Source organism: Microcoleus sp. Pol12B5 (assembly GCF_036701335.1).
In the GTDB taxonomy this organism is placed as follows: Bacteria; Cyanobacteriota; Cyanobacteriia; order Cyanobacteriales; family Microcoleaceae; genus Microcoleus.
In genome coordinates, this window is the sequence record NZ_JAUBQQ010000026.1 from 18,273 (window position 1) to 66,386 (window position 48,114).

At 47.0% G+C, this 48,114-nt stretch carries 34 protein-coding genes; 18 read left to right on the top strand and 16 right to left on the bottom strand.

Annotated features, from left to right (window positions below; all coding sequences use genetic code 11):
• Positions 1-221: AAA family ATPase (locus tag QUA24_RS13925; RefSeq protein ID WP_333230402.1), on the bottom strand; the 221-nt coding region annotated here is incomplete at its 3' end.
• 65 nt (positions 222-286) lie between these two features.
• Positions 287-484, bottom strand: coding sequence for a hypothetical protein (locus QUA24_RS13930; RefSeq protein WP_333230403.1), 198 nt, complete (start codon positions 482-484; stop codon positions 287-289).
• 220 nt (positions 485-704) lie between these two features.
• Between QUA24_RS13930 and QUA24_RS13935 the strand changes: the two genes are divergently transcribed.
• Entirely contained in the window at positions 705-4,727 is a 4,023-nt protein-coding gene (locus QUA24_RS13935; RefSeq protein ID WP_333230404.1) for a DUF4347 domain-containing protein, read from the top strand.
• A 52-nt stretch (positions 4,728-4,779) separates the two neighbouring features.
• On the opposite strand, the gene QUA24_RS13940 is transcribed toward QUA24_RS13935, so the two are convergent.
• Positions 4,780-6,438 (bottom strand): ABC transporter substrate-binding protein, encoded by a 1,659-nt coding sequence (locus QUA24_RS13940; RefSeq protein ID WP_333230405.1) that lies wholly within the window; start codon positions 6,436-6,438, stop codon positions 4,780-4,782.
• Between the two features lie 476 nt (positions 6,439-6,914).
• Complete coding sequence (locus QUA24_RS13945) at positions 6,915-7,529, bottom strand: hypothetical protein (protein WP_333215669.1); 615 nt, start codon at positions 7,527-7,529, stop codon at positions 6,915-6,917.
• An 846-nt stretch (positions 7,530-8,375) separates the two neighbouring features.
• Here QUA24_RS13945 and QUA24_RS13950 point away from each other — a divergent pair.
• The 6 genes from QUA24_RS13950 (at position 8,376) to QUA24_RS13975 (ending at position 15,652) form a co-directional block, all read left to right on the top strand.
• Positions 8,376-9,947 (top strand): protein kinase domain-containing protein, encoded by a 1,572-nt coding sequence (locus tag QUA24_RS13950; protein ID WP_333230406.1) that lies wholly within the window; start codon positions 8,376-8,378, stop codon positions 9,945-9,947.
• Between the two features lie 519 nt (positions 9,948-10,466).
• Positions 10,467-10,799, top strand: a complete 333-nt coding sequence (locus QUA24_RS13955; protein WP_190660406.1) for a DUF6825 family protein — start codon at positions 10,467-10,469, stop codon at positions 10,797-10,799.
• A gap of 111 nt (positions 10,800-10,910) precedes the next feature.
• Positions 10,911-12,677 (top strand): AarF/ABC1/UbiB kinase family protein, encoded by a 1,767-nt coding sequence (locus tag QUA24_RS13960; protein ID WP_333230407.1) that lies wholly within the window; start codon positions 10,911-10,913, stop codon positions 12,675-12,677.
• A 419-nt stretch (positions 12,678-13,096) separates the two neighbouring features.
• The gene (locus QUA24_RS13965; protein WP_333064224.1) at positions 13,097-13,828 is read left to right on the top strand and encodes a PP2C family serine/threonine-protein phosphatase; all 732 of its coding nucleotides are present in this window, start codon (positions 13,097-13,099) and stop codon (positions 13,826-13,828) included.
• Between the two features lie 91 nt (positions 13,829-13,919).
• The gene (locus tag QUA24_RS13970; RefSeq protein WP_333230408.1) at positions 13,920-15,122 is read left to right on the top strand and encodes an anhydro-N-acetylmuramic acid kinase; all 1,203 of its coding nucleotides are present in this window, start codon (positions 13,920-13,922) and stop codon (positions 15,120-15,122) included.
• An 80-nt stretch (positions 15,123-15,202) separates the two neighbouring features.
• Positions 15,203-15,652: a hypothetical protein gene (locus QUA24_RS13975; protein WP_333230409.1), complete on the top strand. Its 450-nt coding sequence runs from the start codon at positions 15,203-15,205 to the stop codon at positions 15,650-15,652.
• A 191-nt stretch (positions 15,653-15,843) separates the two neighbouring features.
• Here the strand turns inward: QUA24_RS13975 and QUA24_RS13980 are convergent, their stop codons facing one another.
• The 9 genes from QUA24_RS13980 to grpE all read right to left on the bottom strand — a co-directional run bounded on the left by QUA24_RS13980 (position 15,844) and on the right by grpE (position 24,882).
• Entirely contained in the window at positions 15,844-16,095 is a 252-nt protein-coding gene (locus QUA24_RS13980; protein ID WP_333230410.1) for a hypothetical protein, read from the bottom strand.
• Positions 16,085-16,282: an NblA/ycf18 family protein gene (locus tag QUA24_RS13985; protein WP_006635253.1), complete on the bottom strand. Its 198-nt coding sequence runs from the start codon at positions 16,280-16,282 to the stop codon at positions 16,085-16,087. The genes QUA24_RS13980 and QUA24_RS13985 overlap by 11 nt, the downstream gene beginning before the upstream one ends.
• A 531-nt stretch (positions 16,283-16,813) precedes the next feature.
• Positions 16,814-17,542, bottom strand: coding sequence for a biopolymer transporter ExbD (locus QUA24_RS13990; RefSeq protein WP_333230411.1), 729 nt, complete (start codon positions 17,540-17,542; stop codon positions 16,814-16,816).
• A gap of 15 nt (positions 17,543-17,557) precedes the next feature.
• Entirely contained in the window at positions 17,558-18,343 is a 786-nt protein-coding gene (locus QUA24_RS13995) for a MotA/TolQ/ExbB proton channel family protein (protein ID WP_333230412.1), read from the bottom strand.
• A gap of 241 nt (positions 18,344-18,584) precedes the next feature.
• Positions 18,585-19,835 (bottom strand): ribosome small subunit-dependent GTPase A, encoded by a 1,251-nt coding sequence (rsgA, locus tag QUA24_RS14000; protein ID WP_333230413.1) that lies wholly within the window; start codon positions 19,833-19,835, stop codon positions 18,585-18,587.
• Positions 19,832-20,122 carry a sulfurtransferase TusA family protein gene (locus tag QUA24_RS14005; protein ID WP_333230414.1) on the bottom strand — a complete coding sequence of 97 codons (291 nt, stop codon included), beginning with the start codon at positions 20,120-20,122 and terminating at the stop codon, positions 19,832-19,834. Before QUA24_RS14005 ends, rsgA begins: the two co-directional genes overlap by 4 nt.
• A 291-nt stretch (positions 20,123-20,413) precedes the next feature.
• On the bottom strand, positions 20,414-21,541 hold the full coding sequence (dnaJ, locus tag QUA24_RS14010) for a molecular chaperone DnaJ (protein WP_333085115.1): 1,128 nt from the start codon (positions 21,539-21,541) through the stop codon (positions 20,414-20,416).
• Between the two features lie 132 nt (positions 21,542-21,673).
• Complete coding sequence (gene dnaK, locus QUA24_RS14015) at positions 21,674-23,791, bottom strand: molecular chaperone DnaK (protein ID WP_333230415.1); 2,118 nt, start codon at positions 23,789-23,791, stop codon at positions 21,674-21,676.
• 296 nt (positions 23,792-24,087) lie between these two features.
• Entirely contained in the window at positions 24,088-24,882 is a 795-nt protein-coding gene (gene grpE / locus QUA24_RS14020; RefSeq protein ID WP_333213876.1) for a nucleotide exchange factor GrpE, read from the bottom strand.
• A gap of 1,295 nt (positions 24,883-26,177) precedes the next feature.
• Between grpE and QUA24_RS14025 the strand changes: the two genes are divergently transcribed.
• The 3 genes from QUA24_RS14025 (at position 26,178) to QUA24_RS14035 (ending at position 30,589) form a co-directional block, all read left to right on the top strand.
• Complete coding sequence (locus tag QUA24_RS14025; RefSeq protein ID WP_333230416.1) at positions 26,178-28,184, top strand: GspE/PulE family protein; 2,007 nt, start codon at positions 26,178-26,180, stop codon at positions 28,182-28,184.
• Between the two features lie 92 nt (positions 28,185-28,276).
• Positions 28,277-29,374: a type IV pilus twitching motility protein PilT gene (locus tag QUA24_RS14030; protein WP_333085111.1), complete on the top strand. Its 1,098-nt coding sequence runs from the start codon at positions 28,277-28,279 to the stop codon at positions 29,372-29,374.
• An 87-nt stretch (positions 29,375-29,461) separates the two neighbouring features.
• Positions 29,462-30,589: a type II secretion system F family protein gene (locus QUA24_RS14035; RefSeq protein WP_333230417.1), complete on the top strand. Its 1,128-nt coding sequence runs from the start codon at positions 29,462-29,464 to the stop codon at positions 30,587-30,589.
• Positions 30,590-31,295: 706 nt separating this feature from the next.
• Here the strand turns inward: QUA24_RS14035 and QUA24_RS14040 are convergent.
• On the bottom strand, positions 31,296-31,487 hold the full coding sequence (locus QUA24_RS14040; RefSeq protein WP_333230418.1) for a hypothetical protein: 192 nt from the start codon (positions 31,485-31,487) through the stop codon (positions 31,296-31,298).
• A 137-nt stretch (positions 31,488-31,624) separates the two neighbouring features.
• Here QUA24_RS14040 and QUA24_RS14045 point away from each other — a divergent pair, with 137 nt between their 5' ends.
• The gene (locus QUA24_RS14045; RefSeq protein WP_333230419.1) at positions 31,625-32,746 is read left to right on the top strand and encodes a glycosyltransferase family 4 protein; all 1,122 of its coding nucleotides are present in this window, start codon (positions 31,625-31,627) and stop codon (positions 32,744-32,746) included.
• Positions 32,747-32,769: 23 nt separating this feature from the next.
• Complete coding sequence (locus tag QUA24_RS14050) at positions 32,770-33,003, top strand: hypothetical protein (RefSeq protein ID WP_333230420.1); 234 nt, start codon at positions 32,770-32,772, stop codon at positions 33,001-33,003.
• A gap of 123 nt (positions 33,004-33,126) precedes the next feature.
• On the opposite strand, the gene QUA24_RS14055 is transcribed toward QUA24_RS14050, so the two are convergent.
• Positions 33,127-34,062, bottom strand: coding sequence for an exopolyphosphatase (locus QUA24_RS14055; RefSeq protein ID WP_333230421.1), 936 nt, complete (start codon positions 34,060-34,062; stop codon positions 33,127-33,129).
• A 66-nt stretch (positions 34,063-34,128) separates the two neighbouring features.
• On the opposite strand from QUA24_RS14055, the gene bioF reads away from it, so the two are divergent.
• Positions 34,129-35,301 (top strand): 8-amino-7-oxononanoate synthase, encoded by a 1,173-nt coding sequence (gene bioF / locus QUA24_RS14060; protein WP_333230422.1) that lies wholly within the window; start codon positions 34,129-34,131, stop codon positions 35,299-35,301.
• Positions 35,302-35,606: 305 nt separating this feature from the next.
• Positions 35,607-35,756 (top strand): arginine synthesis PII-interacting regulator PirA, encoded by a 150-nt coding sequence (gene pirA, locus QUA24_RS14065; RefSeq protein WP_172185012.1) that lies wholly within the window; start codon positions 35,607-35,609, stop codon positions 35,754-35,756.
• Positions 35,757-36,662: 906 nt separating this feature from the next.
• On the opposite strand, the gene QUA24_RS14070 is transcribed toward pirA, so the two are convergent.
• A complete protein-coding gene (locus tag QUA24_RS14070; RefSeq protein ID WP_333230423.1) occupies positions 36,663-38,030 on the bottom strand; it encodes a TldD/PmbA family protein in 1,368 nt (455 codons plus the stop codon).
• Between the two features lie 519 nt (positions 38,031-38,549).
• Between QUA24_RS14070 and QUA24_RS14075 the strand changes: the two genes are divergently transcribed.
• The 4 genes from QUA24_RS14075 to QUA24_RS14090 all read left to right on the top strand — a co-directional run.
• Positions 38,550-42,827 (top strand): PAS domain S-box protein, encoded by a 4,278-nt coding sequence (locus tag QUA24_RS14075; protein WP_333230424.1) that lies wholly within the window; start codon positions 38,550-38,552, stop codon positions 42,825-42,827.
• A 242-nt stretch (positions 42,828-43,069) separates the two neighbouring features.
• A complete protein-coding gene (locus QUA24_RS14080; RefSeq protein WP_333230425.1) occupies positions 43,070-43,927 on the top strand; it encodes a DUF1361 domain-containing protein in 858 nt (285 codons plus the stop codon).
• 207 nt (positions 43,928-44,134) lie between these two features.
• Positions 44,135-46,099, top strand: a complete 1,965-nt coding sequence (locus QUA24_RS14085; protein ID WP_333230426.1) for an ABC transporter ATP-binding protein/permease — start codon at positions 44,135-44,137, stop codon at positions 46,097-46,099.
• A gap of 421 nt (positions 46,100-46,520) precedes the next feature.
• Positions 46,521-48,114 (top strand): NB-ARC domain-containing protein (locus QUA24_RS14090; protein ID WP_333230427.1); only part of this gene is annotated, 1,594 nt, incomplete at its 3' end.

The following is a 48,114-nucleotide window of genomic DNA, read 5'->3' on the forward strand; positions in this document are numbered from 1 at the left end:
TACCGCAGTTGAAGCTGCTGATATGCCTCTGCTGACAAATTTAACGCCATTTGGGCCTGTCCATTCACAATCATGCGACGAAAGATATCGCCGCGAAGGTGGACACTTTTGGGCAACCGTTCGGCAAGTGATTGGGCCACACTTGATTTTCCGGCAGCCATGTTCCCGGTAATCAAAATAATTTGTGGCTGATGATTTGCAGGTTGCTGATTGCTCTCCATACCGTTTGTTAAGGTAAATTCATGTAAAGTATGATAACCGAGGAGAGGTGTCTCGATCTAAGCTCTCAATTTTTGCTTATTTCCTCAAAAGACTCAGACCCCAAAGGACTCGGAATCCAACCTTGAATATTCTTGCGTTTTCCTAAAAGCGGCTGCGAATGTACGATCAGCAAACGCACAGCTTCCCCATGCAAAATCTCGCTAACTTCCGCATTAGATTTGAGATTTGAGATTTGAGATTTGAGAACAAAAATATGAATCACAAAGTAAATTTATGTAAAGGATGAAGAACCAAAGAGAAGATATTTTACAACAGTGACATACTTGCAGCCATACTTACGCAGACATAGGCTATTGTAAGATTGATTTTCTTTTGGGGTAAATCTTGCAGGCGATCGCACTAGCGCCAGACAAAAACGAGCGATCGCACTTTTAACTGCAATCTAGACATTTTGTTACAGAAATTAATTTCAGAGGTGTATTATGCATTGCTCAACAATATCAGCACGCGCGATCGCATTTATCGACACTCAAGTAGAAGAGTATCAAAGTCTAGTTGCAGGAGTAAAACCAGGAACAGAGGTGGTGGTTATGGAAGCAACAGGAGATGCGATCGACCAAATCACTCAAGTCTTAGCAACTCGCACCAATATTGACAGCATCCACATCATTTCCCACGGAAGTCCAGGCAATTTGCAACTGGGCCAAACAAGACTGTGTTTGGATAACCTCAAAACTTACGAACACCAATTGCAGCAATGGCGACACGCCTTAACTCCAGATGCAGACATCCTGATTTACGGTTGCAGCGTAGCATCTGACCTCACCCCCAATCCCTTCCTCCAAAGCATTGCCACCCTCACAGGTGCAAATATCGCCGCATCTGGCAGTCCCACCGGGAGTGCAGCCCAAGGCGGCGACTGGGAACTGGAAGTTACCACAGGGAAAATTAAAGCACCCACAGCGTTTAAGCCAGATGTCATGGCAGCTTACCAAGGAGTGTTGGCTGCGGGCGACTTAGATCTCAGCTTCGGTACTGGCGGATCAGTAACAACAAGTTTTAGTGGCATCTGGGACGTTCCCAGCGACGTAGCTGTCCAATCTGACGGCAAAATTGTTGTGGGAGGGACTGCTGATGTCGTCGGTGATTTTGCCCTTTCCCGCTACAACAATGACGGCAGTCTAGATGCCACCTTCGGGACAGGTGGTAAAGTAACTAAAGATTTTGGATTGGGTTCCTCGGGTGGATCTGGACTAGCAATTCAGCCGGACGGCAAAATTGTGATGGTGGGAGGCGCCAATCAAGACTTTGGGGTTGCTCGCTACAACGGGAATGGTAGTCTGGATACGACTTTTGGAACTGGTGGCACAGTTACTACAGATTTTGGGGACGATTTCGACTCTGCTCGTGCCGCACTTATTCAGCCCGACGGCAAAATCGTCGCGGTGGGAAATAGTAAGGTTGCCAGTGTTGTCCGCTATAACAGCGATGGAACTTTGGATAGCACTTTCGGCAACGGTGGCAAAGTAACTGCCAATGTTGAAAGCACAATATCGGTGGCAGATGCAGTCCTTCAGGCTGACGGCAAAATTCTGGTAGCAGGAGAGGCGCCAAGTAATGACTTTGGAGTCATCCGCTATAACAGCAATGGCACACTAGATACCACCTTTGGGAGTAATGGTAAAGTCACCACTGACTTTGGTAGTGGTAACACATTAACTAGTCCTTTCGATGGCTACGACAGCGGATCTGCCATACTTCTTCAGCCTGATGGCAAATTTGTGATACTAGGAACCACCAATTATTTTTCCAATTATCGAGACTTTGCTCTTGCCCGCTACAACAGCAACGGTACTTTGGATACGACTTTTGGAACTGGTGGCAAAGTAACCACAAATTTCGAGGGTTCCGACACGGCGGAGGATTTAGTTCTGCAACCAGATGGCAAAATTATCGCGGTAGGACATGACGGTAATGGTTTTGCCACCGCCCGCTACAACAGCGACGGCAGTTTGGATGCCACCTTTGGGATTGGCGGTAAAGTAATTACGCAATTCCCCCTCAACATGAGCAGCCCTAATAACAATGCTTACGCAGTAACTCTCCAGTCAGACAGTAAAATTGTGGTGGCAGGCTTAGCTGGTGGTCAGTTTGCTCTTGCTCGTTACATTAGTAGTAATCTTACGCCAACCCCAACGCCTTCGCCTACTGCAACTCCTACTCCTACAGGTACTCCGACACCAATCCCGACACCTGCACGAACCCCAACTCCCACAGGTGCTGTTGCAGATACAATCCCTGAAACCACACAGACTATTGGACAACTAGCGCCTAACTTTGAATGGCTCAAACAATTCGGCACACCCAATGACGATCACTTCAATAGTGCAGCACTTGACAGTGCAGGCAATGTCTATCTGACAGGAAGCACCTTTGAGCCTTTGAGTGGCACCAATCCAAGTACAAATGCCTGGGTAGCCAAATATGACAGCAGTGGCAGTCAGTTGTGGCTCAAGCAGTTAGAGGATGGCAGTTTTTACTCTGTCATACAAGAGACAGTGAATATTGCAGTGAATAATGCTGGCAATGTCTACCTGACAGGAAGCATTAGCGTTCCACTGCCACCGAGCGGCTTTAACGCAGCCGACGCTTGGGTAGCTAAGTATGACAGCACCGGCAGCCAGTTGTGGCTCAAGCAGTTCGCCGGAACCCCTGATTTTGGTGACTATCCCTCATGCCTAGCTGTGGATAGTGCCGGCAATGTCTACATTTCAGGAACAACCGAATATACAACTTCAGGTGCAGGTGGAGGCCCCAGAACAGCCTGGGTAGCCAAGTATGACGACAGTGGCAACCAGTTGTGGTTGAAGAATGTCAATTCTGATACCCACGACATCTCCTATGGCATAAAAGTGGACAGCAGTGGCAATGTCTACCTGACGGGCATAAACTATAACTTTTCAAAAGGCTATCCACCGGATGGTGGCACCTGGGCAGCCAAGTACGACAGCAATGGCAATCAGTTGTGGTTGAAGCAATTCCCGAATATCAACTCTGAGTCCTTCTCAGGCTACCCCTCAAACTTAGCAGTTGATAGTGCTGGCAATGTCTACCTGACGGGAACAACCAATGGCGCTTTGGGAAGCCCCAATGCAAGCGGTCAAGATCTTTGGGCAGCCAAGTATGACAGCAATGGCAACCAGTTGTGGCTGAAAAAATTCGGGACTGCTAGCGATGACTCCTTTTCAGAGTTAGTACTCGATAGCGCTGGCAATCTCTACCTAACGGGACAAACTAACGGCGCTTTCGGGGATCCCAATGCAAGCGGTCAATATATTTGGGAAGCCAAGTATGACAGCAATGGCAACCAGTTGTGGCTGAAGCAATTCGGGACTGCTAGCGATGACTCCTATTCAGAGTTAATACTCGATAGCGCTGGCAATCTCTACCTAACGGGACAAACTAACGGCGCTTTGGGAGGCACCAATGCAGGCGGTCAAGATATTTGGGCAACTAAGTACGACAGCAATGGCAACCAGTTGTGGCTGAAGCAATTCGGGAGTCCTGAATCTGACTCCTCCTCAGAATTAGCACTCGATAGCGCTGGCAATCTCTATCTCACGGGACAAACTAACGGCGCTTTGGGAGGTCCCAATGCAGGCGGTCAAGATATTTGGATTGCTAAACTCGGCACAATCACAGAGGTAGTCACACCAACACCAGTACCAACACCGATACTAATATCGACGCCTACTCCCACAACAACGCCGACGCCTACTTTCCCACCAACTCCTACGGCCACACCAACGCCCTCAATCATTCCAACGCCCAATCCGACGTCAACACCAACGCCATCTGTCACGCCAACGCCAACTCCGACATCAACACCAACGCCATCTGTCACTCTGACACCAACGCAGTTCAATCCTTCTCCAATTATCGGTACTGATGGCGACGATTTCCTTGCAGGCGATCGCAGCAACGATACCATTAGTGGTAAACAGGGAAATGATACCCTCAGTGGTCTTGATGGCAACGATCGCATGTACGCTCATCAAGGTAATGATTTTCTCGAAGGTAGCAACGGGGATGATAGCCTTTACGGTGGCAAGGGCAATGATACTTTGCTTGGCAATAACGGTGAGGATGTTTTATTTGGCGATCGCGCTTCTGACAGTCTCCTTGGCGGTGAAGGGAATGATACTCTCTACGGGGGTAAAGGAAATGATACCCTATTTGGCAGCTTGGGAAATGATTGTTTAATTGGAGGTTTGGGGAGCGATCGATTCCTCTTAGGACTTGATGCTGGAACGGATACTATTTTAGATTTTGAAGACGAGAAAGATTTGCTCACACTTGCTAGCGGTATCACCTTCTCTCAATTAGCAATTACTCAAAGTAAGAGTGCAACTTTAATCCAGTTTGTGCCAACAGGAGAAATCTTGGCATCTCTGATCGCGATATCGGCGAGTCAAATTAATGCTGCCGACTTCACTTTCCTCTAAAACATGACTTACGCATAAACTCTATCTGTAGGGTGCATCTCGCTCTAAACTCTCAATTTTTGCTCACTTCCTCAAAAGACTCAGACCCCAAAGGACTCGGAACCCAACCTTGAATATTCTTGCGTTTCCCTAAAAGTGGCTGCGAATGTACGATCGGCAAACGCACAGCTTCCCCATGCAAAATCTCGCTAACTTCCGCATAAATTTTCGCCCTAGCTGCTTTATCCCCACTCGCCCTCCCCCGATCCAAAAGTCCCAGAACTTTCGGATTTTTCCAATTTCCCAAATCCGCCGTCGAACCCGGCCCGAAGTGAGGATAATAAAAATTGTCTGGATCGCCATAATCTCCAGTCCAACCCATCATAAAAGCTTGAAAGCCGGGTGGTTTGAGGCGATCGGCTAAATAAGCAGACCAATCCTTTGTCAGCAATTTTACCCGAATCCCGATCGCGCTCAAATCCGCCGCCAAAGCCTCAGCGATCGGCTTCGGCGTGGGAAAATAGGGACGGCTGACAGGCATATACCACAAATCCAAATCAAAACCGTTCGGATAACCGGCTTTCGCGAGCATTGCTTTAGCTTGCTGTGGGTTAAATTCATAATCTTTAACTTGATCGGACGCCGCCCAATTCAGCGCAGGCGGGATAAATTGCGAATCATGTTTTCCGAGTTCTCCCCAGAAAGCTTTGACTATTGCTGGCTTGTTAATTGTTTGGGCGATCGCTCGCCTGACTTCTGGTTTTGACAAAGGTTCGTAACTCGGATTTAACGCTAAATAACCGACATTAAAAGAAGGTCGCACAACAGTTTCTAAATTAGCATCTGCTTGAACCTCTTTCAATTGATCCGGCGTTAAATCCACACTAAAATCAAGTTGACCCGCTCTCAATTGAGCCAGTCTCGCCGCCGGATCGTCAACAAAACGAATTACCAATTGATTGACTTTTGGCGTGCCAGTTTTCCAATAATTCGGATTTTTCTCCAAAACAATGCGATCGCCCGATCGCCATTCCTGAAACATAAAAGGCCCCGTACCCACCGCCAGCGACCCCGGAGTGCCGTATTTAGCACCCGCTTTTTTCACCGCCGCCGGACTCGCCATCCCGAAATAACCCGACCCAATCGCCGAGGGAAAAGCAGCAAAAGGTTGATTTAAAACAAACTTAATCGTAGACTTATCAACAACTGCCACATCTTTTACCAAGGAATTTTTATCTCCCTTGAAACCACCAAAAAAATTCTTCCAAATTGGATAAGTTTTGCCAGATTCTCGAAAACCGTTAGGATTTTTGGCATCCCACCAGCGATCCACATTAAACTTAACAGCTTCCGCGTCAAAATCCGTACCGTCGTGAAACTTTACCCCGGAACGCAACTTAAAAGTCCAAGTTTTGCCATCTTTAGAACTTGACCATTCAGTAGCGAGACTCGGCTCAAGTTCCACAGTTCCCGGTTTGAAATCAGTCAAGCGATTGTAAATTTGGTCGATAACAATCACCGAATTGCCATCAGTAATATTTCCCGGTTCCAGATTGACCGGCGGCCCACCCGCACCGTAAACTAAAGCCCCAGCCGGAACCGCAGCAGGAGTTGGCCCAGTTGGATAATTATTGCTAACCGTGTTTGAGGACGTGCCACAATTTGATAAAATTACAGCCATCCCAAAAACTATACTTAATAAAACTAAACGCCAAGCTTTTAACAATCTCATTTCAATAGCTCCGGTTTAATAGGAAATTTTACTCATATCAATAAATTCTAATTTGCTCTTTCTCTCCCCTCTGTGGTCTCTGCGTTCTCTGCGGTTCATTTAGTAAATTCTATATTAACAACCCATCTAAATTAACAAACCAAATAAAGCAGCCTGATGATATCATGCTGGATGGCAAAATCTAAACCCACACATTTACATTAGGTGACGTAACCAGCATGAAAGCCAACGTTTTCGCCCCAGCTAGAGGGGTCATTCGATTGTAGATTTTAGATTTCCTCCATGAATGTGGGGGGGAGCATAAACATTCCTTTTCACACCCAAAATATTTTTGAATATCTGCATATAACAACCCGATTCAGAATTCGCCAACATCAAGATTTTTCTCTTTCTCTGCGCCAAGAGCGCCCTCTACAGTTCGTCGAAAAAAATTTACACTTCAAGCAATATGATGGCTATATGCGATCGCACCCACCCTACAAATCCAAACTTTCTTCACCAATAGTTCCCAGTTCCCCGCTACCCAGCAACTCTTCCTCCTCTACCTCCTCACTCCCAGAGTCGAAACTTTCCACCACAAACGGTAAACCAGCCGCCATCAAACCCCGTTGAATCAGTTCCGGCGTTTCCTCAAACAAAACAAATAGCGGATGAACCGCTTCAGCTTCATCACTGTAAATATGCCTGTAGCGGTATGGCATCACCCATTCGTAACCTTTGTCCAGCCAAACCTGAGACTGCCGCCAGCGGCCAAGCAACTCAGAAAACTCTTCGCCCGGACGATGAATGAAAATCAAAATTTCCACTCCAATTTTAACTTTCCATTCAGGATCGCACATCAAAATCGCCAAATCGCAGGGCAAACAAACTGCCTGTCCGGGCGATATGCTAGTGCCGCTGCTTCCGGCATAAGAAACCCCGTCTCGCAAGCGCGCAATGGGCAAAGGAATTGTGATTAAACTCTCATGGGCGCGGCGGATACTCGGAATCATTTCCATGTAAACCCGATATTTTTTCAGCAGGGCGATCGCGGCCGAAGATTCGCTGTACTCTGCTAGTAAAGTCTCGTAATGTGATTGTTTAACAGACATTTTCAAACCAAAGAATAAGTAATTACTAATTGCTGCTAATTGCTAATCGATCGCTTCTCGTTACCAGCAAGACTCCATTTGTGACAACTTAAGCTCAAGTTCCCCCCTTTGGGGAACTTGAGCTTGCCTCCAGGCCTTGGTGTGTAACGCGAACAGCGATTTAAGCATTGATTGCTCTGGGCTACCAATGCCTGGAGAATGCTTACAGCCTTTTTATTTACAAGGTTTGAGCCATTTGCCGTCTCAAGATTAAGCCCGATACAATGCCTCTTTCTCATTTTATGCCGCTCGCCTGAACTTGATCTGAGCCAAAAAGGTAATCTGGTCTGTAGGGTCTGACTCTGCGAGCAACATGGGAAAACGACGTACTATAAATCCAGATCGTATTCGCCATCGGAATGTACCAGTTCGCCTCAACTGAAGTGATCGCAGCCAGAGTGCAAGAATTGCTGTCAATTCTCCAAGCTCAAGATCGCCACGCAGCAATCTGATAAATCATAAGATTGCTCATAAGTCAACCTAAAACCTAAATTTTTACAAAAATCGGCTAATTTTAAAGACTTGTTAAAGTAATGAGGGGTTGTACCCCCCATAAGTTAGAGTCAGATATTATAGATGCACCCTGATGGCTTTCCCGTTCCACAAGAGCGGGATTTTTATTATTGGAAAGCCGGAGCGTTAAGTTTCACAATACCTACTACAGATAAAATGACGTGGGGATGCCAAGATTAAAGATATAGCAGAGCTAAAGCTCAAACTAGGGCGCCGATCGATCAAACCTCACCCCTAACTCTGCGAAATAACCCAAAGGCGGTAGCATAGTTTGGGAAACGGCATCAACTGAAGATGAACTTAGCGCCAGCAACAGTCCTGCAACAGGGCAAATACACAATTAACGCGACTTTAGGGATAGGAGGGTTCGGCATCACTTACCGAGCTATCCACACCCATTTAAACCAAACCGTCGTACTCAAAACCCTCAACGAAAGTCTGCGCCAACACCCAGAATCTGCCCAATTTCAGCAGCAGTTTATTGCCGAAGCCCAACGCCTGTCGCGGTGTCAGCATTCCAACATAGTCAGGGTAATCGACTTTTTTGAAGAAGCCGGACAGTCTTTTATTGCAATGGACTACATTCCGGGCCAAACTCTCGCCCAAATAGTCGAAACCGATCAGCCGCTGCCAGAAGCCCAGGCCGTGCACTATATTCGGCAAATAGCCTCAGCCGTAAGTACAGTTCATCACAGCGGATTGCTGCACGGAGATATCAAGCCAGAAAATATTATCCGGCGAGCTGATTCTCACGTAGTAATGTTAATAGATTTCGGAATTCCCCGTGGCTTTACCGCCGGCACCAAACAAACCCACACTAACTTGCTCTCCCCCGGATACGCGCCGATCGAACAATACCTCTATGACGGTAAATGTACACCGGCCACTGACATCTACGCGATCGCAGCCACCCTCTACTACTTACTCTCCGGCGTGGCCCCCGTAGCAGCACCCCTGCGCGATCGCATCCCCTTGACTGAGTTACGGCAATTTCAGCCCAACCTCAGCCCAAGAATCGAGCGAGCCATCCTTCAGGGACTCGAAATCGACCCCCACAACCGCCCTCAGACAGTGGAAAATTGGCTCACCATGCTGCAAGAAACAGAGCGAGTATCAGTAAAAAGAAAAGGCAAGCAAAGTCTAAGATTGCCCGCACCTCCCCCGCCACAGTTGACTTTTGTGGCATTTGTCGTAACGGCTGCAATTGCAGGCTGGATGGGTTTTGACCTAGCATCGCACTACAACAGCACCAGTCTCAGTAATAGTCCCAAAATTGAATCCTTCCCATCTCTCGAAGATTTGCTCAAATCCCGCGATTTGTCAGAGCCGATGTTCGGACAGCCGTCTGTCGAAAGCACCCCTCTCTACCCCATCGAACTCAACAAGCGTCCCAAACCCCCCTTAGACAGCAGCAACATTCCCGAACAGATCGACGAACCCTCAGAAACTAGCGCCGAACCTTCTGAGTCCCCAAGCCAGGAAACTGGCGCTCCAGATCCCGAAGCGGAACCTGAGCCATCGCCGACGCCCGATCCCGCAGAGGAGCCTTCTGAGTCTCCCATTCCAGAGCCTCAAACCGAAATCAAGCCATATCCCCAACCAGAAGCCGCACCAGTACCTGAAGTTGCGCCCCTGCCGCCAGAACCGCCCGCCGCACCTGCCCCGCCTGCCCCTGAGAGTGCTAGCGCTGAAACCTTGCCGCCGTCGGAATCCCCGTCGCCAGTAATAGCCTCGCCGATCGAGCGATCGCCTGAGTCTGCGATACCGAGCCGCAGTGACAACAATTCAGATAGTTCGATCGCACCTGAGTCACCACCCCCTGTTGCAGATCCCACGATGCCTTTTCCCGAACCTGCGACAAATTAATATGGTTTTTGTTGGTTCAAAGTGCGACAACAACTTGGTTTTATAAGTCAGCAAATATCCGTTCAGTAGTTGAAATAATAAGGTTATACCTAGCAAACGACTATCTTCCAAAAACTTTGGTAGAATCTGAAAATCCCAACAGTCGCCGTCTGAGTTTATCGACTATTTCCTATTCCCTCTGCCATCCAAATGCCCGCAAAAAAATGCAGGACGGTTTCCTATTTTGATTTAAATTATGTTAGAATATGTGCGCGGCGCTGAGGTGGTGTGATGTCGCGTATTAATACTGCCAAGCTGCAAACATTTTGGTACAAAGCAACCCCAACCTCGAATTTGAGCCAGTCTAAGCGAGGCTTTTGTGCTAAGCCGTGGCGCGTTAGACTGTTCTAACTCTCAACAATCCCATCCCCGACACTCGGGGTGGGAGTGTCAATTCCCCCAAACTTCCTTCCTTTGGGAGCAAGCATCATCGGGGACAAGCAAGTTATAATTTGTTGCGGAAGCGCACAGAGATTTTTTATGAGTAAACCCCCAGTTCATGCTTTTTTTGTAGGCAGAGCACTTGCCGAAGCACTGTACGAGCAATTAGAAAGCGCCGCAACCAACGCTTTCTCTGAACTCGGCAAATTTGACGCAGAACAAAGAGAACGCTTGCGGCAGTTCACCGATAGAGTTGTGGAACGGGCAAATCGAGCTTCGGATGAGGCGATGCAGACCCGAACAGGGACTGCAAGCACCACCACAATTCAAGACATCCATCCGGCAGATTTGCAAGCGACGATTGACGAGCTGCGTGCCGAAGTGGCTCTGGTGCGATCGGAACTGCAGCGTTACCGCAGCAGTTTGCCTTAACGCTCGATTCGACCACAACTATTATTTACTACGTGAGCGCATTGCTTTGCGCTCCTGCGCTCCTACTTTCAATCAAAGCAACAACATAAAATAAGCAATTTGGGAACCCAAGTGTCTGCTCTCCTTGATAACTCTGTTAATCGCCAGCGCTCCCCCAAGCACACTGGCGAAGCCGATGAGCTAAAAACTGCTAGTAAATCCTACAAAAGTAAAGCTTATCGCTGGAATCGCGAAAAATATTCCCGGAAGCGGCGCTTCTTCGACATTTGGGCCTTTGTCTTGCTCTGGCTGGCTTCCCTCTGGCTCGACAGCAAAAATTGGAGCTACTGGGGAGGCGTGACTGAAGAAAAGAAAGTTGCCAGACGCCGCTTTCAAGCTATCTGGGTTCGAGAAACACTCTTGGATTTGGGGCCAACTTTCATTAAAGTTGGGCAGTTATTTTCCACCCGCGCCGACTTGTTCCCAGCAGAGTTTGTGGAGGAACTTTCTAAGCTGCAAGATAAAGTCCCTGCTTTCAGCTACGAGCAGTTAGAAGTAATTGTCGAGCAAGATTTAGGCAAGACAGTTCAAGAACTCTACCGCAGCTTTGACCCGGTGCCTTTGGCTGCTGCAAGTCTGGGTCAGGTACACAAAGCTCAACTGCATTCGGGCCCGGAAGTGGTGGTCAAGGTGCAGCGACCGGGACTGCGGAAGCTGTTCGAGATCGATTTGCAAATTCTTAAGGGAATTGCCCGCTACTTTCAAAACCATCCTAAGTGGGGCCGCGGCCGCGATTGGATGGGGATTTATGAAGAATGCTGTCGCATTCTGTGGCTGGAAATTGACTATCTCCATGAAGGTCGCAATGCTGATACTTTTCGTCGCAATTTTAGCAACTGTGACTGGGTGCGGGTGCCGAGGGTTTATTGGCGGTACGCGGCTCCGCGAGTGCTGACTTTGGAATACCTGCCAGGGATAAAAATCAGCCACTACGAAGCTTTGGAAGCGGCCGGTATCGATCGTAAATTAATCGCTCAGTTGGGCGCAAAAGCTTATTTGCGCCAGTTGCTCAACGACGGCTTTTTCCACGCTGACCCACACCCCGGCAACATCGCTGTTAGTGCTGACGGTTGTCTGATTTTCTACGATTTTGGCATGATGGGGCAAATCCAGTCGAACGTCCGCGAAGGACTGATGGAGACGCTCTACGGCATTGCTTCCAAGGATGGACAGCGGATTATGGATTCTCTGATTAATTTGGGAGCTTTGGTGCCTACGGGCGATATGAGTCCGGTGCGCCGATCGATCCAGTATATGCTGGACAACTTCATGGACAAGCCTTTTGAAAATCAGTCTGTGAGCGCTATTACCGACGACCTTTACGATATTGCCTACAACCAACCTTTTCGCTTCCCAGCTACTTTTACTTTTGTAATGCGAGCTTTTTCTACCATCGAAGGGGTGGGCAGAGGCTTAGATCCCGAGTTCAACTTTATGGAGGTGGCACAACCTTTTGCCATGCAGCTTATGACTAATGGAAATGGCCATGATACCAGTAGCAGCATTTTTAACGAAATCGGCCGTCAGGCGGCTCAGGTGAGTTCGAGTGCTTTGGGTTTGCCTCGCCGGATTGAGGAGACTATTGACAAACTCGAACAGGGAGATTTGCGGATTCGCGTCCGTTCGGCCGAAACAGAGCGCTTGCTCCGCCGCATGAGCAGCGCTCAAATGGGCACGAATTATGCTTTGCTGATGAGTGCTTTTACTTTGTCGGCGACAATTTTGTTTGTCAGCAATCAAGTCTGGCCGGCTGTCGCTGTTGCCGTGCTGGCGGCGGGTGCAGGGTTTGCTATGCTGCGTTTGTTCAAGCGGATCGATCGTTTAGACAGGATGTCATAATGGGGCAATTTGGGATTTGAAATTTCAGGTTTGAGATTTCTCGCCAGCCAAAATTTGACCTCGAATGTTAAGTTTTGGCTGCGATACCACAAATTGCTAAAATTTACAACACTTACGCGCTTTGAGGCTAAAAACCCGGTTGCTGCCTAAGTTTTTCGCCAGATAAACCTCTGATTTTGGGTATAAATCCTGTTTTTTTTGCAGGTGCTGCTTAATTTACTGGGTTTACCGAAATTTTAAGACGGGATTACCATCATATCGATCTACAATATGAGGTCAAGGAACTGCAATTTTTTATTCCAAAACTCGCGATCGCGGGCTGCAGAATTTCAAGTCCGTTCGGGATTTAAGTTTTGGAATAAAAAATTGCACCCCATTAAATCAAGCTTTTAAGTTCGATGAGTCCAATCACCCAATCTATGAAACGCTCTTTCGCAGGTAAGACAGACACAGGGCTAGTTCGTTCCGTAAATCAGGATTCGTACTACATAGACTCTGACGGGCGATTTTTCATAGTGGCCGACGGAATGGGAGGACACGCCGGAGGTCAAGAAGCCAGCCGGATTGCGACTCAGGCGATTCAATCTTATTTGCTCGAACATTGGGAAGGGCCAGAGGATTCTCCGCTGTTGTTGGAAAAGGCTTTTTTAATTGCCAATCAAGCAATTTTGACGGATCAGCTCGACCACCCGGAGCGTGCTGACATGGGGACTACGGCTGTGGTTCTCATGTTTAGGGATGAGGGCCGACCCTGGTGCGCTAATATCGGGGACTCTCGCTTGTACCGACTGCACGGCTCTCGCTTGGAACAGATTACTGAAGACCAGACTTGGGTGGCTCAGGCTGTGAAAAGAAAGGCCCTAACTCCTGACCAAGCTCGCACTCATCCTTGGCGTCACGTTTTGTCCCAGTGTTTAGGCCGCGATGATTTGCGGGAGATAGATATTTTGCCGGTGGACGTGCAGCCTGGGGATCGCTTGCTGCTCTGCAGCGATGGCTTGACTGAAGAACTTTCCGATCCTTTGATAGCTTCGCCTCTGAAGTCGATTCGCGCCTGCGAGGGCGCCGCAAATGCTTTAATTCAAGCTGCTAAGGATAAAGGTGGACGCGATAATATTACTGTGGTGATCGTAACGATCGACCTCAAATAATATTCGATTGCCCGATCGCACCCGACCATCTAAAATCGAAAAATCGAAAAAGTGAACAATCTAAAATCTAAAATCTAAAATCTAAAATTGAATGACCCGCGTTATCGGTTTGATCAGCGGCACGTCGGTGGATGGCATTGATGCTGCTTTGGTGGATGTCGTCGGTTCCCAAACAGACTTGAAAGTGCAATTGGTGGCCGGCAAGACTTTCTCTTATCCTGCTAATTTGCGATCGCAAATTCTCTCGGTTTGCAGTGGCTCAGCTTTGTCAATGGCTGAACTAGCGGAATTAGATGATGCCATCGCCCAAGAATTTGCCACGGCGGCATTGACAATTCAAGCAGAATATGATAAAGCCGAATTAATCGGCTCTCACGGTCAAACTGTCTACCACCGACCTGCTGGGAAAGCCCAGAAAGACAGCGCCGGTGCGTTAATGGGCTACAGCTTGCAACTCGGGCGGGGCGCGCTAATTGCGGAATTGACAGGAATTACTACTGTGAGTAACTTTCGATCGGCAGACATTGCTGCCGGGGGTCAAGGAGCACCCTTAGTGCCAATAGTTGATGCCTGCCTGCTGGCGGACCCCAACCTCAGCCTCTGCATCCAAAATCTGGGGGGAATTGGGAATGTTACCTATCTTCCGGCTAGGGGAAAAAGGGGAAAAAATGACGAGTCTGAGATTTTCAGTCTTGGGGATGGCATATCCGGCTGGGATACAGGCCCGGCGAATTCCCTGTTAGATTTGGCAGTACAGCACTTCTCAGGCGGCACTAAGACGATCGACGAAGGTGGAGCTTGGGCGGCATCGGGCACTCCCTGTCAAGCTTTAGTTGAGGAGTGGCTCGCATCAGACTTCTTCCGCCAAGCACCGCCGAAATCAACGGGGCGAGAGCTATTTGGTGTAGACTATTTTGACAGGTGTTTGGTCGAGGCCCAAGGTTACAACCTCAGTCCTGCTGACGTGCTGGCCACTCTGACAGAACTGACTGTTGCCTCGATCGTTCACAGTTACCAAACTTTTTTACCGGCTATGCCCGATCGAGTTTTACTATGCGGGGGCGGCAGCCACAATCTCTACTTAAAACGCCGATTGCAATCTCAATTGCATCCAGTGCAAGTGTTGACTACTTCTGAGGCAGGCTTGAATGTAGATTTTAAAGAGGCGATCGCTTTCGCGGTTTTAGCCGCATGGCGGATTCGGGGCATTCCCGGCAATCTGCCTCAAGTGACTGGTGCCCGGACATCGGTACTTTTAGGAGAAATTAACTCTTGTTGGCACAGTTGGGCGTGATAGCATAGAGTCTGAGGGACAACGGCTGTGCGTTGTTGCACCAGCATTGTAGCCAGCAGGAAAAGCATAGGAACAGCACTGTGGCTCACACGTTTTTAATGGAATCTGGCCAATGGACGCTCGAAGGAAGCTGGATTGAGCGCAATGGCGTGCCAATTACGGTTAAAGGCAAAACTTTAGTGAGCTGGAACCGAACAGATTGGTTCAGTATGGTGACAAAGCTCGTATTTCCTGGAGGCGATCGCGAAGAGATTATTTTGCAGTACCGAGGACACCTCAACAGCGATGAACGGCAGTATACGTTTGTACTCCAACACAGCGAACTCGGCCGCGTCGAGGGCGAAGGTTGGATTGCTCCCCAGTCGATCGTCCAGCGTTATTGGGTATTGGGAGACGAACGCCAGCGGCGGACGGGTTTTGATACCCTTCACCGAGTTGATGACAACCGCTACTACCAATCTAGTGGCATCATGTCTGGTCATTACTTGACGAGTACAATGGAAGCAACTCTCGAACGTCAGGGGGAATAACTCTTTCTAGAGTCCACAGTTGCGAGTTCTAGGGATTAAGGTGAAAAGTGAAGGTTTTGCTAGTCGGAGGTCGCGCTCAGATGTCCGACTAGCGCCATTGCTGTCAAACCTCATCCGCTGCAACTAAAGACAAATATATTGAATTGTTAAAAATTTTAATGGGTTAAAAAATTAACACTTATTATTAAGAGTTATCCAATTTTCGAGTCGAGGCGCGATAAATTATCTTGACCCTGTCCGATGGTGTCGATAGACAAACTGCTTACCTCGACTTCCACATTCAGTGAAATCCACAAAGGAATTGTCAAATTTTCCTCACGTCTGTACAAATGCCTTCTACCTTCTGCCTTCGAGTGACGCCCCATCACCCCCAACTCCTTTCCGCCTGAGGGAAGAGAGTAAGAGACGGAGGTCGCCGACTGCGACTCTTTGCTACTCAACACCTGGGTTAGGTTCTAAACCCCAGTGGTGTTTCAGAAAATGGCGGTACATCGTTTCCCGCAGCATCATTTGCTCGTAAAGCTTGACCAAAAACTCCTGAGCTTGTTCGCGGCTCATGTCACTTACCTGTGTTTTGAAGGAACACAGGCTAAATTGCTGTTCCAAAGACAATTCTGCTGGTTGGCTCATGACTTTGACTCCTCTGTAAGTAAAGGTGACTTAAAAGTGAACACCTGGATTAACCAGATTTGTAAGTTGTTTCAGCGATCGACAGTTGGTTTCGGGATGCCCGATGGCCCATCTGGCTTTAGTCTATATTACAAAAGGTAACAATTATTTGACAAAATTACCATCTGTCCTAGGAAATAACTTACTTAGCGATAGAGATGGCGAGATGTCTGCAAAAGTTCCTTCCGCAGGCACATACAAGTGTATCTACTTGTCAAGAGAAAAAAGGCTCAGTACGAACCAAAAGAATTGAAGCCCTTTATACCAAATCCGGCGGAGAGAATCTCCACGAGGGGGAGAGCGGAAGAGGGGGAGAGGGGGAAATGAGGAGATGGGGAAAGGGGGAGATTTAAAATGAGGAGATGAGGAGAGCGGAAGAGGGGGAGATGAGGAGATTGGGAAAATTTCTATTTCTCTGTTCTCCCTTCTTCCGACGGACATCCGTTACATCCCGTACATTGCTCGTTGCCGAACCTTCTTCCTTCTTCCTAACTAATTCGAGGGCCCGCCATCCTGTGGTGGAGTTGCGATTCCGGGTCTGAAATTGGGAGCAGCGGGTGTAGGCGAAACCGGAGGAATGCCCTGATTTGCCCCAAAGTTACTAGGCTGCCCAGGAGTGGGGAGAGGGGATTGAAACTGATTCGGATTGAACTGCTGCTGTCCAGGAGTGGGGAGAGGGGATTGAAACTGATTGGGGTTGAACTGTTGCTGCCCCGGAGGCACAGGAGACGGCAGGGGTTGACCGGAATTGCCGATCGCAGGTGCCGCAGGAATGCCAGAATTGGGAAGCGAGGTATTGGGCAATGGGGAGGGAGCCGAACTAGGAAGAGTTGCCAGGGCAACTCGATCGCCCCCTACCTCTCTCAATTTGTCTAAAACCTCGACTACTTTGGCATATCTCGCATTTTGAGGAGCGTACAGCACCATCAACCCCGTAGGATTCTGGCTTTGGAAACTCTTTAAAACTCGATCGAGCTGTTGGTAATTAACAGGCAATTGATCGATATAAGTTTGCCCGAAATCGTCAATGCTGACAATCAGCATCTCTCGCATCTGCGTTTGTCCAGTCTTCGCTTTAGGCAAATCGACATTAATTGCTTGCTGGCGAGTCAGTTGCAAAGCCGCCAGGAGAAAAAACGTCAGAATGCAAAAGATCACGTCAATTAAAGGCACCAGTTCAATCCGAGCCTCTTCAGCAGGAGTATCTAGATTAATCTTCATCAGTTCTCAGGAGTTTTAATTATTAGAAGGGGAATCTTCAGCCGGATCGGAACCTTTCAATTTCGGCTCCCGATTCCGTTCTCCCGATTCTTGAGAATTGAGAGAACGCCTGTTCAAACCATCTGCACCAAAAGAAGAATTGCTGTATTCTGCACCGGGTGCTCGACCCTTAGCATTAGCGGCAGGCCAGTATTGCCTGTAAAGCAATTCCAGTTCATTTCCAGCTTTGCGAAATATTTTTGCCTGGTTGAACAAAAAAGCTTGAAATATCCTATAAAAAGCCAAGGTAAAAATTGCTACTACCATCCCAGATGCAGTAGTGATCAGCGCCTCGCCAATCCCCAAAGTTACGCCAGTTGTTGCCGCCGTGCCGATGTCGCCCAGACGGATGGAACTGAGCGAGTTAATCAAGCCCAAAACAGTTCCCAGCAAGCCCAGCAAAGGGGCGAGAGCGATCGTAGCTTCTAAGATTTTGTCGCCGCGGCGCATCGAAGCCAACTCTTCATCGGCTGCAGCTTCGAGTGCGAGTCGAAATAAATCTGGTTCGGGATTGTAGAGCCGCAGAGGTGCAGAAAGAAATCGCCCGATCGGCTGTCGGTTAGCTTGTCTTGCAATCTCGTTAGCCGCCCCCCAATCGCTGCGAGCCGCTTCCAGAATGCGGTTAACAATCTGCTTTTCTTTGCTCAGAAGGCTTGCCCAAAACCACAAGCGCTCGATAATTGTACTCAAAGATAGAATCGATAACACCAACAGGGGCCACATGGCGGGGCCGCCTTTTTGAAACAATTCTTGAATATTCACAATATTTTTGCTCCTGCAGTACCCACTAACTTTTGCTTCTGTTCTACTTTTTTTAACAAATCTAAGGCCATTTAATTTTAGCTATTAATGTACTCAGGACTTACGCACTCGCGACTAAAGAAAGCCGGTTTTGCGAAGGGGGCGTCCGGGTGCAACGAAGTATTTTCGTTGAGGAAACCCGGTTCCTGGGTAAGTCTTGGTAATGTTTTCTAGTGCTTACGGGTGATGGGCGGCGACTTCCTCACAATTCCTCTAAGTCTTGACACATATCTTGGAGTGACTGGTGTTGAAGGCGGCGGGAAGAGCGGCGATATTTTTTAGTTTGCAGCTTCGGTTCGTAATGCTGCGTACCATCCGACTTGGTTTGCTGTTTCAAACTCGCCTCGGCACTGCTGGAGTTTTGCTCTTGTTGCTGGCGGACGATCGCCTCTTCGAGAAACTGCAAGTAATACTCATATCGCTCCCAACCGCCCCGCACTACACAGTTAGGCTCGTCTCGGTGCGAACAGTCGCTAAACTGGCAGCTGCTCAAAGCCAGCCTCTGGCGCGCTTCTGGGAAATATTCCGCTAATTCTGAGGGATCGCATTCGAGAGCCGGCTGATTAAAGCCCGGAGTATCAGCCAAGAGTCCGCCGCCGGGGAGTTCAAATAGTTCGACGTGGCGAGTCGTATGGCGCCCGCGGCCGAGTTTGCCAGAAACAGCGTTCACTCGGAGGTTCAGGGCCGGGATCAGTTGGTTGATCAAGCTGGACTTGCCAACCCCAGAAGGGCCACAAATTACCGTTATTTTCCCTTGCAGGTGGTCTAGAAGCAAGTTCGGCAACGGGCTATGTACGGGATTTAACGGATGTAACGCATTGGCCGAATTTGGAAGCTGGGGGTTATCCTCAGAAGTCAGCAGAGATGGCTCTATTTTCTCCCCTAAGTCATTGAAATGCGGTTTCGACGCAAAAATTTCATTTTTACCCTTAGCCGGGGCTTCCTGAACTCCTACACCGCTGCGTACGCTAATAAACATGGGTTCGTAGCCCCAGCCTGAAAGTCTATCGCGCCACTGTTCCAACTCCTGGGGCGTGACCAAATCGCATTTGTTCAGGCACAAACTCACTTCTAAACCTGTAGATTCGGCTTTGACTAAAAACCGAGTTAATGATGCGGGATCTAAGTCTGGTTCAGCAAGGGCAAAAACGAGGAGAATGCGATCGGCATTAGCTACAGGCGGGCGGTTGAGTTCTGTTCGGCGCGGGAAGACTTCAGAAATTGCACCCCGGCGGTCAGTCCAGTCGGGTTCGTCTACCACCACGCGATCGCCCACCATCACCTGTTGGCCAATTTTTTTCAGTCGAGTGCGACGAGTGCACAGGAGAGTCGGAGAATCCGCGAGGGGAGCATTTTTCCCGTCAATGGAGACTTCGGGATCTAACCTCACTTGGTAGAAGTTAGCCTGAACAGCAATTACAGTACCGACAATCGAGGCTGAATTCAGGCTCATCCTGCTTCCTTGTCTTCTGGGCGCTGCACTTTCATTGAAAAAAAGCCCGACTCCGGCTGAGCCGCCACAAATTGCGTTTCCAGAATCTGGTACCCTTCCATTTTGAGACTATCAGGTACTTGTTCGATCGGCTCCCCAGCATCCAGCCACACCTCCAAAACAGCACCCGGTGCCATTTGCTCCAAGCGCAGTTTAGTGCGGACAAAATTCAGAGGACACGGAGTACCCCGCAGATCGATTTTGGCATCTGGGGATTTGGGATTTTCAATTTTCGATGTTGAATTCATAATGCTTTTTGCAATCTCAAATCCTGAAAGCCTTACTTTTTTAAACAAGTTGCCTGGAAACTGGAGAATCTAAAATTTTCTTTCCAATTGGACACAGACTATTATTATTTCTGAAAAAAGTGAGCGCAATTGCGCTCACTTTTTTCAGCGCTGCTGAAACGCAATGCCCAGGAAGCATCCCACCTGAGATTTTTGTGAGCAATTGCCCACAATTTTTTGACAGATACTAAAACAAATGACTGGGGAATCCTGGAACAGGAAAATTTGACACCAATTGGTGTCAAAAATTGCTTATTTCTGAAACAAATTGCCCAGAAATCCTTCCAAGCCGCCTTTACCGGTACGATCGCCCTTCAGCTTAGCAAGCTGCATCAGCAATTCCCGTTCCTCAGCCGTCACCTTAGTCGGAATGTCAATAGACACCGTAATCAAATGATCGCCACGACTGACGGGATTTCCTAACCGAGGCACCCCTTTTTTCTCAAGAGTAAGAACAGTATTTGCCTGAGTTCCGCTAGGAATCAACAATTCCGTCGGCCCGTCTACGGTTTCCACTTCCAACCGGCACCCCAAAATTGCTTGCAAATAACTAATCTTAACTTCCGAGCTAACGTTAGTGCCGTCCCGCTTAAATAGCGGGTCTTCATTCACCGCCAAGAACACGTAAAGATCTCCGGGCGGCCCGCCCAGTTTGCCGGCATCCCCTTCATTGGAAACGCGCAAGCGAGTACCGTTGTCAACCCCAGCCGGAATTGTGATTTTCAGCTTTTTCATCACTTCTTTCTGGCCCCGGCCGCCGCAAGTTTCGCACTTATCCTCAATCACTTGCCCGGTGCCGTTGCAAGTGGGGCAAACTGAAACTTGAGTAAAGCTGCCGAAAGGAGTGCGGGTAGCACGTCGGACTTGACCACTGCCGGTACAAGTCGAGCAGGTTTGTGGTCGGGTTCCCGGTTTCGCGCCAGTCCCGGTGCAAGTTTCGCAGGTTTCTAGATGCTTGATGCGGAGTTCTTTTTCCCCACCAAACACTGCTTCCCGAAAATCCAGCCGCAAATCGAGGCGCAAATCGTCTCCGCGCACCGGCCCGCTGCGCCTGCGACCTTGCTGTTGTTGGCCGACACCTCCCTGAAAGCCCTGAAAGAAGCTTTCAAAAATATCGGCAAAGCTGTCACCAAAGTCTTGGAACCCAGGTGCCCCTGCACCGCTGACGCCTGCTTCACCGAAACGGTCGAAACGGGCACGGGTTTCGGGTTCTGAGAGGACCTCGTAGGCGCGGTTAATTTCTTTAAACCGCTCCTCGGCACCGGGTTCTTTGTTGACATCTGGATGGTATTTGCGAGCTAGGCGGCGGTAAGCACGCTTAATTTCTTCTTTGTCTGCGCTGCGAGAAACGCCTAATATTTCATAGTAATCACCGGCCATAGAGCTGCTTGCCTGGAGGTAAATAACAAAAAGTGTACGAAAAAGAAACGGGCGACCTTTCCTGAAATTACATATTAAAAATCAAAAATTCTCATTGTCAATTTTTAACTTTTAATTTTTAGCTTTTCAGTTTTAAAGGAAAGGATTCATATCATCAACTTCTGGTTCGGGAACCTTCTGTTTTTGTTTTGACTGTGGATTGGACTGTGGACTTGACTGTGGATTTGACTGTCGTTTTGACTGTCGCTCCGGCTTTGGTTCCGGCTTTGGTTCCGGCTTTGGTTCCGGCTTTGGTTCCGGCAGAGCTTGGGGCGCCACCAGCAGCTCTTCTTTCAGAAAAATGCTGTCGTCGTCCGCTTTAACCTCTTCTGGTTGTGATGATTCTACTTCTGACATCATCTCGCTTTCAACAACAGCTCCTGACGGGGCTACCCCGCTGCGGGCTTGGTCGTAGACTGCTGTCCCCAGCGAGTATAGCAGTTGCTTGAAAGATTCGATTGCGGGCGTGAGTTCCTCGACTGTGATGTCGGGGTTAGTCATCGCTGCCCGCAAGGCTGCTGCGGCTGTTTCCGCTTCGGCCTTTAGCTCGTCACTCAGCAGTTGCGCGTTGGTTTTTAAAGTTACACCACAATTATAGACGAGGGAGTCAGCTTGATTTTTGAGTTCGACGAGTAGAGCGCGCTTGATGTCCTCGTCGGCGTAAAGTTCGGCTTCTTGTCGCATCCGCTCGACTTCGGTTTCGCTCAATCCCCCTGTATTGGAAATTTGGATGCTTTGTTCTTTTCCGGTTCCTTTGTCTTCAGCAGCCACTTTGAGAATCCCGTTGGCATCGATTTCAAAGGTAACTTCGATTTGAGGTACGCCGCGGGGGGCTGGGGGAATGCCTTTGAGCAAGAACTTGCCGAGACTTTTATTGTCTTTAACTAATGCCCGCTCGCCTTGGAGTACGTGAATTTCTACCGAGGTTTGCCCGTCTGCCGCCGTGCTGTACATTTGCGATCGGCTGGTGGGAATAGTTGTATTGCGCTCGATTACTTTGGTGAACACCCCGCCCAAGGTTTCGAGTCCCAGGGAGAGCGGCGTCACATCTAGCAGCAGCAAGTCTTTGACTTCACCACCCAACACCCCGGCTTGAATTGCCGCGCCTACCGCTACAGCTTCGTCGGGATTGACGGATTTATCGGGAGAAACACCCCCAAAATACTTGCTAATTGCCTTTTGAACTGCCGGAATCCGGGTTGAGCCTCCGACTAAAATAATTCTGTCTATGTCTTTGGGGGTCAAACTTGCGTCTTTGAGGGCTTGAGTCACCGGATCGATCGTCGCTTGCACCAAATGAGCCACCAGTTTTTCAAACTGAGCTTTGGAGAGTTCCATTTCCAAATGCTTCGGCCCTTTCTCGTCAGAGGAGATGAAGGGCAAATTGATCGAGGTGGATTCCCGGTTGGAGAGTTCGATTTTCGCTTTTTCTGCCGCTTCTCGGAGGCGCTGCAAGGCCATTTTGTCTTGTGAAAGGTCACTGCCTTCTTGAGTGCGGAAAGCTTCTACCAGCCACTGTACAATGCAGTCGTCAAAGTCATCTCCTCCGAGATGGTTGTTACCGGAGGTAGCGTTGACTTCAAAAATTCCGTCTCCCAGTTGCAGGATCGAAACGTCGAAAGTACCGCCGCCTAGGTCAAAGACCAAGATTTTCTGTTCTATATTTTGCTTGTCCAGCCCGTAGGAAAGGGCTGCCGCTGTCGGTTCGTTGACGATCCGCAGGACTTCTAGGCCTGCGATCGTACCGGCGTCTTTAGTAGCTTGCCGTTGGGCATCTGTGAAGTAGGCTGGCACTGTAATCACGGCTTGTGTAACCGTTTGTCCCAAATAAGCTTCAGCATCTTGCTTGAGCTTTTGGAGTACCATTGCCGAGATTTCTTGGGGAGTGTGAACCTTGTTCCGAATTTGGACGTTAACGGTATCGTCTTTGCCTTTTATGCAGGTATAGGGAGTCCGCGCTCGTTCTTCTTCCGTGTCGTCCCACCGCCGTCCGATAAATCGTTTGATACTGTAGACAGTATTTACAGCATTAGTTACAGCTTGCCGCTTGCCTAGTTGACCTACTAAGCGATCCCCCGCCTTGCCGAATCCTACTATACTCGGAGTTGTGCGGCCGCCCTCGGAATTGGCGATCACGACGGGTTTACCGCCCTCTAACACAGCTACGCAACTGTTAGTTGTGCCTAAGTCAATTCCAATAATTTTTCCCATAGCGCCTCATAAAACTTTGTGGGATGTTTGGAAATCTCCAACTACAGGTTGGGAGATGAAAAACGACTCAGCTTGTTTAAACAAGCATTCCCAGACTAGATTTGTAGGAAATAAACTTGATGTCCTAAAGCAGTATCAAAGACTGGTAAAAACATTTTTCAGAATTTTTGGATAAAGCGCTGACCTGCTTTTAGTCATCTTTAATTAAAAAGAAGTTGGTGAGTCTGCCACCTTGGACCCCCCGAATTCTATTCGGGGGTCAGTGACTTTAAGGAATGCAGTAGCTTGTCTCCCGATTAACCTTCTGAACTATCGGGATTTTCATCTGAGGCTACCACAGATAGCCCAGCCGCTGCAACTTTCACTTTGGCGTGCCGCAAGACGCGATCGCCCAGAATGTAGCCGCGTTCTAGTTCTTGGATAATTGTTCCTTCCTCGTGTTCGTCAGTTGGCTCGCTCAGCAGAGCTTCGTGGAGGTTGGGATCAAACTGTTCGCCTTCGGGACGCATCGGAGAAACCCCGATTTGCTTGAGGCTATCTACCATTTGCTTGTAAACGCTTTGGTAGCTTTTGTGAATGTTCATTTCGCCGTCGGTTTGCGGCTTGATGTGCGATCGAGCGCGCTCGAAATTGTCAATTACTGGCAACAGGGGTTTGATCGTCAGACACCTTGCCTGTAAATCTAGCTCTTCTTTTTCCTTTTGGGTACGCCTGCGGAAGTTATCAAAATCTGCTGCTAGGCGGAGATTTTGATTTTTCAGTTCTTCTAGTTGAGCGGAGGCGACTTGCAACTGAGTTTTTAAAGCCTCTTTTTCCTCGGTTACCTGGGCCAGTTCCTTCTTCCAAGGCTCCGCCGCATCAGCAGTCGGACTGTTGGTTGAACTGCCGGTGACGGTAGGCCCCGATGCGTTTGCTGGGGTGCGATCGCCCTGAGCACTTTGATAAGCTCGAGCAAGTTCGAGCTCCCAATCCGCCGATTCATTCGAGTTTCCCGATGCCGCCGGATTTTCGCTTGCCATTGGCGAACCCTCTGGGGTGGTTTCCCCAGTTGAGCTAGGATCTTGATCTTGCTGTTTTTCCTCGTCAATCATAAAAGCTGCGCGACAGAACCCTATCAATTCTAGCAGATACAGTTAACCCGGTAAATCTAGAGGACTCAAATTTACTGTGTATGGCACAATGTGAAAAGAGGAAATCTCGCCATCTCTGGAGACATTGCTTAAAGCTTTCCATAAAATATTCAAAGGCCAGTTTAGATATTTACGTATAATATCGTTGCCACCATGGGGGCAACCCAACGTTTGTTGGTTCCTCATTTTTAATTAATGCAATCACCTTTACAACATTTTTTTAAGTATATTTTGCTTTCAAGTCAACTACCTGATTTCCCACTTAGGAGGCTTGATGTTTCAAGGTTGACTTAAAACGATAGTGACTTAAAGTTATCATCGCTCAGGCTGTTTTAGTCGCAACCTAAAGGTAGATTTTTTTTACCATTTGCTGAGTTTCCCAAGTCGGGAGAAAGAGGAATTTGTATTGAGTGACTAAGTAGTTAGCTGTGTGCTTTTGTGACTCAGATACTAGGTTGTCAATCTTGATGCGAATTGAGGCTGTGGTTTTTCTGATTTACTAACGCCGAAGTAGCTTGAAGTATCGAATTTTTGCCAGCCAAATGAGAGAAATTAGTTGGTTTTGATCCGATGCTCATCTGTAAATACAATTGATATCTAATTTGCCTCTTTCCAAGATTTTTGAACCGTCCAGCTTACGTCATAAAGGTTCGGACACCAGGGTAGAATCAAAGTAATATTTACTGACCCAAAACTAGAGTAGCTCAAAATTTGCCCTGGGAACTCATGCAGCCGACGATTGGGCAGTGACCGATCGCAGATAATTAATCAAAATATATTTCACAAGGGCGATCGAGGCTTTCGTAAAAGCTATCATCACAGAACATAGCTCATCTTTAATTTAGTACAGCTAACCGCGCCACCAGGGACGGTGTAATTTGAGCAAACAATTTGGGAAAATAGAATTAGCCTGGGAAGGGGGCATACCCCGCCCCGCTTTTCTCTCCCGGTACGGGGAATTCCCAAGTGATGTTCCCTGACGCTATAACCAGAGTATCCCGCAAGTTAATCAAATAAGTAAGCAACTTAGCACTCAACGAACAAGATTTGATGGCAAGCATCGGCAAACCCCTCCAATGTCTCGTCAATTTGTGGACGAAGCTTAGAGGTGACTACGAGCTTACACTTGAGAGATAGGGATTGAGCAAGAACATGATAGCTGATCCATAAGCAAAGAATACGGGGGTTAAAACCCCGCGTTGGTTTTCCTCTCAGCACTCTTTGTGACTGAGTTTCCCACCTATTGAGTGTTTTTTATGACTAGCACATCCGCGCCTCGATCCACATCGATAGTTGCTCTAAGCGTTTTTACTCCGGCTCTCACCAAGATGATTCAGTCGGGTTACGTCAACGGCGAGCAAGTCAAGCAAGCTCAAATTGAAAGCCAGAAGTCGGGCAAGCGTTTGACGGAGGTATTAGAAGCACTTACCGGGCAGCCGTTACCCCCAGAATTGCTGCGACTTTACAAGAAGCAGCAGATGTTTGAACGGAAGATAGTCTACGGGGTTGAAGCATTTGACCCGGAGATGAGCGAAATGTCTAACGAGCAACTGGGACTTATGCTCGATACGTTGAAGATTTCGATCGACATTTGTCACCAAGGTCGGTTTTTACCCGTAGCGAAGGCTGAAACTGAGCCGGCGGCGGTTTTAGTGGCAATGGTAGATCCCGACAACCTCAACGCCATAGAAGATTTGCGGCGGATTTTACAGCCTCACGGCTTGGCTTTGCAGCGACGGGTGATTACGCCAGACGACTATCAGGACATAACATCGGCCTATCAAGACGACCAAGTTAAGAGGGAAGCTAAAAAAGCTGAAATCGAAAAGCAGAGAAAGATGGATCTAGGGGAGGGAGATTTTGGCGAGCTCTCGCTAGAAGAGGATACTGCCGATCAAGAAGACCTCGCTAACACATTGGACGATGCTGAGGCGGCTCCCGTAATTAAGGCCGTCAATATCATTTTGGCTAAAGCTTTGTCGGAAAAGGTGTCTGACATCCACGTAGAACCTCAAGAAGAGTTCATGCGGATTCGGATGCGGAAAGACGGGGTGCTGCAAGAGTATTTCCGGTTTCCCAAGCAGGTAGTCGCCTCGATTACCGCTCGTTTCAAGATTATTTCCAACATGGATATTGCCGAACGCCGACAAGCGCAAGACGGCCGCATCCGCCGGGTGTTTGAGGGACGCACGGTGGATTTCCGGGTGAACTGCTTGCCTTCGCGGTACGGCGAAAAAATCGTGCTGCGGATTTTGGACAGTTCCAGCACTCAGTTGGGTTTGGGTTTGTTAATCTCCGACGAAGAAACTCTGGCTTTAGTGCGAGAGAGTGCTAGCCGTCCGTTCGGACTGATTTTGGTGACGGGGCCGACGGGTTCGGGCAAGTCAACTACTCTCTACTCGATTCTGGCGGAACGCAACGATCCGGGGGTTAATATCAGTACGGCGGAAGACCCGATCGAATATGCTTTGCCAGGAATTACGCAATGTCAAGTAATTCGGGAAAAAGACTTGACTTTTTCCAACATTCTGCGGGCATTTTTGCGGCAAGACCCTGACGTGATGCTGGTGGGGGAAACGCGGGACAGGGAAACAGCCAAAACTGCTCTGGAAGCGGCTTTGACGGGACACTTGGTGCTGACGACGCTGCACACGAACGACGCGGCCGGGGCAGTGGCGCGTTTGGCAGAAATGGGCGTAGAACCGTTCATGGTTTCGGCCGCTCTGTTGGGCGTGTTGGCTCAGCGTCTGATGCGGCGCGTTTGCGACAAATGCTGCATTCCTTACCAGCCTACTGCCACAGAACTCGGCAAGTACGGTCTGTCGGCTTCTCAAGAAATTGATCTAACTGTTTACAAAGCCAACACCGTACCGGTGGAGGAAAGGAAGGAACTGGCAGAACGCGAGCAACTTTGTCGGAAGTGCGGCGGCATAGGCTACAAAGGACGGGTAGGGGTTTACGAGTACCTGAAAAATACTGAGCGGCTTCAAACTCTGATCACTCAAGGAGCTCCCACAGAGCAAATTAAGGAAGCAGCAGTAGAAGAAGGGATGAAAACGCTGTTGGCTTACAGCTTGCAATTGGTGCGAGAAGGCGCGACTACCTTTGAAGAAGTCGAGCGGGTGACGTTTACAGACTCTGGCCTGGAGGCTGAAATGAAAGCCAAACGCAAGCAGGGACTTACCTGCAAAACTTGTCAGGCGGAATTGAAGCCGGAGATGCTGGATTGTCCGTACTGCTTGACGTCACGCTTTTTGGATTGATTCAGCAGCAGTTAACTGTTGACTATTAACTGTTGACTGTTAACTGAGCTAGATTGGTCAATAACTATCAATTTGATCGAGGAGAGGTATCTATGGGTCTGATGATTGAAGACGTACTGGAGTCCCTGGTAGAGCAAGGGGGTTCGGACATACACATCCAAGCGGGCGCGCCTATATTCTTCCGAGTCAGCGGTAAACTAACTCCTCAGACGCAATACGGCGACATTCTGTCTGCTGAGGAAGTGCAGATCCTGATTTTCCAAATGCTCAACAATATGCAGCGCAAGCAGTTGGAAATGGAGTGGGAACTCGACTGCGCTTACGGCGTTCGGGGATTGGCTCGGTTTCGCGTCAATGTCTACCGGGAGCGGGGTGCTTGGGCTGCTTGTATGCGGGCTCTGGCTTCTAAGATTCCTAACGCCGATGCTTTAGGCGTGCCGCAGATTTTGCGGGATCTGACTGAAAGACCCAGGGGTATGCTGTTGGTGACGGGACAAACGGGTTCCGGGAAAACTACTACGATGGCGGCGTTGTTGGATCTGGTCAACCGGACGCGCGCGGAACATATTCTAACAGTTGAAGACCCGATCGAATATGTGTTTCCTAATATCAAGAGTTTGTTTCACCAGCGCCAAAAGGGCGAAGATACTAAGAGCTTTGCTAATGCGCTGAAAGCTGCTTTGCGCGAAGATCCTGATGTAATTCTCGTGGGGGAAATGCGGGACTTGGAAACGATCGGTCTGGCAATTTCGGCGGCAGAAACGGGTCACATGGTGATGGGAACGTTGCACACTAATTCGGCGGCTGCAACGATCGATCGGATTTTGGACGTGTTCCCGCCCATTCAACAACCCCAAGTTCGCGCCCAGGTGTCTAACTCTTTGGTGGGAATTTGCAGCCAAAATTTGGTAATCAAAGTTGGGGGCGGCCGCTGCTGCGCTATGGAAATCATGGTAAATACTCCAGCTATGGCTAACTTGATCCGGGAGGGTAAAACTCCCATGATTTACTCCCAAATCCAAATGGGGGCCAAATTGGGTATGAGGACGATGGAAATGGCCCTCGCTGAACTTTACAAGAGCGGTAAAGTCACTTGGGAATCGGCAATGGCCAAGGCTTCTAAGGCTGACGAACTCGAACGCTTGATCGGCCCGGCACCTGTTGGTAGCGCCCCGGTAAAAGCTCATTAATTCCGTCAGCAGTCATTAGTCAGGAGTCTGCCGACTGAATTAATGACTGATGAGTCATAATTTTTAATAAATTTTCAGAGGTGAGCTGTGGCTACCAACGTTATCCGCCAAAAACCGAAAGGTGGCTTTGATTTCAGTAAGATTCAGGAGCAAATTGAATATAACCTTACCAGCCTTACTGTTAAGGATATGGCTATTTTTGCTCGTCAGTTTGCGGCTATGTTTAATGCAGGGGTGGCGATCGTTAGATGCCTTTCCGTGCTGCACGAGCAGTGTTCTAATGCTAAACTGAAGCGAGCGCTCAGGAGCATGAATGCTGACGTGCAGGAGGGGATAAACTTGGCAGAGGCGATGGCTAAGTTTCCTGATGTTTTTGACCAACTGTTTATCAGTATGGTGGCGGCGGGAGAAGTTGGGGGGGTGCTAGATGAAACCCTAGACCGTCTGGCGGTGATGATGGAAAAAAATCACAAGACGGAGGCGGAAATTAATTCGGCAATGTCTTATCCGAAGACTGTGTTCTTTATTGCGATCGTGATTTTTTTCGCAATGACCATATTCTTGCTACCAACTTTCGCTAAAATCTTTAAGGATATTGGTGCAGATTTGCCGGCTTTTACGGTGTTTATGTTGGCAATTAGTGCATTTTGTACGGCTTGGCCTCCCATTCAACAGGTAACAGTTATTGGGGTAATTGTGGCGCTCAAAATTGCCTTCGATATGTACTACAAAACTCCAATAGGTCACCTACAAATTGATAGGATTGCCATGAAATTGCCTATTTTTGGAGATTTGATCGAAAAATCTGCTGTGGCTCGGTTTTGCGTGATATTTGGGTCGCTGACGCGATCGGGCGTGCCAATTCTCAATTCTTTGGAAATTGTGCGAGATGTGGCGGGGAATCAGGCGATATCTAATGCGATCGAATATGCGAGACAGGAAATTCAAAGCGGTGGCATGATCAGTATTGCTTTGCAAGAACAAGCTGTTTTTCCGTCTTTGGCCATTCAAATGATGGCAATTGGCGAGGAGACAGGGGAACTTGACAAGATGCTGATGAAAGTTGGCGCTTTCTACGAAACGGAAGTGGAAGAAGCAGTAAAAGGACTTACCAGTATGCTAGAACCTCTGATGATTGTTGTCGTCGGTGGCATCGTAGGTTCGATTTTGCTGTCGATGTATCTGCCGATGTTCGCAGTGTTCCAGAAGCTGTAAAAAAGGGGTAATGAGTTATTAGTTATTAGTTAGTAGCAATTAACGCCTGACCAATGACTATTTCAATCGTCCCCAGGCTCTGCCTGGCCAGACTTTTGGAGGAGGCACATCCTCGATTAAAAGGAGAAAACAATTTGGAGGCTCTGCCTCCAAATCTTCCTTATCTTCCTTACCAGGGTCTTTCCATTGGTGACCAGTTACGAAAATGTCACAAAAGTCAAGTAGGGATTTAAATGCTGCCTAATCCTGGCTTTACACTTCAGGGTAAACGCATCTTAATTTGAACCCAAAATATACTACAGTTAAATTCCGAATCAATTTCAAGGTAGTTATTGTAGTTTATGGGTGCTATCAATGGAAAAAGGTTTGACCCAAACTTTAAATCACCAACAAAACAAACAGATTCATTGCCTGGGGCGAATATATTAAATGCCAGTTTTTTAGAAGAAAATATTGCCAATTTGAACGATCCCAGAATATAAATAATAAAAAAATATTCAGAGATTTTACAGGGTAATCGCATCTTAATTAATCTATAATGATCAGGGAATTTTTTAAAATATTTGACAGCATCATTCAAGCGCAGCTCGTAAACTAAGGAATGAAAATTGAGTGTGATGCTGATAGCCAGCTAAGCAAGCTCGCTGAGGTTCCACCTCGTTGATTTATCTCCATCACGTGCTTTTGCCTAGGGCGTGTTTTCCAACTATAACCACAACACAATCCAGGCGATCGTGATCATGGCTGTATAATTGGCAGTCAGCTTCTTATATCGAATAGCGTCCGACTCCATTGCTTGAGTCGCTTGATAGCACGTTCCACAATGTTCCGTTGGCGCTAGATTTGACGGCAGCCTTGTTCCATCTGCCTGAGTGAGGGATACCTGCCGGGAGTCCATTCCCAGTTTAACTGCTTGTTGGTCGCCGATCGCGTCTCCACCGCAGCCCTACATCTGGCAGGTGCATTTTCTGTCATTTGTCAAGTACAATTTATACCAAATCAAATGCGATTACCCTGCACTCATAACCAATAAATATGGTTCACTTTAACGTTGCCTTTCAACACTTTAATTCCTTCACCGACATTACCCTATCCCTGGCGAAAACTTTACACCAAATGGGAATTCCTATTTCGGTCGCACCTTCAACAATAGCCTCTCACCTCAGCCGCAATTCGACACCAGAAGAAAATGACCTGCTAGCGAAGTGGATGAACACCACACCCTCAGATTTATTTCAGATCAAATGGTCTCATTATTGGAAACCTTATTTTTTAAAAGAACTCAACGGACATCTCAACTTAGAACTTTTTGCTATCAATTACGAATTCGCCCAAAACCATGATGATTATGATTACTGGATTTACGATGCTGTTAACACTTCATCCCACAAACTAGCCGTCAGCCAATACTCTAAAAACGTTTTAATCAAAGCTGGATGTCCGGCTGCTAACGTATCAGTCATGCCTCTAGGTTTCAATCCTTTAATCTCGCAACTCTATTTTCCCAAATCTCCAAAAAAACAAAAAGATGTAACACATATTCTGCACATGACCAATTCTTTTGATTTCTATAGATTTGGCACGGATCTGGCTATTCAAGCTTTTTGTGAAGAGTTTAAAGATGATTCTAAGGTAGAGTTAATAATCAAAGATGGAGGGAAAAATCCCGATGTTATAGTGGAACATCTCGCCAATATCGAAAAGCAGCTCGGCAAGTTAAAGGCAAAAATTCTGATCATCCCTAAATTTTATAATAAAGCAGAACTAGCTGATTTATACTTGTCAGCCGATGCTTTTTTAGCTCCGTTTCGCGGGGAAGGTTTTGCGATTAAAATTTTAGATGCCTTTGCAGCAGGTTTGCCTGTTGCTATGACTATGTATGGTGGCCCGACTGAGTACGCCAATGCTGAAAACTGCTATCCCATTGCTTACGATCTAACTCCCGTAGGAAACTGTTACGATACTCAGTATCTACAAATCAGAAATGCTCCTCAGTGGGCAGAACCAAATGTTCAGTCTGTTCGCGAACAATTGCGAAAAATTGTTGAAGACCAGATGCGTTTTCACGTAGCTCAAAAAGCTAGAGAGACGGCGGATTTATTTAATTGGGAAACTGCCGCTCAAAAATTGCTAAAATTAATGCGAGAATTGTTTTAGGAATTGTTTTAGGAGCCGAAATTATGGGAGTCGAACGCAAAATGTTTAGGGGAATGTTTTCTCCGGGGGAGGTGGTACGATTGAAACAGCCTTGTTTTACTCCCGGGCGATTGTTTGAGCCAGGAAAATATAACGCTGATGAGTTGCCGGATATCGCTTTTGATATGGGTTTGGTAGACCATTTGCCACGAGTGAAAGGCAACAGTTCCGAAAATCTCAATGCCCAGAACCCGCCAGATCAAAACCTTGAGGACTAAACTCCCGTTTGCAGTAAGGACTTCAGTCCTAAAAATCCCTGTTTGTAGTAAGGACTTTAGTGCTGAAAATTAAAATAAATAATCAAAGACTCAAGTCCTGACTGCAAAAAAGATAAAGCCAATTTAACCATTTTGCTCTATCTGGGAAATTAACTCTTTCAAAACTTGACTAGCTTGATCGTTCTCAATCTGACAAGTTCCGGCATTCTGGTGTCCACCGCCACCATACCTTAACATTAACTCCCCAATATTAGTTTTAGAAGTTTTGTTAAAGATTGACTTGCCAACTGCGAAAACAGTATTTTGTTGTTTCAGTCCCCAAAGTACGTGAATCGATATATTGCACTCAGGGAACAAAGCATAAATTACAAAACGATTCCCCGCGTAAATGACCTCTTCGTTACGCAAATCCAAAACAACTAAATTATTATAAACTTTGGCGCATCGCTGTATTTGCTCTTTAAATTTTTCTTCTTGCTCGAAGTAGAGGTCTACTCTTTCTTTTACATCAGGAAGCTGCAAAATCTCATCGATGGTATGATTTTTGCAGTAATCGATTAACTGCATCATTAACTGATAATTGGAAACCGTAAATTCTTTAAACCTTCCCAAGCCAGTTCTGGCGTCCATGATGAAGTTTAACAACACCCATTCTTGTGGATGCAGAACCTCTTCTTGGGCAAATTGAGCGGAATCTGATTTGTCAACGGCTGCCATCATCGCCTCAGAAATATCAGGAAACTTTGCTTGGCCTCCATAATATTTGTACAGTACCCTAGCTGCTGAAGCTGCATAGGGATCGATGATGTGGTTAATTTTGATTTTCTCGTGTCTAAGAGTTTCGCTGAAATGGTGATCGAAAGCTAGATGAACTCCATCAACATAGGGTAAATTGGTGCTAATATCGTTATTTGTTATTTCGATTTTCCCATCCTGCATATCTTTAGGATGCACGAATTTAATCTCGTCGATCATATCGAGTTCTTTGAGCAAAACGGCACAGACAAGACCGTCAAAATCGCTGCGGGTGACTAATCTGTATTTTTTAGTGAGTGGCATATGCTTCTGTGATGGGGAGGAACTGATCACCAGCTAATATAACGTATTACCCGATCGCTTTCCAATATGAACGCAGACCCTTACGCTTGGATAGAGAAGGCCCTAGACACAGTTCGTCGTGCCGATTGGTATCGATCGCCACAATCGATCGACAGTTCCCCTGGGCCTGTGGTAAAGTTATCAGGCCACAGCCTGATTAACTTTGCCAGCAACGATTATCTCGGACTTGCAGGGGATGACAGGTTAATTCAAGCTGCTATGACTGCAACTAAGGAATTTGGTACGGGTGCGACGGGTTCGAGGTTGGTCAGCGGACACCGCGATTTGCACCGACAGCTAGAACAAGCTATTGCTAATTTAAAACGAACTGAAGATGCTTTAGTATTCAGTTCGGGATATTTGGCGAATCTAGGGGCGATCGCATCCGTTGTCGGCAAGCGCGATTTGATATTATCTGACAAGTACAACCATTCGAGCCTGAAAAACGGAGCCACACTCAGCGGTGCAACTGCCATAGACTACAGTCATTGCAATCTTGAGGATTTAACTGCAAAGTTAGAGCAAAATCGCGCGAGATACCGCAAGTGTTTAATTATTACCGATAGCGTTTTTAGCATGGATGGGGACTTGTGTCCGCTGCCACAGTTGTTGGCTGTGGCCGAAACCTTTAACTGCATGGTATTAGTAGATGAAGCTCACGCTACAGGAGTTTTCGGTGCTAGCGGTGCCGGTTGTGCAGAACATTTCCGGTGTACGGGAACACCACTGATTCAAGTGGGGACACTCAGCAAAGCTTTGGGAAGTTTAGGTGGTTACGTTGCGGGCTCTGCTGCTTTAATTGATTTTCTGCGTAATCGAGCTCCGAGTTGGATTTATACTACAGCATTGACGCCTGCTGATGCGGCGGCTGCTTTGGAAGCTGTGAGAATTGTACAGCAAGAACCAGAACGCCGAGTTCGGTTGCGACAAAATATCGAAACTTTTAAATATTGCGCGATTACCAATCACCAATTACCAATTACCAATTCCCTCTCCCCAATTTTCAGTCTTCCGTTAAAAGATGCAGCCTCGGCTTTAACAGTCGGCAGCAAACTCAAGGAGATGGGTATTTTTGCTCCGGCGATTCGGCCTCCGACTGTAAGCGTGAGTCGAATTCGGATTTCGCTGATGGCAACTCACGAGCTCGCACACCTTCAGCAGTTGGTAGAGGCGCTGAAGCAAGTTTTGAGTTTTGAGTAAATGTTGGGTACGTACCGCGCACCGCTTGACTAAATGTAAATGTTGGGCATCGGGCATCGGGCATCGGGCATCGGGCATCGGGCATTGGGCATCGGGCATCGGGCATCGGGCATCGGGCATCGGGCATCGGCCTAATGACTTCTGATTGTCAAGATATCGCTATTGACTTATGACCAATATTATACAGGAGTGTTGTCGATCGGTCAACAACTGTAAATTTTTTGTAAATTTAGATACTTTTTGGAATTTAGCGCTATATTAGAGAAGTAGCAGGTACACCAAATTTAATATAAGGAACGTCCACCATGAACACAAATCGTCAAAACGTAAAAAAAGTAGCAGAAACCCACCGCGCTAACATTCACAAGCAACTGATGCACCGCATAGAAGTAGCGAGATCCAGTGGCAATCAAGATTTGGTTCGGGTGCTTGAAGAGGAAATGAGACAGCTTTAAAGAAGCTGCCACTAGAATTTGCCCGTAGTTTGGTTTAGAGGGTTGTGCGAGAAATGCAGAATTCCGGCAACCGCTACCTGTGAAGTTTTGACTCCTCTCTTAGTTGGTAGGAAAAATCCCGGTTTCTTCAAGAAACCGGGATTTTTTATTGAGAAGGAAGAAGAAAGAGGAAACACTCCTGTACGCACAAACTCTATCTGTAGAGTGCGCCTCGTCCCAAAAAGATTTGCCAAAAATAGAATGTTATGTCGGTAAATTGAATCAGATATTTATGAATTTGCTGAGCAAAGCAATTCATGCCTTGAATTGCTATGACCAAAAACGCACCTCGGAGCAAATTAAAAATGACCATAGTACGATTACGATTTGTACTTCTATGCTGAATTAGGATAGCGTAAGAATCGGTGTGAAAGACAATCGGCTGGGAATAACAAGCGAAGTAAGAACCCATTTATTTAGTCCTTTCTTTACAACTGAACCTGCGGGTCAAGACACTGGTTTGGGATGATCTGATTACCTATCAGATTGTGGTGGAGAAGCGCGGCGGAGATTTGAAGTGTTTATCACAGCCAACAGAACCGGGTGCATAATTTGTGATTGAGATTCCCATTAGGCAGAATAATCGGGTAGAGATGAAAGAAACTTAAGGGGAATTAAACAAAAAATTAGGGGAAAGCCTGGTAAAGTCTATAATCGCGATCGCACTTCCCCAATTTATCTGTAATTTCTGAAGTCTCCCAAACACCGGACGACCTCGCTGAAGCCCTCAATAGTAGATTTTCAGTGGTTTGTCAACTTGTCAGTGTCCCGCACTGGTTAAGGTGAGGCGTGAGGGCGCGATCGCGCCCTCACCATGTGCCAATTGCGTAAGTTTTGAACTAATAATTAATGACTAATGACTAATGATTATCTTCCTCCGACGACGACATTTTTAATCCGCAAATGGGGACCGCCGACGCTTACTGGCAAACCGCTCTGGCCATTTTTACCACAACCGCCGTAAGCATAAACCGAGTCGTTTCCTATAGACTCAATATCCTTTAAAGTCTGAAATACATTGCCACTTAAAGTGACATCGCTCACCGGTTCGGCTAATTTGCCGTCGCGAATCATGAACCCTTGAGCCGCCGCAAAGGTAAACATTTCGCCGTTGGTTTGTCCTCCCAACATCCGCACTGCATAAACTCCTTCGTCAATGTCCGCAACCATTTCGTCAAAAGAATGTTCGCCAGACTCGATCGCAGTATTAGTCATCCGCACCAAAGGCATAAAAGTAGCACTAAGAGCCCGGGCATTTCCCGTCGGACTTTCGCCCATTTTGCCCGCTGTTTCGCGATTGTGCATCCGAGCCGCTAAAACTCCATTTTTAATTAAATGCTTGCACTGAGCCGGCACGCCTTCGTCGTCATATTTCAAAGTTCCCGGCAATCCCGGCACAGTTGCATCGTCAATTACATTCAATTGTTCGATCGCCACAGGCTTGCCCAAAGTCAACAATTCCTGCATTTTTGGGTTTTCGTAAATGCCGTCTGCTTCCGACAAATGCCCGAAAGCTTCGTGAATAAAAACTCCCGACAAATAAGGGTCTAAAATCACCGGATACTGACCGCCTTTCACCGATTTTGCCTCTAGTTGGCCTACAGCTCGAACGGCAGCACTTTTAACACGATCTTCAATATTTGTCAAGACATCGTAATCCGATCGCGAGTGAATAGACTCAAACCCTTGGCGGACGACACCACCCTCGCCACGGGCGATCGCTCCGAAACGCCCGGTCACGTCCAAGCGCTCTTGAGCGATGCAAGTACCTTGAGAATTCACAAAATAAGTAATCCCAAATCTGTCGCTGTAACCTGCCATTGTCGTCTGAATTCGCGGGTCATAATCTAACAGCAACTGATTGTAAGATTCGAGCAATTTCCGCTTTTCGGCTAGAGTAATAGAGCGCGGATCGCGACCCAATTCCACCGCTACATAATCTTGAATAGGGGTGACATCTGCTAGTAGAGTTTTTTCGCTGCCAACCAAGCGAGACTGCACTACAGCTTCTTCAATGCGGTCTTTTAATTCATCTAAACCGTTAAAAGTTACAAAACTCCAGCCACCTTTGTGACAGGCGCGGATGCCACCGGCGAGACTAAAACTGCGGTTGACAGCATCTAACTGAGGGCCGCGAAAACTAATCGCAGTTGACTCGCTTTGTTCGAGGCGAACTTCTAGATAATCTACGCGATCGCGGTAAGGTGCGATCGCTTCCATCAACTGTTCTTGCATCAAATTGCCCCTATGAATGATTAGCCGTAGCGCTGAAAAAAATTATTGCTAACCTTATTTTAGCTAATAACTCCCGTCTTTCGGGTGCGCGTTCCCGCACCGCTGTGGTGGGGGAGTATCGCGCGCCCTACCCGATCGAGGGCGAGTCAACCAATTTTAGATTTTAGATTTTAGATTTTAGATTGATCCCGTCCTCAGCCTGCGAAGGAATCAATCCGCGGGCTTTTTAGGAAAGATGCAAAGCTTTTTAAAGTCTCCGTCCTGAGTCTGCGAAAGAATGAATCCGGGGGCTTATGACCACATTACTTTCGGTCAGTCGATTGTAGATTTAAAACTTTTTCCATAGAATTAATGATGAGAGGCTTGGCGATCGCCCGCGTTCGACGGGTGTCCTCGAACACAACAAACTCGCGCCCGCTTGCGAAAAGCCCGGTATGCCGAAAATTTTGGATTTGCCTAGAGAAATCAAACTAAACTAAATCTATCTAAAGACGTAAAAAAATACCTTAACCCCCGCAGATGGAATACTTTAAGGTTAAAAAATTCCAAATTTCACCGTATTTAGCAGCTATTTCGGCATCAATAGCAATTTTGGTCGGAGTTGGCATTTTAGATCGATCGGAACAGCGGCGGTTTTTTCACTACAACCGCGCTACCACGCTCGATCGGCTTAGCACAGTCCGTTCTAAGCTGGAAGGATCTTTGAATTCCCGCCTGTTTTTGATGCGGGGTTTGGGGGCTTACCTTTCCAACAACCCAAACATCACCGAAGCCGAGTTTACAGCGACGGCGAGAATTTTGGTGGCACAGCAACCGGGCATCCGCGCCATAACTTTAGTTAAAGGCACAACGGTCGCTTACATTTACCCATGGGAGGGAAATGAAGCGGTGATCGGGGTTGACTTGACGGCGCTACCCGAACAGCGGCAAATGGTCAAAGAGGTCATCCGAACCAGAAAAACTTTGCTTGCCGGGCCCGTGAAATTATTAGAGGGGGACGAGACTTTGATCAGCCGCTCGCCGATTTTTCTCACACCCTCCGGCGCCGAGCCTGAAACAGGAGTTTACTGGGGCTTGACAGGTTTGATCATCGACAAAAATTCCCTGATTGAGGAAGCAGGACTCAACGACTCCTCAGCGAAGCTGCAATACGCTCTGCGGGGCAAAGACGGGACTGGAGCCTCCGGCCAAGTGTTTTTCGGTGACGAGTCAATTTTTCAACACCATCCCGTGCTGCTGGAAGTGACTTTGCCCAACGGTTCCTGGCAGTTGGCAGCAATTCCGGCGGGAGGATGGCCTGCGAATTCGCCGTTTCGGGGCTGGCTGCTTTTTGGAGGTGGCTTGCTGGCACTTTTGAGCGGGGCGGCAGTTTTTAACTGGGTGTACGGCCGTGCGAAACTGCGATCGAGCGAAGTTAAGTATCGGCAATTAGTTGAGAATGCTAACAGCATGATTGTGCAGTTAGACAGTGAAGGCAAGATTACTTTTTTTAACGAGTTTGCTGAAACTTTTTTCGGGTATTCAGAAGCAGAAATCATCGGCAAAAGTGCGATCGGCAAAATTATACCGAAAACAGAGTTATTTGAAAGTGACCTCGCGACAAAGATTCGAGACTGTTTGGCACAGTCGCAAAAATACTTCCAAAACGAAAATGAAAACATCCGCAGCAATGGAGAAAGGGTGTGGATAGCGTGGACAAATAAACCTTTACTAGATGCGAAGGGAAATGTGGCAGGACTGCTTTGTATCGGGACGGATATTAGCGATCGCAAACAAGCTGAAATCGCTCTACAAGCTTCTGAATCGGAACTTCGAGCTTTGTTCGCTGCCATGAACGATGTAATTTTTGAACTCGATATTGAGGGACGGTTCCTGAAAGTTGCCCCGACCAATCCCCAATTATTATACAAAGAGACGGAGGAATTTGCCGGTAAAAAAATTAACGATTTATTCCCTCCAGAAAAGGGAGAATTTTTTCTGGAGCAAATTCGCACCGCCCTCGCTACAAATCAAACCTGTACTTTTGAATATCACCTGGAAATTGCCAGCGTACAAAAGTGGTTTGCCGGTACCATTTCACCACTGAAAGAAAAAACTGCTCTGTGGGTAGCCCGCGACATTACGGAGCGCAAGCAAGCTGAAAATTGGTTGACCGGTCAAAAACAAATTTTAGAAATGATTGCTAAGGGCGCTCCTCTTGGCGATACTTTAAATACCTTAGTTGAAATTATGGAGCTGCAATCTAGAGATGTCATCGGTTCGATATTGCTTCTAGCTCCAGACGGCAAACATTTACTGCACGGAGCCGCGCCCAGTTTACCCGACAGTTACAATGCTGCTATTCATGGCAGACCCATCGGCCCGGAGGTAGGCTCCTGCGGCACTGCTGCGTTTACCCGCCAACAGGTGATCGTTACAGATATTGCCAGCGACCCTTTGTGGGAAAATTATCGAGATTTAGCCTTGAGTTTTGGACTGAGAGCTTGCTTGTCTACTCCTATTTTCTCATCTCAGGGTCAAGTTTTGGGAACTTTTGGAATGTATTATTCCCAACCGTGCCACCCCCCAATTGTTGATCTGCAATTGATAGAAGCCGCGATGAATTTAGCAGGAATTGCTATCGAACGCAACCAGGCAGAAGAAAGTCTGAAACAGCTCAATCAAGAACTAGAAAATAGAGTCAAAGATAGAACTGCTCAATTGATGCAAACTGAAGAACGCTGGCAGTTAGCACTCAAAGGCAACAATGACGGCATTTGGGACTGGAACTTGCAAACAGGGGAACTATTCCTGTCCGATAGATTTAAAGAAATAACTGGATACGAACACAGCGAAACTCTCGATTACTTTGACGAATTAAACAGGGGTACGCATCCCGACGATTTAGCCTTAGTAATGCAAGCTCTCCAAGACCATTTAAACAAGAAAACGCCGCATTACATCATCGAATACCGCTGCTGGTGCTACAACAGCGCCTACAAATGGATATTGAGTCGGGGACAAGCTTTGTGGGACGCATCTGGAAAAGCAGTCCGCATGGTTGGTTCAATTACTGACATTACGGAGCGCAAACAAGCAGAGGAAGCACTACGGGAAAGCGAGGCAAAATTCCAAAAGCTGTCGGGTAATGTGCCGGGAGTAATTTATCAATTTGTATTGCGTACAGATAGCTCTTTCAGTTTCCCTTACATGAGTCCGGCTTGCCGAGAAATGTTTGAGCGAGAAGCCGAAGCTGTTATGCAAAATGCGGCTTTGATTACAGATTTAATTCATTCCGATGACCGCCAAAATCATGACGAATCGGTTGCTATTTCAGCCCAAACTTTGCAACCTTGGCACTGGGAAGGACGATTCGTACTACCTTCCGGTAAAATTCGATGGTTTCAGATAATTTCGCGTCCTGAAGCTAAAGAAAACGGTGATATTATTTGGGACGCTATCGCCGTTGATGTTACGGATCGCAAACAAGCTGAGTTAGCTTTGCAAGAAAGTCAGCAGTTCATTCAAAAAGTAGCATCGGCTACTCCCGGTATTTTGTATCTCTACGACTTGGAAGAACAGCGAAATATCTACACTAATACTTCAATGATCCAGCTTTTGGGCTATACCAGCGACGACATTACAGCGATGGATTCGTCACTGATGCCTCAGTTAATACACCCGGAAGATTTGCCTAAAATCGTGAAACATCACGCCAGCTTTACAGGAATGGAAGATGGCGAAACTAGGGAAATTGAGTACCGGGTGCAGGCAGTAGACGGTCAATTTTTGTGGCTGCAAAGTCGCGATACTATTTTTAGTAGGAATGGGGAGGGTCAGGCTAAGGTAATAATTGGAGTTTCCCAGGATATTACGACTCGCAAGCAAGCAGAGGAAGCACTGCGACAAAGCGAAGCGCGAGAAAGAGAAAAAGCTCGAGATTTAGAGTCGGCGCTCCTGGAATTGCGCTCTACTCAAACTCAGCTCATTCAAACTGAAAAAATGTCTTCTTTGGGGCAATTAGTTGCCGGGATTGCTCACGAAATTAATAATCCAGTTAACTTCATTTACGCTAATATTGATTATCTCAACCAGTATACAAAACAGTTGCTCGATCTGGTGAGTCTTTATGAACAGGAGTATCCCGAACCTAATTCACAAATTGTCGATCGCATTCAAGAGATTGATTTGGACTTCATGGCTGAGGATTTAAGAAAACTTGTGGGTTCGATGCAGGTAGGAACCGAGCGCATCCGGCAAATTGTGTTGTCCCTCCGAAATTTCTCGCGGCTGGACGAATCGGCAATGAAGCCGATCGATATTCACGCGGGAATTGAAAGCACTTTGTTAATTTTGCAGCACCGCTTGAAGAGTCGGGAGAGTCGCCCGGAAATTGAAGTAGTTAAGGAGTTTGGAAAACTGCCACTGGTGGAGTGCTATGCGAGCCAACTGAATCAGGTGTTTATGAATATTATTGCTAATGGAATTGATGCTATTGAAGAACGATATCACCAGTTATCGGTTCTACAATCAGAGACAAAGAGTGGACGGATTGCTATTTCCACAGGTGTAACTCCCCAGAACACTGTTAGGGTAGAAATTTCGGACAACGGTACGGGAATTCCCGAGGGGATAGTCGATCGCATTTTTAACCCGTTTTTTACTACAAAAGCTGTGGGGAAAGGTACGGGTTTGGGAATGTCTATCGCGCACTCGATTGTGGTGGAAAAGCACCAGGGCAAGATTGACTGTATTTCGTCCATAGGATGGGGAACAACTTTTAAGATTGAGATTCCGATCCACAAAGTGGATAAATAGTAGGGTGCGCCAATCGATTTGAGATTTGAGATTTGAGATTTTAGAATTAACTCCACAGTGGTAGGGTTCGTCAGTCGATTTTAGATTTGAGATTGAGTCCACACTGCTAGTATGCGTCAGCAGTTATTGATTTTCAGGCGCGCCGCGATAAGCTGACGCACCCTACAAGTTAACGACTAAAATAGACTGAAGCTGCTAACGAAGCGGTGCTGCATCAAACCTTTAATTGTATAAAAATTGACATGATGGGATTAATCCTGGAAGCCCTGCAAGCAATGGGACACAATGTCCGCTGGATGTCTTGGAATTTGTTTTTGGGTTTAGTACCGCTGGGCCTGAGTTTTTGGCTGTTCCGCAAACCTCGATCGCGCTGGCTGCTGTGGGGTACGGCGTTTCTCCTGGGCGCTACTTTTTTGCCCAGCACGCGCCATATTTTAGGCTATCTGAAGCATATTGTGCAAGATGTCGGCAAAACTTACGTTTTGGGGGCGATCGTGATTACGCTGGCATTGATGGCTGTAGACATCTGGGTACTGCGGCAGCGCGGAGTTCGCTCTCTCCGGTGGTGGGGCGGCTTTTTCTGGTTTATCGCATTTTTGCCCAATGCGCCCTATGTTTTAACTGATATCATTCACCTGATCGAGCAGATTAAAGAGGGGAATTCGGTGTGGACTGTGACTCTAGCTTTGATCCCGCAGTATCTGGCGTTTATGCTGATCGGGTTTGGAGCTTACGTGCTGTCGGTGATGAATCTGGGTTACTATTTGAAGCAACAGGGTTGGAGTAAATTTATCCTGGGAACAGAGATAACTATACACGCACTTTCGGCGATCGGCATTTATTTAGGGCGATTTATCCGCTTCAACACTTGGGACATTCTTACTAACCCCGATGCGCTGGTTAACACAGTAATGAACGATTTGATAGGCAAGCGTCCGGTTTTAGTAATGGCTGTAACTTTTGTAGTAATTGCTGTTTTGTATTGGGTAATGAAACAAGTAATTTTAGGGATTCGCCAGCGATTTTACAGCAGCAAATTGCAGTCGGACTTTTCCGGCGAAAGCGCCAATCCTTCTGATCCCATCGATTTGAGATTTTAGATTTGAGATTAAACGATTGACTCCACAGATGAATCTAAGAGCTTGAACTAAGCTCCCAAAATTTTTCTCACCAGTTAACTAGGAAAACAAGTTTCCGTCTGTGGGTGAGACAAATTTTTTCGCTAAACTCCGAAATAAATTACTGCTACAGTTTGTCACAAGACTTGATATGTTAGAACAGTCAAAGTAGTTTTGTAAACAGCAAAGATGAATCGATTTGACCGTCAGTTGTGGCAGAGATTTATTGCGATCGCTCAACCTTACTTTTATCCTTTAGAGCCTGGGGGAGGCAGGGTATTTTTGGGATTAGTGGCGCTGTTGTTGATATTTCTCTTCGCTGCGATGTTTGTGTTCGTCAGTGCTGTATGTTTGGGTACTCAAGTCTTATTTCCAGAAGCTTTTAACGGGGTTGCGGCTGGTTTAGCTACTTTGATCAAAGGAATTATCTACTCACCGACAATTGCGATCGTTGGTTTAATGCTAATCCTCCCCCTGGCTGCTTTTGTTTATTTCAGAAGCAAATTGATACCGCGCTGGAAGCAGTGGATAATGTTAGCTCTGCTGCTATTTTTGTCACTGTCTGTTAGCGGAATTAACGTAGTCATTAGCTATATTAGTAATTTTTTTACGACCGCACTGTCTGAAAAAGATCATATTACTTTTTGGCGGTTTATGTGGGTTTATGCTGGAGTTTTTATTATCAGTACCCCGATAGTTGTTATTTACGGCTATACCCAAGATAAACTGGGATTGTACTGGCGAGAATGGATGACTGAGAGTTTCCTGGGTAGTTATTTTCAAAACCGCGCTTATTACGAAATTAACTCTCAGAAGGAAATCGACAATCCCGACCAGCGGATTGCTGAAGATATCAAATCTTTCACTAGCACAAGTTTAGAGTTTTTGCTGCTGATATTGGGAGCAGTTATCGATATTATTTCTTTTACAGGCATTCTGTGGTCTATTTCCAAAGGTCTTTCGATCGGACTAATTATTTATGCTGTCTTTGGCACGGCAGTCATGGTATTTTTTGGCAAAAGGTTGATATTTTTGAACTTCAATCAGCTCTGTAAAGAGGCTGACTTTCGCTATGGATTGGTTCACATTCGGGACAATGCAGAATCAATTGCTTTTTACCGGGGAGAAGCACAGGAATCTGTTCAGGTGAAATACCGATTTTTAGAAGCAGTTCGGAACTTTAATTTCCTAATTGGTTGGCAGCGGAATCTGGGATATTTTAGAGTTGGCTATAGATATGCGACTTATATTATTCCATCTTTATTCCTGGCTTCTATCTACTTTGCGGGTGAGATCAGATACGGCGATATTACTCAAGCTGAATTTGCTTTTCGTCAGGTTTCTGAGGCTTTTTCTTTCGTTGTATATAGCATTGAAAGCTTGAGTCTGTTTGCAGCCGGAATTAATCGTCTAGCCACGTTTAATGAGTCTTTAAGATGTGAAAAAACTCCTGTTCAACTCGACTTCAGAACAATCGATACAGTTATAAGTTCGCAATTGAAACTGGAACACGTTACTTTAGATACTCCGCACCATCAAAAGACTTTGATTAGGGATTTGTCGGTAGCCGTGCCGCCCGGTGAAGGACTGTTAATTGTCGGTCAAAGCGGTGCTGGGAAGAGTTCTTTGCTGCGGGCAATTGCGGGCTTGTGGGAATCGGGAACTGGCCGTTTGGCGCGGCCGGAATTGGAGAAAATGCTGTTTTTGCCACAGCGTCCTTATATGATTTTGGGTAGTTTGCGATCGCAACTTCTCTATCCCAACAGCAGCAGCGAGGTTGATGAGGAAAAATTGCGCCGCGTTTTGGCATCAGTAAATTTAGCAGATTTGCCGGACAGATTGGGCGGTTTTGATGCGGATTTAGATTGGGGTGAGATTTTGTCGCTGGGAGAACAGCAACGTTTAGGTTTTGCTAGATTGTTATTGACGGAACCGAAATACACTATTTTGGATGAGGCGACCAGTGCTTTGGATTTGAAGAACGAGCAACATTTATACGAGCAGTTGCAAGCCACTAAAACTACGTTTGTGAGTGTCGGTCACCGATTGAGTTTAGTGAAATATCACCAACAGGTTTTGGAACTTCTGGGCGATGGGAGTTGGCGGCTGCTTTCGGCCCAAGAATACCGCGCTAGTGCGACAAATTTTAGCTGATACAGCCCTGCTTTAAAGAATTGTGAATTTACCCGGTTGTTGGTTCGCGGTGGGTTGTGGTGCGGTTGGAGATTTATGGTTGGTTGCTATAAATTAAGCGTCGCGCCTCCACTCTACAATAGGTTTTAGGGGTAGGGCAATAGCAACAATTAATGCAGATTAACTCCCCCCTTTCTCATACCATCTTAGATTAAAGGGTTAAAGAATTGAGAATGACTGATTGTGTATTGGTTTGGAGCACGGGCCTAGAGTTGCATTTTTTTAAACTTGTATCACAATCGATAATTGGGTATAAATATCTAAAACTGCCCAAACAACAAAAAGCAAGCTGAACGTTAGTAGATTCGATTCAATTGCTCGCCTGCGATAACTCACACAATATAATAGAAGATAGATTTTTAGTATAGGCGAGATTCCTACCTTGACTACTCCGATTCCTCAAAACTTTGTGCAAACGATCGCCAAACAGCGCGGTGTCACAGATGCCGAGTTAGAAACTGTGTTTATGGCTCTCGACGGTCAATCTACAGCGACCATCGCCACAAAGCTTGGCATTAGCGACATCGCCGTTCGCAAAAGACTCGGCGAAGTTTACAAAAAGTTTCAGATTGGGGGGAACGGCCCTGGAAAGCTTTCGGAATTGAGGCATCAGTTGCTGTTTTCATACCACATCGATCAGGGAACGAGCGATTTTAGTGGAGGTAAAGGCTCTCTATTGAAGATGGCGATTGGACACCGACAGGAAGATTGGGGCCAAGCACCGGATGTTTCGGTTTTTTACGGACGGACTGAAGAATTAACTACTTTAAAGCAGTGGATTGTATCAGATAATTGTCGCGTGGTAGCGCTGCTTGGTTTGGCAGGTAGCGGCAAAACAACTCTGTCGGTGCAGTTGGCAAAACAGGTACAGAATGAGTTTGATTTTGTGATTTGGCGATCGCTGCGATCGACACCAACACCATCCGACTTCCTAGGAAACTTAATTCAACTTTTTTCTAACCAACAAAAACCCGATGTACCCATCGACCTCAACAGCAAAATTTCGCGATTGGTCGAGTATCTGCGGAAACACCGTTGTCTGGTAATTTTAGACGATTTTGAAGCGGTTCTCAGACCAGAAGAATTAGCGGGACACTACCGGGAAGGCTGCGAAGGATATCGAGATTTAATTGTGCGGCTGTGTGAGGTCAATCACAATAGCTGTTTACTGCTAGTTAGTTCGGAAGAACCTACGGAACTGGCTTTGCTGGCGGGAGAAAAAGTGCGGTCTTTAAAACCTGCTATTTCCGAGGAAATAGCGCGGGAAATTTTCCAAGAAAAAGGTTTGTCACCTCAAGATCAAGAGTTGAAAATCTTGTTATCCAGGTACGGAGGCAATCTGTTAGCATTAAAGATTGTAGCGACAACAATTAACGAGTTTTTCGAGGGAAATGTTTTAAAGCTTTTGGAAGCAACGGCGTTATTTATTGAAGAACATATCAGCAATTTGCTGGCGCAGCAGTTCGATCGAATGTCGAACTCCGAACAAGATATTGCCTACTGGATTGCTATTGCTCAAAGCCAGATTTCCCTGGCAACTTTACGAGAGCAGATGTTGGTCAATTCATCGCTGTCAGATTTGCTGAAAAATCTCGATTCTATGGGTCGTCGCTCGCTGATTGACAAAATCAGTGAGGGCGGGGAAACTGTTTTTATGCTTCAGCCTTTGATCGTGCAATATGTAACCGACCGATTAGTCGATCAGATTCGAGCCGAGGTTCTGGAGACGGTTAAGACCCAAGGAATAGAAAGAATGCGATTGTTGAAAACTCACAAATTGAGCATCAAAATTGCTAAAAGGAAAGGAAATAAAGGCGAGCCCATTAGCTCTATTTTAGAATTAGTAAAAAATCGGCTGCAAGTTTTGTTTGTGAAGACGACAGGCTTTGAAACACCGCTAAATCTCCTGACCGAAGTTGCCTCTGATCTGGAGGATAAATCGATTCTTGAGGTGGGATATGCTAGGGAGAATCTGG

Bases quoted from the DNA above. Each gene is read 5' to 3' on its own strand.
- QUA24_RS13935 (WP_333230404.1), top strand. From the start codon at position 705: ATGCATTGCTCAACAATATCAGCACGCGCGATCGCATTTATCGACACT.
- QUA24_RS13940 (WP_333230405.1), bottom strand. From the start codon at position 6,438: ATGAGATTGTTAAAAGCTTGGCGTTTAGTTTTATTAAGTATAGTTTTT.
- QUA24_RS13945 (WP_333215669.1), bottom strand. From the start codon at position 7,529: ATGTCTGTTAAACAATCACATTACGAGACTTTACTAGCAGAGTACAGC.
- QUA24_RS13950 (WP_333230406.1), top strand. From the start codon at position 8,376: ATGAACTTAGCGCCAGCAACAGTCCTGCAACAGGGCAAATACACAATT.
- QUA24_RS13955 (WP_190660406.1), top strand. From the start codon at position 10,467: ATGAGTAAACCCCCAGTTCATGCTTTTTTTGTAGGCAGAGCACTTGCC.
- QUA24_RS13965 (WP_333064224.1), top strand. From the start codon at position 13,097: ATGAAACGCTCTTTCGCAGGTAAGACAGACACAGGGCTAGTTCGTTCC.
- QUA24_RS13970 (WP_333230408.1), top strand. From the start codon at position 13,920: ATGACCCGCGTTATCGGTTTGATCAGCGGCACGTCGGTGGATGGCATT.
- QUA24_RS13985 (WP_006635253.1), bottom strand. From the start codon at position 16,282: ATGAGCCAACCAGCAGAATTGTCTTTGGAACAGCAATTTAGCCTGTGT.
- QUA24_RS13990 (WP_333230411.1), bottom strand. From the start codon at position 17,542: ATGAAGATTAATCTAGATACTCCTGCTGAAGAGGCTCGGATTGAACTG.
- rsgA (WP_333230413.1), bottom strand. From the start codon at position 19,835: ATGAGCCTGAATTCAGCCTCGATTGTCGGTACTGTAATTGCTGTTCAG.
- QUA24_RS14005 (WP_333230414.1), bottom strand. From the start codon at position 20,122: ATGAATTCAACATCGAAAATTGAAAATCCCAAATCCCCAGATGCCAAA.
- dnaJ (WP_333085115.1), bottom strand. From the start codon at position 21,541: ATGGCCGGTGATTACTATGAAATATTAGGCGTTTCTCGCAGCGCAGAC.
- dnaK (WP_333230415.1), bottom strand. From the start codon at position 23,791: ATGGGAAAAATTATTGGAATTGACTTAGGCACAACTAACAGTTGCGTA.
- grpE (WP_333213876.1), bottom strand. From the start codon at position 24,882: ATGATTGACGAGGAAAAACAGCAAGATCAAGATCCTAGCTCAACTGGG.
- QUA24_RS14025 (WP_333230416.1), top strand. From the start codon at position 26,178: ATGACTAGCACATCCGCGCCTCGATCCACATCGATAGTTGCTCTAAGC.
- QUA24_RS14030 (WP_333085111.1), top strand. From the start codon at position 28,277: ATGGGTCTGATGATTGAAGACGTACTGGAGTCCCTGGTAGAGCAAGGG.
- QUA24_RS14040 (WP_333230418.1), bottom strand. From the start codon at position 31,487: ATGGACTCCCGGCAGGTATCCCTCACTCAGGCAGATGGAACAAGGCTG.
- QUA24_RS14045 (WP_333230419.1), top strand. From the start codon at position 31,625: ATGGTTCACTTTAACGTTGCCTTTCAACACTTTAATTCCTTCACCGAC.
- QUA24_RS14050 (WP_333230420.1), top strand. From the start codon at position 32,770: ATGGGAGTCGAACGCAAAATGTTTAGGGGAATGTTTTCTCCGGGGGAG.
- QUA24_RS14055 (WP_333230421.1), bottom strand. From the start codon at position 34,062: ATGCCACTCACTAAAAAATACAGATTAGTCACCCGCAGCGATTTTGAC.
- bioF (WP_333230422.1), top strand. From the start codon at position 34,129: ATGAACGCAGACCCTTACGCTTGGATAGAGAAGGCCCTAGACACAGTT.
- pirA (WP_172185012.1), top strand. From the start codon at position 35,607: ATGAACACAAATCGTCAAAACGTAAAAAAAGTAGCAGAAACCCACCGC.
- QUA24_RS14070 (WP_333230423.1), bottom strand. From the start codon at position 38,030: ATGCAAGAACAGTTGATGGAAGCGATCGCACCTTACCGCGATCGCGTA.
- QUA24_RS14075 (WP_333230424.1), top strand. From the start codon at position 38,550: ATGGAATACTTTAAGGTTAAAAAATTCCAAATTTCACCGTATTTAGCA.
- QUA24_RS14080 (WP_333230425.1), top strand. From the start codon at position 43,070: ATGATGGGATTAATCCTGGAAGCCCTGCAAGCAATGGGACACAATGTC.
- QUA24_RS14085 (WP_333230426.1), top strand. From the start codon at position 44,135: ATGAATCGATTTGACCGTCAGTTGTGGCAGAGATTTATTGCGATCGCT.